General features: G+C 43.6%; 50 protein-coding genes, 1 CRISPR repeat array and 1 riboswitch (2 of these 52 cut by a window edge). Of the genes, 7 read left to right on the forward strand and 43 right to left on the reverse strand.

All coding sequences use genetic code 11. The features are described 5' to 3' along the window. From H509_RS0119220 to H509_RS0119265, 10 genes are all read right to left on the reverse strand, one after another. Positions 1–147 carry the 5' end (the start) of a 3D domain-containing protein gene (locus H509_RS0119220; protein WP_028546513.1) on the reverse strand. 615 nt of this gene lie to the left of the window's left edge, so only the first 147 of its 762 coding nucleotides appear in the window; its start codon is at positions 145–147; its stop codon lies off the left edge, out of view. Between the two features lie 7 nt (positions 148–154). Next, positions 155–335: riboswitch (cyclic di-AMP (ydaO/yuaA leader) on the reverse strand. Between the two features lie 256 nt (positions 336–591). Continuing rightward, entirely contained in the window at positions 592–1,314 is a 723-nt protein-coding gene (locus H509_RS0119225) for an amino acid ABC transporter ATP-binding protein (RefSeq protein ID WP_028546514.1), read from the reverse strand. Further along, positions 1,307–1,960: an amino acid ABC transporter permease gene (locus tag H509_RS0119230; RefSeq protein WP_028546515.1), complete on the reverse strand. Its 654-nt coding sequence runs from the start codon at positions 1,958–1,960 to the stop codon at positions 1,307–1,309. The genes H509_RS0119225 and H509_RS0119230 overlap by 8 nt, the downstream gene beginning before the upstream one ends. A gap of 96 nt (positions 1,961–2,056) precedes the next feature. Then, complete coding sequence (locus H509_RS0119235) at positions 2,057–2,872, reverse strand: transporter substrate-binding domain-containing protein (RefSeq protein WP_245596191.1); 816 nt, start codon at positions 2,870–2,872, stop codon at positions 2,057–2,059. A gap of 567 nt (positions 2,873–3,439) precedes the next feature. Then, entirely contained in the window at positions 3,440–5,284 is a 1,845-nt protein-coding gene (locus H509_RS0119240; protein WP_028546517.1) for a sensor histidine kinase, read from the reverse strand. Between the two features lie 31 nt (positions 5,285–5,315). Beyond that, the gene (locus tag H509_RS27335) at positions 5,316–5,855 is read right to left on the reverse strand and encodes a response regulator (RefSeq protein WP_169450965.1); all 540 of its coding nucleotides are present in this window, start codon (positions 5,853–5,855) and stop codon (positions 5,316–5,318) included. A gap of 331 nt (positions 5,856–6,186) precedes the next feature. Beyond that, a complete protein-coding gene (locus H509_RS0119250; protein ID WP_028546519.1) occupies positions 6,187–8,571 on the reverse strand; it encodes a polyprenyl synthetase family protein in 2,385 nt (794 codons plus the stop codon). A 319-nt stretch (positions 8,572–8,890) separates the two neighbouring features. After that, positions 8,891–9,373 (reverse strand): GNAT family N-acetyltransferase, encoded by a 483-nt coding sequence (locus tag H509_RS0119255; RefSeq protein ID WP_028546520.1) that lies wholly within the window; start codon positions 9,371–9,373, stop codon positions 8,891–8,893. Positions 9,374–9,464: 91 nt separating this feature from the next. Then, the gene (locus H509_RS0119260) at positions 9,465–9,953 is read right to left on the reverse strand and encodes a DinB family protein (RefSeq protein ID WP_028546521.1); all 489 of its coding nucleotides are present in this window, start codon (positions 9,951–9,953) and stop codon (positions 9,465–9,467) included. A 74-nt stretch (positions 9,954–10,027) separates the two neighbouring features. Further along, the gene (locus H509_RS0119265; protein ID WP_028546522.1) at positions 10,028–10,984 is read right to left on the reverse strand and encodes a helix-turn-helix transcriptional regulator; all 957 of its coding nucleotides are present in this window, start codon (positions 10,982–10,984) and stop codon (positions 10,028–10,030) included. 326 nt (positions 10,985–11,310) lie between these two features. Between H509_RS0119265 and H509_RS25990 the strand changes: the two genes are divergently transcribed. Beyond that, entirely contained in the window at positions 11,311–12,675 is a 1,365-nt protein-coding gene (locus tag H509_RS25990; protein WP_051287414.1) for an Ig-like domain-containing protein, read from the forward strand. 135 nt (positions 12,676–12,810) lie between these two features. Continuing rightward, positions 12,811–13,644, forward strand: coding sequence for a hypothetical protein (locus tag H509_RS0119275; protein ID WP_028546523.1), 834 nt, complete (start codon positions 12,811–12,813; stop codon positions 13,642–13,644). 336 nt (positions 13,645–13,980) lie between these two features. Continuing rightward, positions 13,981–14,559: direct repeats of the CRISPR family, unit length 32 nt; unit sequence GTTTCTATCCACGCACTCGTATAGAGTGCGAC. A gap of 408 nt (positions 14,560–14,967) precedes the next feature. Here the strand turns inward: H509_RS0119275 and ahpF are convergent. The 6 genes from ahpF to H509_RS0119310 form a co-directional block, all read right to left on the reverse strand. Next, positions 14,968–16,497, reverse strand: coding sequence for an alkyl hydroperoxide reductase subunit F (gene ahpF, locus H509_RS0119280; protein WP_028546524.1), 1,530 nt, complete (start codon positions 16,495–16,497; stop codon positions 14,968–14,970). An 11-nt stretch (positions 16,498–16,508) separates the two neighbouring features. Then, entirely contained in the window at positions 16,509–17,072 is a 564-nt protein-coding gene (gene ahpC / locus H509_RS0119285; RefSeq protein WP_028546525.1) for an alkyl hydroperoxide reductase subunit C, read from the reverse strand. 657 nt (positions 17,073–17,729) lie between these two features. Then, positions 17,730–19,205 (reverse strand): protein adenylyltransferase SelO, encoded by a 1,476-nt coding sequence (locus H509_RS0119295; RefSeq protein ID WP_028546527.1) that lies wholly within the window; start codon positions 19,203–19,205, stop codon positions 17,730–17,732. A 297-nt stretch (positions 19,206–19,502) separates the two neighbouring features. Next, positions 19,503–20,525, reverse strand: a complete 1,023-nt coding sequence (locus tag H509_RS0119300; RefSeq protein ID WP_028546528.1) for a FecCD family ABC transporter permease — start codon at positions 20,523–20,525, stop codon at positions 19,503–19,505. Next, the gene (locus H509_RS0119305; protein ID WP_028546529.1) at positions 20,522–21,547 is read right to left on the reverse strand and encodes a FecCD family ABC transporter permease; all 1,026 of its coding nucleotides are present in this window, start codon (positions 21,545–21,547) and stop codon (positions 20,522–20,524) included. Before H509_RS0119305 ends, H509_RS0119300 begins: the two co-directional genes overlap by 4 nt. A gap of 34 nt (positions 21,548–21,581) precedes the next feature. Then, positions 21,582–22,592: an ABC transporter substrate-binding protein gene (locus H509_RS0119310; RefSeq protein ID WP_028546530.1), complete on the reverse strand. Its 1,011-nt coding sequence runs from the start codon at positions 22,590–22,592 to the stop codon at positions 21,582–21,584. Between the two features lie 456 nt (positions 22,593–23,048). On the opposite strand from H509_RS0119310, the gene H509_RS0119315 reads away from it, so the two are divergent. From H509_RS0119315 to H509_RS0119325, 3 genes are all read left to right on the forward strand, one after another. Next, positions 23,049–23,792, forward strand: coding sequence for a YheC/YheD family protein (locus tag H509_RS0119315; RefSeq protein ID WP_028546531.1), 744 nt, complete (start codon positions 23,049–23,051; stop codon positions 23,790–23,792). A gap of 469 nt (positions 23,793–24,261) precedes the next feature. Continuing rightward, entirely contained in the window at positions 24,262–25,470 is a 1,209-nt protein-coding gene (locus tag H509_RS0119320; protein WP_028546532.1) for a multidrug effflux MFS transporter, read from the forward strand. Positions 25,471–25,773: 303 nt separating this feature from the next. Further along, positions 25,774–26,778 carry a cation diffusion facilitator family transporter gene (locus H509_RS0119325; RefSeq protein WP_028546533.1) on the forward strand — a complete coding sequence of 335 codons (1,005 nt, stop codon included), beginning with the start codon at positions 25,774–25,776 and terminating at the stop codon, positions 26,776–26,778. A 144-nt stretch (positions 26,779–26,922) separates the two neighbouring features. Here the strand turns inward: H509_RS0119325 and H509_RS0119330 are convergent, their stop codons facing one another. Beyond that, positions 26,923–28,329 carry an aminotransferase-like domain-containing protein gene (locus tag H509_RS0119330; RefSeq protein WP_084159295.1) on the reverse strand — a complete coding sequence of 469 codons (1,407 nt, stop codon included), beginning with the start codon at positions 28,327–28,329 and terminating at the stop codon, positions 26,923–26,925. A gap of 114 nt (positions 28,330–28,443) precedes the next feature. Here H509_RS0119330 and H509_RS0119335 point away from each other — a divergent pair, with 114 nt between their 5' ends. Further along, on the forward strand, positions 28,444–29,376 hold the full coding sequence (locus H509_RS0119335) for a DMT family transporter (protein WP_028546535.1): 933 nt from the start codon (positions 28,444–28,446) through the stop codon (positions 29,374–29,376). A 143-nt stretch (positions 29,377–29,519) separates the two neighbouring features. Here the strand turns inward: H509_RS0119335 and H509_RS0119340 are convergent, their stop codons facing one another. The 5 genes from H509_RS0119340 to H509_RS0119360 form a co-directional block, all read right to left on the reverse strand. Beyond that, entirely contained in the window at positions 29,520–30,449 is a 930-nt protein-coding gene (locus H509_RS0119340) for a Gfo/Idh/MocA family protein (protein WP_028546536.1), read from the reverse strand. 321 nt (positions 30,450–30,770) lie between these two features. Further along, the gene (locus tag H509_RS25995; protein WP_051287418.1) at positions 30,771–31,976 is read right to left on the reverse strand and encodes an MFS transporter; all 1,206 of its coding nucleotides are present in this window, start codon (positions 31,974–31,976) and stop codon (positions 30,771–30,773) included. Between the two features lie 840 nt (positions 31,977–32,816). Then, positions 32,817–33,521, reverse strand: a complete 705-nt coding sequence (locus H509_RS0119350; protein WP_028546537.1) for a hypothetical protein — start codon at positions 33,519–33,521, stop codon at positions 32,817–32,819. A gap of 403 nt (positions 33,522–33,924) precedes the next feature. Further along, positions 33,925–34,506 (reverse strand): TetR/AcrR family transcriptional regulator, encoded by a 582-nt coding sequence (locus H509_RS0119355; RefSeq protein ID WP_028546538.1) that lies wholly within the window; start codon positions 34,504–34,506, stop codon positions 33,925–33,927. A gap of 91 nt (positions 34,507–34,597) precedes the next feature. Next, the gene (locus tag H509_RS0119360; RefSeq protein WP_028546539.1) at positions 34,598–35,608 is read right to left on the reverse strand and encodes a fumarylacetoacetate hydrolase family protein; all 1,011 of its coding nucleotides are present in this window, start codon (positions 35,606–35,608) and stop codon (positions 34,598–34,600) included. Between the two features lie 166 nt (positions 35,609–35,774). Here H509_RS0119360 and H509_RS0119365 point away from each other — a divergent pair, with 166 nt between their 5' ends. After that, on the forward strand, positions 35,775–36,794 hold the full coding sequence (locus H509_RS0119365; protein WP_028546540.1) for an MBL fold metallo-hydrolase: 1,020 nt from the start codon (positions 35,775–35,777) through the stop codon (positions 36,792–36,794). 292 nt (positions 36,795–37,086) lie between these two features. On the opposite strand, the gene H509_RS26000 is transcribed toward H509_RS0119365, so the two are convergent. The 21 genes from H509_RS26000 to H509_RS0119470 form a co-directional block, all read right to left on the reverse strand. After that, positions 37,087–38,109 carry a helix-turn-helix transcriptional regulator gene (locus tag H509_RS26000; protein WP_051287496.1) on the reverse strand — a complete coding sequence of 341 codons (1,023 nt, stop codon included), beginning with the start codon at positions 38,107–38,109 and terminating at the stop codon, positions 37,087–37,089. 369 nt (positions 38,110–38,478) lie between these two features. After that, positions 38,479–39,675 carry an MFS transporter gene (locus tag H509_RS0119375; protein ID WP_028546541.1) on the reverse strand — a complete coding sequence of 399 codons (1,197 nt, stop codon included), beginning with the start codon at positions 39,673–39,675 and terminating at the stop codon, positions 38,479–38,481. A gap of 132 nt (positions 39,676–39,807) precedes the next feature. Next, positions 39,808–40,344, reverse strand: coding sequence for a flavodoxin family protein (locus H509_RS0119380; protein WP_028546542.1), 537 nt, complete (start codon positions 40,342–40,344; stop codon positions 39,808–39,810). Between the two features lie 37 nt (positions 40,345–40,381). Next, positions 40,382–41,638 (reverse strand): ATP-grasp domain-containing protein, encoded by a 1,257-nt coding sequence (locus tag H509_RS0119385; protein WP_028546543.1) that lies wholly within the window; start codon positions 41,636–41,638, stop codon positions 40,382–40,384. Next, complete coding sequence (locus H509_RS0119390; protein ID WP_245596192.1) at positions 41,635–42,855, reverse strand: MFS transporter; 1,221 nt, start codon at positions 42,853–42,855, stop codon at positions 41,635–41,637. Before H509_RS0119390 ends, H509_RS0119385 begins: the two co-directional genes overlap by 4 nt. A 1-nt stretch (position 42,856) precedes the next feature. Beyond that, complete coding sequence (locus H509_RS0119395) at positions 42,857–43,792, reverse strand: transketolase family protein (protein WP_028546545.1); 936 nt, start codon at positions 43,790–43,792, stop codon at positions 42,857–42,859. Continuing rightward, the gene (locus H509_RS0119400; protein WP_084159296.1) at positions 43,789–44,613 is read right to left on the reverse strand and encodes a 1-deoxy-D-xylulose-5-phosphate synthase N-terminal domain-containing protein; all 825 of its coding nucleotides are present in this window, start codon (positions 44,611–44,613) and stop codon (positions 43,789–43,791) included. Before H509_RS0119400 ends, H509_RS0119395 begins: the two co-directional genes overlap by 4 nt. After that, complete coding sequence (locus H509_RS0119405; protein WP_028546547.1) at positions 44,614–46,458, reverse strand: M20/M25/M40 family metallo-hydrolase; 1,845 nt, start codon at positions 46,456–46,458, stop codon at positions 44,614–44,616. Continuing rightward, the gene (gene argC, locus H509_RS0119410; RefSeq protein WP_028546548.1) at positions 46,458–47,510 is read right to left on the reverse strand and encodes an N-acetyl-gamma-glutamyl-phosphate reductase; all 1,053 of its coding nucleotides are present in this window, start codon (positions 47,508–47,510) and stop codon (positions 46,458–46,460) included. Before argC ends, H509_RS0119405 begins: the two co-directional genes overlap by 1 nt. Further along, the gene (locus H509_RS0119415; RefSeq protein ID WP_028546549.1) at positions 47,507–48,829 is read right to left on the reverse strand and encodes a DegT/DnrJ/EryC1/StrS aminotransferase family protein; all 1,323 of its coding nucleotides are present in this window, start codon (positions 48,827–48,829) and stop codon (positions 47,507–47,509) included. Before H509_RS0119415 ends, argC begins: the two co-directional genes overlap by 4 nt. Then, a complete protein-coding gene (locus H509_RS0119420) occupies positions 48,829–49,488 on the reverse strand; it encodes a hypothetical protein (protein WP_051287420.1) in 660 nt (219 codons plus the stop codon). The genes H509_RS0119415 and H509_RS0119420 overlap by 1 nt, the downstream gene beginning before the upstream one ends. 23 nt (positions 49,489–49,511) lie before the next feature. Then, on the reverse strand, positions 49,512–50,375 hold the full coding sequence (locus H509_RS0119425) for an ATP-grasp domain-containing protein (protein ID WP_245596193.1): 864 nt from the start codon (positions 50,373–50,375) through the stop codon (positions 49,512–49,514). 39 nt (positions 50,376–50,414) lie between these two features. Beyond that, positions 50,415–50,588, reverse strand: a complete 174-nt coding sequence (locus tag H509_RS0119430; protein WP_028546552.1) for a lysine biosynthesis protein LysW — start codon at positions 50,586–50,588, stop codon at positions 50,415–50,417. A 61-nt stretch (positions 50,589–50,649) separates the two neighbouring features. Continuing rightward, the gene (locus H509_RS0119435) at positions 50,650–52,296 is read right to left on the reverse strand and encodes an ABC transporter substrate-binding protein (protein ID WP_028546553.1); all 1,647 of its coding nucleotides are present in this window, start codon (positions 52,294–52,296) and stop codon (positions 50,650–50,652) included. A gap of 83 nt (positions 52,297–52,379) precedes the next feature. Further along, complete coding sequence (locus H509_RS26005; protein WP_036698186.1) at positions 52,380–53,309, reverse strand: ABC transporter permease; 930 nt, start codon at positions 53,307–53,309, stop codon at positions 52,380–52,382. Between the two features lie 14 nt (positions 53,310–53,323). Continuing rightward, positions 53,324–54,274 (reverse strand): ABC transporter permease, encoded by a 951-nt coding sequence (locus H509_RS0119445; RefSeq protein WP_028546554.1) that lies wholly within the window; start codon positions 54,272–54,274, stop codon positions 53,324–53,326. A gap of 26 nt (positions 54,275–54,300) precedes the next feature. Continuing rightward, a complete protein-coding gene (locus H509_RS0119450) occupies positions 54,301–55,302 on the reverse strand; it encodes an ABC transporter ATP-binding protein (RefSeq protein ID WP_028546555.1) in 1,002 nt (333 codons plus the stop codon). Then, the gene (locus H509_RS0119455) at positions 55,299–56,324 is read right to left on the reverse strand and encodes an ABC transporter ATP-binding protein (RefSeq protein WP_028546556.1); all 1,026 of its coding nucleotides are present in this window, start codon (positions 56,322–56,324) and stop codon (positions 55,299–55,301) included. Before H509_RS0119455 ends, H509_RS0119450 begins: the two co-directional genes overlap by 4 nt. Before the next feature lie 136 nt (positions 56,325–56,460). Beyond that, positions 56,461–57,030, reverse strand: a complete 570-nt coding sequence (locus H509_RS26010; protein WP_051287422.1) for a GNAT family N-acetyltransferase — start codon at positions 57,028–57,030, stop codon at positions 56,461–56,463. 33 nt (positions 57,031–57,063) lie between these two features. Then, positions 57,064–57,564 carry a DinB family protein gene (locus H509_RS0119465; protein ID WP_028546557.1) on the reverse strand — a complete coding sequence of 167 codons (501 nt, stop codon included), beginning with the start codon at positions 57,562–57,564 and terminating at the stop codon, positions 57,064–57,066. A 24-nt stretch (positions 57,565–57,588) separates the two neighbouring features. Then, positions 57,589–57,671, reverse strand: partial view of an LLM class flavin-dependent oxidoreductase gene (locus H509_RS0119470; RefSeq protein WP_028546558.1) — the 3' portion only. The gene runs 925 nt beyond the window's last position; the window shows 83 of its 1,008 coding nt (coding positions 926–1,008); its start codon lies beyond the right edge, outside the window; the stop codon is at positions 57,589–57,591.

Below are 57,671 nucleotides of genomic sequence, written 5' to 3' on the forward strand. Positions count from 1 at the left end.
CAATCCAACTTTGTACTTCTTTGATATAGAATAGAAAGTATCGCCTTCTACTGCTATATAAGGTGTAGCATACGCAGGGATAATATGGAACATAGTAACAAGTCCAAGCATAACTCCTGCAATTTTCAGGGTCATTCGTTTCTTCATTATGTGTACCTCCTTAGTATAAAGCCTGCGGGGTTAGTTGTCGGATTCGGGTTAAGGAGTACCCTACTCATCATGGGTTGTTGCCAACCATTAATGTGATTCACCCCGAGATAGTTAAACTGGTGTATGCCAGTTCAACGACCGGTAAATCATCCCCCGTACATTACTTGTCTCGGCTCGGAAAGAATCATATCACAATTTTGTAACCTGTGCGCAGGTAGATTATGACATGAACGGCAAACCGTTGGCCCCCAAAGGGTTCAGCATATCATTTTTTTATTGAAGGATGACAAAAACGTCATTATTTAAAATATTGAGCCACAAAAACACCATACTTATATCAAAAAAAGTACCCGCCATCGCGAGTACTTTTAGGTTCATATTTGGTTTACATAATACATTATATGTTACACAATGACACCAGCTCACTAACCTTTACTTTAATTACAATACACGACTTAAAAAGTCTCGTGTCCGTGCATGCTGTGGATTTGCAAAAAACGTATCAGGAGTTCCTTGCTCCACAATATTCCCGCCGTCCATAAATATGATACGGTCCCCTACCTCGCGTGCAAATCCCATTTCATGTGTCACAATGACCATCGTCATCCCGTCAGCGGCAAGCGACTTCATAACCTCTAACACTTCACCTACCATCTCAGGATCTAAAGCAGAGGTAGGTTCATCAAACAGCATAACGTGCGGCTGCATCGCTAACGCACGTGCAATGGCAATCCGCTGCTTCTGACCTCCAGATAACTGTGCTGGGAAAGCACTCGCTTTATCTTTTAGGCCAACTTTATCAAGCAATTCGTATGCTATCGTTTCGGCCGCTTTCTTGTCCATCTTTTTTACTTTAATTGGTGAAATGGTAATGTTGTTAAGAATCGACATGTGTGGGAATAAATTAAAGGATTGAAAAACCATCCCCATTTTTTCGCGTGTCGTATTAATATCATGTTTTTTGTCGTTAATGATTTCACCCTCAAAGCGTATTTCACCCTTCGTTGGTGTCTCCAGCAAATTCAGACAGCGCAGCAGTGTACTTTTACCCGAACCACTCGGCCCGATGACCACAACAACTTCGCCCGCGTTAATTTCTAGGTCTATACCTTTCAAAATGTTTAACTGGCCGTACGACTTGTGTAAGTTTGTTATGTTAATCATTGTACTTAAACTTCCTTTCCATCAATCCGACCATTTTGGATAGTGTAAACGTCATAATAAAATAACACAGTGCACAGCCTAACAGCGGCCCCATAGATGCGTATGTTGTGTTACGAATAACTTCGGTTTGGAACATCAGATCTGCAATACCGATAAAAGTAACAATGGAAGATTCTTTTATGATCGTAATAAATTCGTTACCAATCGCAGGCATTACATTCCGTAATGCTTGCGGTAACACGATATATCGCATCGTCATCGACTTGGTCATTCCTAAAGAACGGGCAGCCTCCACTTGTCCTTGATTCACACCTTGAATACCTGCACGGAAAATTTCGGCCAAATAAGCTGCACTGTTCAAGGCAACGGCAATGGCTCCGGAAGTAAACTTGGGTAAGTCAACTCCATACTCCGAAAGTCCAAAATAAATAATAAATAATTGCACAAGTAGTGGCGTTCCCCGAAATACTTCAACATAAGTGGCTGAGAACCATCTTAATGGGGCAATTGCTGAGCGCCGCATCAGGACGAGAAGTAATCCCAGTATAAATCCAATTAGAATTGCGGATATAGATAACAGGATCGTCATGCCCATTCCTGATAAATAAGTCGTTTTAAAATCCCATAGTGCTTGAAACATGTTCATGCTAAACCGTGCCCCTTCCTACATCTTCCTATAGGTGTTCTAACGAAAAAGCGCGGCTTTACGCCGCACCTGTCGCTTGCTTATTTACGCCATCGCTTACTTGGCCTCATCTGCGGCAGCATCTGCCAATGCATTAGCTTCTGTAATAAACTTATCAAGTGAACCGTCTGCTTGCAGACGTGCAATTGTTTTGTCGATAGCTTCTTTCAGCTTTACACTTTCTTTGCCCATACCTGCAACATAACCTTCACTTGCGGGCTTGAGCACTACAGGTGAAAGTGCTACCTTTGTATTGTTAGTTGCATAAGCTTGTGCAACTGGTTTCTCTACTAATATTGCATCTACACGCTTGGTTTCTAGTGATAGAACAAGATCGTTTACCTTCACCAGCATATCCTGCTTAGCGTCTGGAATTTGTGTGGCTACATCCTCAAATGTGGAGCCTTTTTGCACACCAATTTTCAGACCCTTCAGATCTTCAGGTGAGTTAAACTTGTCCTTGTCTTCTGCACGGACTAGAACACCCGCTTCAGCCTTATACACGGTACTTGAGAATAACATGACTTCTGCACGCTTTGGCGTAGCATCCATGCCAGCCATCCCGAAATCGACTTTGCTAGAAGAAACGGCTTGCAGAACAGAATCAAACTTCATATCTTCAATTACTAATTCTGCGCCGAGATCTTTAGCGATCTCCTTAGCGATCATAATATCGTATCCAACAATCTCGTCCTTGCCGTCTGCATTCTTCTTGTGAAATTCAAACGGTGGATAGTCTGCGCTCGTCCCAAGCACTATCTTCTTTTCTTTTATAACTTTATCATACGCATCTTCTTTTGCACCGCAGCCTACAACAAGAGCCATAAGCAACATACATGCTGTTACTAATTGAAATGTCTTCATCTTATTCATCTTAAATTCCCCACTTTATCTGAATGTAAGTACAATTGCTTGTCTCGTGGACTGACACAAGTATACACAAAGTTGCATACTTATACAATAGTTTTTTTGTTTTCATCCGCTATTGCTCATGCTTAGGATGCCGATAATCCGGTAATTATATAACATCGGTCAAAGAAGCTTGATACGGATGTATATGTTCATCCACAGACGATATATGCCCGATTACCAAGAGATAGGTCATATAAACAGAAGCTATCATAGTTTTAATTTTGACTCATTTACCATTATAAGGTATTAATTAGATCTCTAATTTAGGGCCGCAGCAACGAGTAGATATATAACATCAACGGCAGGCACGAACATAACTGCATGTTTATGTGTAGTTACACAAACGAAGCATCTGCAATACATTTTTCCATTGGAGAGAATACGTGTCGGAATCATAATAGTGGCGCAATCAGCGTAAGGTTTCGAATGAAAGGCAGAAGGAGTGGTCATGGGTCAACTGGAAGACAAGCAATAGAGCACAGCCATCAGATATCGACGTCGCTACTGTGCTCTACTGTTATCTGTCCATTAACTATTCGTGTCAGGAGCGGGATAAATAAGAGGAAGCGATATAGAGATTACAGTTTTCCCTGGTTGGGAGCTTATATGTAAGCTGCCATGATGACGCTGCACAATGCTGTAACAGATGGCCAAGCCTAGTCCGGTCCCGTTCACCTTCGTTGTCATAAATGGTGTGCCAGCAATAGATAAGATAGAGGGATCAAATCCTGGGCCTTCATCTTCAATTTCCAACACTACTGCGTCATCTTCAGTACGTGTTCTAATTTGCAGCACTTTATTTGCTTCCATCGCCTCCAGTCCATTGCGGATCACATTGTGCAGGAGCTGTCTAATTTCTTTTTCATCCAGCATAACGGATGGCAACGGTTGCAATTCCATCACAATATGCTGACAATTGGCCGTTGCGGACGCCTGAACGAGCGGGTAAATTTGTTCAATAATATGATTTAAGGATTGCGGGGTAAAATGAGCTAATTTGTTCTGTGCCAGCGTTAAATATTCCGTAATAATCGTATTAGCTCTAATAATTTCATCCATCATCGTGTCAAAATAAACATGCTCTGCTGCATGCTCTGGCTTATTACGAAGCAGTTGCAAAAAGCCGCGTACAGTAGTTAGTGGATTGCGGATTTCATGACTGATCGCCGCCGCCATCTCCCCTACAACTTTCAAAGCGCTCATTCGTTTCATTTCCTGTTCTAACTTCACATGATGTCGCAGTGTTTCCAGCATTTGATTCATATGCTTTTCTAATTGCATCCACTCATTTTTCGTTTGAATATGGACAGTGCCACTAAAATCTCCGATTGCAATTCGCTGCGACGCCTGCACCAGTTCTTTTAAGGGTTTTGTAATAAGTCTTTTTACCCACAAATGAACTAATACGTAGACTGTAATGACCAATATCGCAAAGGTTGCTAATGATATAAGCAATACACGCGCCAGCACTTGGTCAATGACGGATGTAGGCAGCATAATTAACGCTGTCCAGTTAGGTTCCGTAATCGGCATCGCAAAAATAATAACATTCTTGTCTTTGTAGCTAGCATTTACCATCTGCGCCTTATTCAGCTTAATTTCTTGGACAAGATTGCTAACGTCCGTATCAAAAGGATAGTTAAGGTCATGTAATTTAACCTTTCGGTCCGGATTGTACAATACATCGCCCTGCTGAGATATCAATAACGTTTCACTGTTAGGATAAAAACTAAGTCGTGTAGATAGCGTGTGTAGGTCATTAAAACGGATATCGATGCCTGCAACGCCTCTAACCTTATGCTGCTTATCATAAACAGGCGTACTTAGGGATAACATGGGAATTCGTAAATGAGGATCCAGATATGGAGACGTGATATAGGTTGCGCCTGTCTTCACTGCACCGTGATAGTAGTCAAACATTGGATTATCTCTAAAAATGGGGAGCGAATCGTCAGTATGTGACGGACTGTAATAGCTGCGAAGTTGGTGATTCTCATTATATCCATATCGTGAAGTGAACTTACCTTGTTGTTTGTAGTCAGATTGAGCGGTGAACCAATAACCAAATACTAGTGAATTGGGCTGCTCTGCAAACATTCGGGTAGCGTGGTTAATATTGCCCAGAGGATCGTCCGAATTGTAAATGCCATTAATAACACGTGCAAACGTCTCGACCATCGTTTTTTGCTGTCGAATCGCAGCATCTACTTCATGCGCAGCCATCTGAGCTTGACTGAGTAAACTTTGATTAATTTGGTCCTGAATGATTGAACGAATCGCATCATAGGATAACGCAAATATAAAGGACAATGCGATCGTTACCGTTATGACGATTCGAACAACCATCTGCGTATGAATAGTTCGTCGTCTCATAACATCCTCCGACTACGTAATAAAGGTACAATTAAAGTCTTGATGCAACAAAGGAACTTAATTCATCAATATCAAATGGCTTAGAGAAATAACCGATTGCTCCTGCAGATTTAGCAGATTCGATCCGATTAACATCACTGAAGGCAGACATCATAATAATCTGAAGCTCAGGACGCATAGCCCTAAACTTATGGAGTAAGTCCATCCCGTTCATATCTGGCAGCTTAACATCCATCAATACGACCGCAAAGGATTGTTCCCGAATGAATTCAACCGCTTCCTGACCTGAATAAGCACTTACAATATGTGCTTTCATGGAACCAAAGGCTTCGCAGAGCAGCGTCTGAATAGACGACTGATCATCTACGATAAGCACAGCGGGCAGCCCAGCAGTCCCGTGCACCTTCTCGCTGCCTTGTTCTGAGGCAGTGATTAAGTGGTTAATGTTCCTTAATTGCAGTTGTTCCATGTCACCAAGACGACTTTGCTCCCTTTTACGATATACTCTAAAGATGATATACACAAGAAATGGAGTCGCAGCCATGCATACTGAAAAAATGAGTGCTTTCATCGATCTGCCCCTCTTCTGACTGACACCGGTGATCATAAATCGCCACTAATCGACCAGTATATTATTAATCGACAACAGATTCCGACACATTCTTTATTATATTATGAATTTTTAATAGATGATACCGAATCTTAACATATTTTTAAATTTAACAGTGAAAAAGTAATAAAGAAGGACGTGATTGGTGCCCGCTTAAAGTAACCACGGCTTCCAACACACGTCCGACGTATCGTAACAGATGAATAGATTAAAATGGGTTACGTTACCGTTCCCTCCACTGTGAGCATTACTACTAAAGTTCACTAAATATACTGCTCTAACATACAGTCTGCTAACGGTCTCTGTTCACAAAATAATGCAATAAGTGCTTCAAAAACGGAATACGGCGTGGAATTTCTTCTAACGCTTCTATTGCTAGGCAGTAATGTTCCCACATCGCTTTGCGGGCACCATCTGGACCAAGTATAGTTACAAAGGTTGAATTGTTATTAGCAACATCTATCCCCACAGGCTTGCCAAGTAATTGCAAATCACCTTCTAAATCAAGCAAATCATCTCGAATTTGAAAGGCAATACCTGCATGATAGGCATATTGTTTTAGGGCTGCAATTTCCGGCTCCTTTACTTGGGCAAGTATGGCCGGCATCACTAGTGAAGCCTCGAAAGCAATTCCGGTTTTGTAAAAACATAATTGGTTTAACTGCTCCAACGTTAACTTTCTTCCTTTGGAATCAAGATCCATCGCCTGTCCGACACACATATCACTTGCCTTTTGAGACGAATATTGCATTAAAGCTAGCACCGTCCTAGCATCAAATCCAGCCAGTGATGATTGTTCCTCAATAGCTTTCTGGATCAAAAACAAGCCAGTTAATTCCGCTGTGGAACTATTATGCACCTGATGTAATGTAGGGCGCCCCCTTCGGATCGACGAATTATCCTGTGATGGCAAATCATCAAAAATCAAGGAGGCCGTATGCATATACTCCAATGCCCTTAGAAGTGGTGCAATCGTCGCTGCATGCAATCCATACTCGTTTACTCCCATGACCCAAGTCAAGATAGGCCGCAAACGTTTGCTATCCCCTTCAAGGCTGTAATTTGCAGCATCAATGAGTGATTCCTTCATAGGGGGAATTCCGCTTTGCTTAGCAATATGCAACCATTGGTTAATCTGTTGACGAACAGTCGTAATTGTTTCTTGAAAAAACTCCTTTTCCTTCCGGTCGTTTCTAAGTGTGGTCACCATCTGATCTCGCAGCAGTTTGTCAAAGAAATCTACGTCATCCGCTTGACGAACCATTTGCTGGATCAGTTGATTAAACGTTGGAATAGATGAGGTGAATATCGCCATCATTTCATTATACTTCTCACTACCGATACGGGCTTTGAAACGTTTTAGGCCATTAATTGCTCGATTTAGTATGACCTCCCGAGTGTTCACATCTGACTGATGTACATGATGGATCAAATGTGAAATGACCGCCCAGTATAACTCAAAAGGATTGATTAAATCTGAACGTTGATCCCGATATTTTAAATAATACGTGTAGGGTGTGACGGCGCCATTTTGCATGTCATCAAACATATCCGCGAAATCGTCAGCGAGCTGATTGTAAATGCCATAAAAAAATGTACGCTGATCAAACCCTTCATCCGAGGATGCCCCAAGAACAGCTCGCACAATTAAACGCGAGGAAGAAGATTTTAAAATGATGGGTATATAAAGTTCCTCATTCGTGTAATTTGCATGAGATAAATCTTTTACACGATCCATTTCCTGCGAATGAAAAAATACGTAGGACTGCTCAAAAAAGGTTTGCTGTGTTTGTTCGCTTTGCTGCTGTGTAATGTATTCAAACGCATCCCGCAGTTCTGCATGTACATATTCAATAAACTCCAAATTATTACCCGTCCACTCGCCTAATTCTGGCACGGAGCCAGTAAGCAAAGTAGTTCTAATCATCTCGGCATATTGTTCTTTCTCTTGTGAGGTTAGCAATTGGGAATCTAGCAGATCATCGATAAACGGATAAGTCAGGCCATAGGAATAACCAATACGAATAGCTTGACCTAATCGTTTCGTTCGTTCCGCTGGCGAAATTGTATCATCCATCTCTTCCATCACATGGAGCATTACGCCGATAATAATTTTGATCAGTTTACGCAGCGCATGCTCGGCATTCATTTCCTTCGGAAGATGTGTTGATACAGCCTTGAGCTTATCAATAACCCAAATTATATCTGTTTCGATGCCTTTTGTTTGGGCCCATCGATATAACGATTTCAGGCTCATTACATCGAATTGTTTCCCCCTCTGTGCAGGGTTGTCGTGTAACAAATACTGTTTGACATCGGCGACTACACGCTGAATTCGGGCCTGTGTATCAGTAGAGTCCAGTGCCTTGCCTAGATCCCGCATGAAAATGTAAGACACGCTGCGATTCAAATATTCATCCAATTTCCCCGTATAATTTAGCCACTGGATATAACTATAGTCATCTTGCGTATTAGGTCTTCTCTTTTTTCCTGAAAAAAAGGACAACAAGGGTAAACGAGTAATGTGGTTCTTTTTCCACGTTTGGATGTCTTTAGTCAAGACAGGAACATAAGCCTCTTCCATAACTTGCAATCGAAGTGATACAAAATACTGGGCTGCCTTCTGTTCAGCTGACCGATACCATGTAGCGGCCTGATCGGTTAATACCACACTCATAAGATGAATGACCTCAACTTTAATGTAGGTTAAATGTGTACCAATAAATGGATGCGTGCCTCAGGCAAGTTCGTCATTACATTCTAATCGCACGCATGTAAACTTAATACGAGTAATAACTTGTTGGGTTACAAAATTGATCATAAATCGATGATCATAGCTGCTATAAAAGGGTAAAAATATATAATATGTATGTTTAGGGGGGGGACAACTTGCAAACATTATGTCAGCTTATTCATAAGCAGATCCACGAAGTCAAATAGCCCTCACCTTGTCTTTAACGGTGAGGGCTACTATTATAGCTGTTTAATGCGATGCTCTATCCAATGTCAGTTAACGTTTTGAGGTACCAGACATCACAAGAGAAATGCCCTGTATTGCCTAACGGTTTATCCAGTGCAACAAAACCGTATTTCTTATAGAACTGATTAGCTGCTTCCATATTACTTAAAGTTTCAATGTAACATTTAGAGTAATGCTTACTAGCAAAGTCAAGAGCTGTTACCATCAGTTCATGGGCAATACCCGTCCCACGCGCTTCTGGCAAGCAGTACATTTTTTGCAGTTCACCGACGTCATCCATCTCGGCAACGGGTCCAATGCCACAGCCACCCACGATTTTCCCATCATGCTCTATAACCCAATATTTGGAGTTCTCCATTTGATAAACCTCGGATAAACGACCAAGCTGTGGATCAGCCCAAGCCAAACCCTCTCGATCTCCTCCAAATTCCTTCAAACAAGTCCTAATGATGGTCTCAATATGTGGGTTGTCTCTCTCTTCTAACACTCTTAGATGCATAAATAAGGCTCCTTTGCTCCACTCTTGTTGATAAATATATTGCAGCAGCTAGTACATAAACGCTAAGCTCTCACTAAAGCTTTAACAACTTTTAGCTATAGAGCATATAAAATTGTAGTTCATGTCCAGACTGCTTCAAATAGTTATAAAGCTGCGACCTGTGATGAAATGAATGGGTAACGATTTCAATAAGCCATTTTATTTGAACGATACTATGATCCAAATAGAACGCTTTTGTAGACTTGTTTAATAACTCGTCCTCCGTTAATGATACCATGTATGTTTGCAATAATTCATAATTTGTACGAAACTTTGCGGCTAATGCCAGCGGGTCCCGAATCTCACTAACTTGAGCTTCCACCTGCTCTACTTCAGTTTGAGTTTTTTCTTGTAAAATAGCCAAATCAGAGGCTGGTATGGATACAAGATGATGCGCCAGCTCTAATAATGTACGCATATTGTCCGCTGGGCGATACGACCACTCATGTGGTTGTATTTTGGCTAGCAGCGATTCAACAGTACGAACTACTAAATTTAATTCCTCTAATAAATGATCTCGAACCTGGATAACACCGCTCATTATGTAATCCCCTTTATTATTTATTATATTAACTAATATACACGTGAATTTCTTACACCTCAAAGCGGATCGCTTCAATCCGCTTGCTCATTTGCTTCTGCTCGGTAACGACAGCATAGTTCCTTTGCTCTTTCGTAAATAGCAGCTCGCAGTGTAACCGGTTCTAGCACATGGGCGTCAGATCCAAGTGTGAAAAAGAACTTCTTTGCCCACTCCCATTCGGAAGAAGGACACCTAAAATCAACCTCCCACAGCTCATCGTGTATGGCTTGCACGTGTTCACCGATGTGCGGGTCTTGCTCAACTTGCAACATCCCGCGATAGGTTAATTCAGCTCGAATTCGTATGTGTGGAGCTGCGGTTTCTTTTTGGGGTTTATTTAGGAGCCGTATTTGCTCCTGAACCGCTGTTGGGTCAGCGTCTTGCAACTCATCGAACCGATCCGCTCGAAATGTTCTGTCCTCCCCATGCAAAGGCGAATATGCGGCACAATACCAGAAACCATGCTCCGCATATACTCTCTTTGGATGGAGCAGCAGCCATCGTTGATGCCGCTCCGAGCGATAGTAAGCTTTCATCCAAGCCCCTTGCGAACAGTAAGAAAGCAGTTCGTTTAACAACGGCGCCTTAAATGAACGTGTAGGTACTTCTACCCTCATCAATTCAAGCAGCGGCTCAACCTGATTAAGAGTTGCCGCCGGAAGCACATGGCGTATTTTATCAATAACGGTCCATCGTTCCCTATTGAATGGTGTATCCGCATAGGCTGTTAATGCGCGCAGCGCAACAAGCACCGTTAATGTCTCCTGCACATCTAGTTGCAAGGGCGGCAACGTATAGCTTTCCGCCAACCGATACCCTCCTGCCGATCCTAACTCCGCGTACAAGGGTATGCCCATTTCAGAGAGTGCTTGTATGTCACGCATAATAGTACGCTTAGACACTTCTAGTTTGTCGGCAAGCATTTGAGCAGATTCCTGCCGCTGTTGCAGCGCAATTACGATTGCGATTAAGCGATCCATTCGCCTCATCGTAGCTTCCTCCTTTCTTTTATATTCAGCGGAGCAAGTTAGGATTATCATAACATACTCGCAGTGACAGCTTGTATGTCATCATTAGCAGAACATTCTGCATGAAAAGATGAAATTGTTTCAACTCTTTGCCCGTATGTAATGAATCGTAGTATACAAATAGATTTATCCTATCAAGTTAACAGTTTATTGCCTGCGTAGCGGTAGCTTTTGTGTTCACATAGTTCACTACTACTTTATTAAATTTGCCTAAAGCTATTGATTATGGATTCAAAAAGGAGCACAATAAAATTGTCAACTACATATTTCTAGGAGAGGGTGTTCGAATGAAAAATCGGTCATTCTTAAGTTCATTGATGCTATCCTTTGCCTTATTGGGAGTGACGCTATGGCCCCTAAGCCACACTGCCGCTGCTCTTCCCAGCATCCCTCAAACCACGCTGACTCACGATCAATTACAACCATTCAGCGTGCCAGATCATCTACAGCGAGACAAGCTTCAGCACTCGACAGTTGCATCGATACTTCCCACGTCTTTACCACAGTCTATCTCTTCTGAACTAGCTCCAACTACTCCTGCTGCGCTTAACGACAATCCTAACACGGCTATTCCCGTTGTAACTGCAGCTGTATATTCAGACCTTATTTCTGAAGCAAACGGTCAGCGTTGGTACACCTTTCAAACCACAACACCAGGTAAAGTTACTGTCTATCTCCAGACAGTGCAGAACGCCGCAGTTGATTATAATCTTCATTTATTCCGCTTAGACACGACTACTTACAGTCTAGTCGAACAAGAAACTTCCTCTTATGGCCCTCAAACAAATGAACAGATAAGCCGTATCGCTCCAGCAGGCATCTATTATGTAGCCGTTAATGCACAAACAGGATTTGATGCAACGAATCCTTATTTATTTACGATACAAGAGTCGCCTGTGTATGATAGTGCCGAGCCTGACGACAATGTTTGGCGAGCCAAGCCGCTAACCGATTCCTTTAATTTGCAACAGCAAACGATTGACAACGTGTTTGATGAAGACTGGGTAAAGCTCACAGTCACCGCCGCCAAGTCGTTCCGTATTAACTTTACCAATAGCGCACCAAATACGAATTATCAGGTTCAATTGTTTAATCAGAATTTACAATCACTAGGCACTATTAATCAAAATAGTGATGTTTTAGGCTCATTCGCACAAGGAACCTATTATGTACGTGTCCTGTCTCTATCCTCCTATAACGCTGCTATACCGTATAAGCTTACCTTCACGGAGTTCAAGGCTCCTACACAGGTTGAAATCACGTATGTCAGCACGATCTCTGATATTAATGCGGGGCAACGAATTAACTACGGTGAAGGATATAAATGGCGGTTTAAAGATTCCATTACAATAACAGGTATAGCGAAGGATGCTTCAGGTGCTCCTGCCTTCAACGCTCCGATTACAGTAGCCTTCCTAACGAAGCTAAACAACAAAGTGTATCAGGCACAGACTACGACCAGTGCGAATGGCATATTTTCGGTCACCATAAGTGGTGTTCAGCCCGCTATAGGACAGTATAGCTCTCATGTAACGGTTTCCAGACACTACTATGACATTGTTCCACTGCAAGTGTATTATAACGGTGCTGCTTTAAGCGCAAATGATACTTCATTGTACCACTTTGCCTACTCCATTTGGACTGGAAGCTAATCGGCTTTACATGTACAAAGAAGAAGGTCTTGACTGTTATTGGACACAACAACCTGTCAGGGCCTTCTGACTATATAACTAATAGAACAGTAAACGAGCATTTGTCCGACTAAGTCATCAAACAGGAGGTATTGTATGAAAAAATGGATTAGCACCGTATTAGTAGTCCTATTACTCCTCTCATCAGCATCAATCGTATGGGCAGCGGAAGAAAGCGGTGATGGATTTAGATCTCAAATTAAGCAATTCAATTTCGCTGAGACCGTTGTAGGTGGACAGACAACTTTAAAAATACCAAGCAGCGCTTATATAAATGCCATCGCGGGTAAAATCTATCCTGAATTTTTTATTTCGATCAATTCAAAGCAAGGGGCAACTTTTGACGGTGGTGTTATTTTAGATGGTAACCAGTGGAAAGCTGTTATATTCGGTGGAGCAAGCAGCAGTGCGTGGCAAGAAACAAACATTAGCAACATTACAGGACAAACCGTCCATCTGAAGTTTGCCGGGGAAAAAGATTCACGGGGTGAGTTTATTGTAAAGCTGACAGTTTCAAATGCATCTGGCAGCGTCATCGGTTCTATCTCGGTTGATAAATATACACCTAAATACTATAAAGGCAATCGGGACGGCGAGCTTGGCTGGTTGGCTGAAAACCCGTATTATTCGGGTCTAAATAGCGTGAGCTACGAATTAAACATGGTGCCGACTTCATCGATTTCAGCTGGATATTATCACAAGACAACAGGTAGTAATGGGAAGAGAGCTTTCTTTGACGGTGCTGAGATGTCAATTGCAGTGCCAGTCAAAAAAGCGGGTGGAACATTGGCGTTAAACAGCTTCTCATGGAGCCATACGAAAAACTGTGATGATTCCCAGTATTCACAAGCAGATGTAGACAAAATCGTTTACGATGTGTCCAACCAAACGTATTTATATACAACGATGAACTTTAATAATCTCCCTTAAACACCACACTCCAACAACGTCATCCAAGCTACACGCATAATGTAATGGAACTTTCATGACCCTTTATGGAAAATACGCTTAGACAACAGTCAGCCGGTGGGTGATGTCACCTCCCCAGATGTACAAGTTGGCAACCACTCACCGGCAGGCTGACTTGCTTGTAACATGTTAACCTGATTAAATATGGCTGTTAAAGCTGCTAACAGCCTCCCCCTCCGTGTTACATATCTCCTATAGTTTGTTCCGAACCACAAAACGATAAGCCACACTGTGATCCTTTTAAGAACCGTCTAGGGTATAACTTGGTCAACAGAACACGGGTTAAATTACTTTTATATTTCTGACCACGCACTCGAATAGAGTGCGACCATAAAGTCCGATCTCATCTGTTCTAAGTGACATCGTAGTTTCTATCCACGCACTCGTATAGAGTGCGACATGACACCCAATTTCGGTTAGACCAAATTCCTTAGCTGCCGTTTCTATCCACGCACTCGTATAGAGTGCGACTAAAACTCGAAAATCAGGATTGGGAAGACGAATACATGTTTCTATCCACGCACTCGTATAGAGTGCGACGTATCACATTGCTGAGCGCGAGGATGTGGCAAAGTTTCTATCCACGCACTCGTATAGAGTGCGACTGCCACACAGGCGGCAATCAGGGCAGGATACAGCGAGTTTCTATCCACGCACTCGTATAGAGTGCGACGTGATCCTTCTTCGAAAAGGTATGAGGATATGCCAGTTTCTATCCACGCACTCGTATAGAGTGCGACTTAAGGAGACGAGTAATAAACGAGACGCAGCTGCAAATGTTTCTATCCACGCACTCGTATAGAGTGCGACTAATAAGGTGTACGATCTCGACAATGAATTTGATGTTTCTATCCACGCACTCGTATAGAGTGCGACTGCGGGTACAAAGAGCCCTTGTCCCACTAAGGCTCCCAGCCCCAAAAGTGCGGGTCTCCAAAACATAAGGCAAACTTCACTGACAATCAACTGACAAAAAGCCGAAATCCCTTATGCAGCAAGAGGTGCGGATCTCCTAGGGATTTCATGTGCACCTGAGGTCCGCACCAGAGAATCTTTTAACCTAAACGAGTCTATACCGTTATGTTTAGTATCGCTTATAGATTACCAAGTGGCAAGTGGAGCGCTTATATTTATTTAAGAACCAATAACATATCCATAGCGGATACGTTAATAAGGTATGTACAGACTAGAGATCACTTCAAAATAGCCCTATTCTGAGGCTGCACACAAAAGCCCTCACTTGTTAAAGTGAGGGCTTTTGTACAATTGATATAGATAACGTTATTAATTGCGGATTAGATAGTCAAACGCACCCAAAGCTGCTGTAGCACCAGATCCCATAGAGATGATGATTTGCTTATAAGGACTATTCGTACAGTCACCTGCTGCAAATACACCTGGTACATTTGTAGCACCGTGACTGTTTACCACAATCTCGCCCATACGCGAACGCTCAACCGTGTCGGCTAACCAATCTGTATTTGGCACGAGACCAATTTGAACAAATACACCTTGCAACTCAACATGATGCTCTTCGCCTGTCGCACGATCAACATAAGAAATGCCGTTAACCTTATCCGTTCCCGTAATTTCTTTAGTTTGCACGTTTTTGTGAACCGTAACGTTAGGTAAGCTGTAAAGTCGGTCTTGCAGCACGGCATCTGCTTTGAGCTCTGGCGCAAACTCTAATACCGTTACATGTCTTACAATTCCTGCAAGATCAATCGCCGCCTCAATGCCTGAATTACCGCCCCCAACTACCGCAACATCTTTACCTGTGAATAATGGGCCGTCACAATGCGGGCAGTAAGCCACCCCTTTGTTCTTAAACTCCACTTCACCAGGAACACCAATGTTCCGCCAACGCGCACCTGTTGATACAATTACCGTTTTACTTTTAAGGACAGCACCGTTTTCGAGTTCAATCTCGATAAAGTCTTTCTTCTCCAGACGCTTGGCACGCTGCAATTTCATGACATCGATATTGTACTCTTTCACCTGCTCCTCAATACTTGCAACGAGCTTAGGACCTTCCGTATATTTGACACTGATAAAGTTCTCAATCCCCATCGTGTCATTCACCTGACCGCCAAAGCGTTCAGCAACTATACCAGTCCGAATCCCTTTACGCGCTGCATAGATGGCTGCACTTGCACCAGCAGGGCCACTACCAACAACAAGTACATCATATGGAGCCTTGTTGTCAAATTCCGATGCATCCGGAGCCGTTCCTAACTTGGCAAGAATTTCTTCAACAGTCATCCGACCGCTGTCAAAAAATTCACCGTTCAGGTAAACGCTCGGCACAGCCATAACATCCTTACTCTCTACCTCTTCTTTGAAGACAGCACCATCAATCATTGTATGTGTAATACCAGGATTAAAGATACTCATCAAGTTGAGAGCCTGCACAACGTCAGGACAATTATGACAGCTCAAGCTAATATAACTCTCAAATTTATATTCGCCTTGAATACTTTTAATTTGATCGATTACACTTTGCTCTACCTTGGGTGGTCTGCCGCTAACCTGCAACAATGCCAATACCAAGGAAGTAAATTCATGCCCTAACGGACTTCCGGCAAAAGTGACCCCAGTATCTTCGCCTACACGATTTACGCTAAAGCTAGGTGTTCTGGATAGCTGCACCTTTTCCACCGTTATCTTTGCAGACATGCTGGCAATTTCATCAACCAATGCGGACATCTCTTGAGATGCCTCATCCGTGCCAGCACTAACTTTCAGTACAATATCTCCCTCTAGTAATTGAAGATATTGTTCCAGTTGCGCTTTTAATTCCTGATCTAGTGTCATATGATCACACCTTAAATTTTGCCTACGAGATCAAGGCTTGGTTTAAGCGTTTTTCCGCCTTCTTGCCATTTTGCCGGGCACACTTCACCTGGATTGTTACGCACATACTGTGCTGCTTTAATTTTGTTTACAAGTGCACTTGCATCACGACCGATGCCACCTGCTGTAATTTCTACTGTTTGAATTACACCATCAGGATCGATGATAAACGTACCGCGATCTGCTAGACCTTCAGATTCGATCAATACATCGAAGTTGCGGGAAATCGTATGGGAAGGATCACCAATCATAATGTAAGTAACTTTGCCAATAGCTTCAGAGCTAGCATGCCATGCTTTATGTGTGAAATGTGTATCAGTTGAAACGGAATATACTTCTACGCCCAACTTTTGTAATGTTTCGTATTGATTTTGCAAATCTTCAAGCTCTGTAGGACATACAAATGTGAAATCTGCTGGGTAGAAGCAAACTACGCTCCATTTGCCTTTGAAATTCTCTTCCGTAACATCGATGAATTTCCCGTTGTGAAATGCAGATGCTTTAAATGGTAATACTTCTGTTCCGATAAGTGACATATTTATAATCTCCTTTTAAATGTAGTGTAATGATTAAAGTCCATTCAGAAACTGTAAGCTACATTTCCTGAAGACACTTTATAATCATTATTATTTACGAAATGATGCAATCTGTCAAGCTATTTTATAATCATTACAAATTGAGAACTTTTTTCAGTGAGCCTCATCATTTATTATTACTTATTGGAAAGGTAACTATTCCTACTGCTGCAACAAATCTCTGATCATCATTACTGAAATATAGAGCTGTAACACTTATCAGTGTTTCCGCAACATTTCTGTTGTTACAATGCTAGACTGATTCTACTATATCGTAACCACGGAAGCCATGACGAGAAACTAAAGTCCTAGATTGAACCGCACCTCTAAACTATTATTTATTCGTAATTTGCAACAAATGATCTCATCTATTCCTTTATAGAAGGAATTACAACGTTTTAATTAGCTCTATATTTGCGAAGGTGTTCTCCGAATGAATCCTATCCCCAAATATACCACTTATCTCGTTAAACCCTGCCTTAGTCCAAAATCGAATGGCGGGCCAATTTTTAACTGCAATATTTACTCTCGTATGCGTATACCCTAGATTAGTCGACTCCCAACGATCCGGAACAGTTAAGCAGGACAAGAGCACCACCCCACACCCCCATTTATTTTTTAGGTGCCACAAAAAGTTCGGTAAGGCGTCTCCGTTGACTCAGGCAATGTCGCGTATTCATTCTGTTCAGGAGTGTAAGCGTAAGGGTTAGAGAGAGCATCCATCAGCTTGCGCATCAGTGTAAAGTCCCCGTCTTGCACCGCTGCTTCCAGCGCCGCCTCTACCTGATGGTTACGGGCAATAATTGCAGGATTGCTGTTTTGCATTAATTGCTGTGAGGCGGCTGTTGATTGCTGCTGTCTGGCCAGTCTAGCCTGCCATTGCTCGTGCCATTGCTTAAATTCCGCCGTTTCAAACCAGATTAAATCCTCATATTTCCCCAAAGTAAGGGCACGGAACGTGTTCGTGTAGTCCGCTCCATACTTTCGCATCCCACTAAGCAAATTGTCGATTAAAGATTCATCTTGCTGCTCTTCGTTAAATATGCCCAGCTTAGCTCTCATTCCTTTAAGCCAGTTGTGAACATACATCTCAGCAAAATCCGATATAGCCTCTTCTGCCATTTCAATTGCCTGTGACTCATTCGTATGAAGAAGAGGCAATAAGGTTTCAGCAAATCTGGCAAGATTCCATGCCGCTATTTGTGGCTGATTACCATAAGCATAACGACCCCGTGTGTCAATGGAACTAAAAACGGTTGCCGGATCATAAGCATCCATAAACGCGCACGGCCCATAATCGATCGTTTCTCCACTTATCGTCATATTGTCAGTATTCATGACACCATGCACAAAACCCACTAGCTGCCACTGTGCAATAAGCGCAGCCTGACGCTTTATCACTTCACGGAGCAAGGATAAATAGCGGTTCTCATGTGACTCCGCCTCTGCAAAATGTCTATGCCATGCATAATGAGCAAGTGTCTCAAGCTCTTCAACAGTTCCCCATTGTGAAACATATTGAAAAGTGCCTACACGAAGATGACTGGCTGCTACGCGGCTCAAAATTGCACCTGGCAGTTCTGTTTCTCGGATTATGGATTCACCGGTCGTTACAACTGCCAAGCTGCGGGTAGTTGCAATGCCGAGCGCATGCATCGCTTCGCTGATCACATATTCGCGCAGCATCGGCCCTAATGCAGCTCTTCCGTCTCCACTGCGAGAATAGGGTGTTGGTCCTGAACCTTTCAGTTGAATGTCAAATCGCTTTCCAGATGGTGAAATGTGTTCACCTAGCAAAAGTGCCCGTCCATCCCCTAACAGGTTAAAATGTCCGAATTGATGACCTGCATAGGCTTGAGCGAGCGGGGAAGCACCTTCTGGCAGTTTGTTTCCTGCCAGTATAGCTATTCCTGCAGCACTTTCCAGCGCCTTCGTATTCAGCCCCAGTGTGTCTGCCAACGGCTGATTAATGACAACCAACTGCGGAAATGGTACAGGCGTTGGGTTAAGTCTTGTATATAGGGAGTCAGGAAGACGTACATAGCTGTTATCAAAATTCCATCCCGCATTAAGGGGTGTTTCATTTATTGGCATCCTGTCACCTTATTTCTTCAATTGTTTTCAGTCCATGCTTATCACTTTAGGCTTGACTGCTGCACATTTATTATACCCTTTCCATACATCATTGTGCCTTTTTTAATGAAGATAGTGGTAAGAATTTAAATTATTCCGTCTGTACAATTGTGTTCGCTTTGGTAACGATGAAATTTTACAATTGCTCAGACTTCATTTCCAAAATGAACATTGTCCCAGTAGCAAGTAAAAATACAGCACACGTCAAATCATAGTTGTCCCTTGTTGTGGCGTGTGCTTATGTATCATGACTAAACATTAATTTGATTTTGACAAAAGATAGAGGAAATAAGGAGTGACAAAAATCGTAATGATGACACCAGTTGGAACGTCCGCTCCCATACTGACCGTACGTGTAAAAGTATCTGCCACCAAAATAATTAAAGCACCAACCAATGCGGCAGTAGGCGTCATAAACTTGTGGTTAGGGCCTACGATTTTACGGGCCAAATGAGGCGCGATCAAACCTACGAAGAAAAAGTTGCCTCCAAGCGCGACACTGCCCGATGATAACGCGACGGCAGCAAGCGTCAAACCAATAAACTCCCGTTTGATGGCGACGCCGAGACCCGTAGCGGTTTGATTTCCTAGATTTAACGTATTAAGCGTATTCGATTTATAGCATACATAAAAGCCAATAATGATTACCCAGGGCAGCAGCACCATAATATACTTCCAGTCAGCCCCCCACAAATTTCCGATCTGCCAACGCAGCGCAAAATCATACTGTTTCTGTTCTAAGCCAAGTGTAATCATGAGTGTTAACGCCCCATATCCACTGCCTAAGGCCACACCCGTCAAAATCAGACCAGTGGGCGACAGCTCTTTGCCTTTACGATAGGCGAGCACAAATATAAGCATAGCTGCCGTGATGCCGCCTACAAAGGCCAGCACTGGCAACAACATAGGTGACCAAAATCCATTCGCCGCAAACACAGTAATATAAAGCATGACAAACAAGCCAGAACCTGAGCTGATGCCGAGCGTGCCTGGACTGGCCAGATCGTTTCGGAGCAGGCTTTGCATGACACAGCCCGAGATGGCCATCCCCATGCCGACTAACACTGCCAAAACAATTCGAGGCAGACGAAGCTCAAACACGATTAAATTTTGCTTCTCCGTCCCCTTACCGATGATCACTTGCAGTACCTCAAGCGGAGATAGATTTAAGCGCCCCACATTCATACTAAGCACCGCAACGAGCAGCACCAATATAGAGAGCAACAAAATTATACCAACTGGTTTTGAAAATGTTAATTTCTTCTTTACAAGTTGAGTCAACCAAACTCCCTCCTTTGTTTACGAACAAGATAAAGGAAGTATGGTACACCAATTAGAGCAAATATAATGCCTAGTGGAATTTCATGCGGACGACCAATCAATCTACCTACTAAATCTGCACCAACCATAAACACTGCGCCATACAATGCACAAGCAGGTATGATATAACGGTAGTCCACACCAATGATGTAACGAACAATGTGCGGAACAATGAGTCCGACAAAGCCAATAGGACCAACAACAATAACAGAAAGCCCTGTAAGCAATAGAACAATGATGGTGGCAGCACCTTTAATCCGATTCACACGGAGTCCAAGTCCAGCGGCAAGCTCTTCCCCGAAATTCAGTACCGTAATTGACGGAGAAAGCGTGATGGCCCAGATCAAACCAGCTACGAACACAGGTGTCACGTAAACAAGCTGGGTCCATTCCACATTAGCAGTTCCTCCCGCGGTCCAATAAGCCAGACTTTGTCCAATGTCATATTTAAGCGCAATATACGTGCTAAAAGAACCAAACAGCATGGAGATCGACATTCCCGCCAGCACCAGGCGTTGTGGAGTCATGCCGTGCTTGCCTACTGATGCCATATAATATGTAATAGCTGTAGCTACAGCTGCCCCCATACAGGAATATATCATCGTCTCTACGTACGATCGTCCTGGCAAAAAAGCCATACAAAGCGCAATCGCAAATGTCGATCCCGAACTAATGCCAAGAAGTCCTGAATCAGCCAGCGGATTGCGGGTAGTCCCTTGCATAACCGCTCCACATACGGCCAGACTGCATCCGACTACAATATCCGCTACTGTTCGAGGCAGTCGAAAAATTCGAATAATATGATGTTCTGGAATTCCAGAATCAAAATGAAAAAGTGCTCCCCAAGCTACGTCAAGGCTCATGTCGGCGGCCCCGAATGAGATCGATGCTGCTGTTGCTACAAGCAGCAAACTGGCGCCTATAAGCATGAACAAGCTAAACTTCAATCTTCCCTTGCTGCTGTTATCTGCTTCCATTAACATATTGACACCTTTTATTTGTAAGATGTATTCACCATTATTGCTTATCTAATGCGAGCAACCGATCCAAGATATAATCCAACTGTGCTGTCATGCTCGCAACATCGGAATAATAGAACAAACCACCCACCTCAGCTGGAATTTGTATGACATTTCCTTGTTTAACGGCAGGAATGCTATTCCAAATGACTGATTTTGCATACTCAGACTCGTATCCTTCTTTCAAAAACCAAAGTACGTAATCTCCAAAATATTGTGATGCCACTTCATAAGACAAAGAATCGCGCCCCTTACCCGATGTCTTGACCAATTGTTCAAGTTTCTCTGGCTTTTTCAGTCCAATATATTCATAGAGCAGTGTGCCGCCCCGTGAACCCGTCTCGTACATAACACCGTAAGATTCTCGGCCCCAATCCTGCAGAATACTAAAGTTTTTGTTTTTAAAAATACCGCTGCTTAGCTTTCCTTTTGCATTGTTGAGCTTCTCTTCGAACACAGCAATTGCTTTTTTAGCCTCTGCCTCATGTCCTGTTGCTGCGCCAAGAAAAGATAATCGCTCGCTTGAGCTTACGTCTCCCTCGGGAACGACTATAACCGGAGCAAGCTTAGAGAAATCCTCATAATCTTTAGGATCATAAGTAATGATAAGATCAGGGTCGTATTTTAAAATCTCCTCGGACTCCCATTTCTCGGTGATCGGGATTCCCTCAAACTGCCCATAGAAGGGCATCGCTTTATCCGCATGCGCGTTTATCGCTACAGGCTTAATGCCAAGCGTAAATACCTCTCCGACATACCAGTTGACGATAACTCGCTGTGGATGAGCGGGCACCTCAACTTCCCCCATCACAGTCGTTACTTTTCGTGTCTCGGTGTTCTTCCCCTCGCTCGTATTGGATGGAGTAGAATCAGCGGACGATGCAGCTTTATTATTGTCTGCACTGGTAGAATTCGAACTGCTTGAGCTGCCGCAACCCGACAACGCCGTCATCACCAATGCTAGAACGAACACAAAAATACTCATTTGTTTATTCCATTTTTTAAACATGTTCTCTCTCCCTTTTGCTGAAATAATGTAAGATGCAAGTATTCTATGAAAACCAAGCAACTAAAAACGTAGAACAAAATAATAAGAAACAGCTTTTATTGATAATGATAATTATTATCACTAATGTGAGCTTATCAACATAACTATATTTTGTCAATCCACTGTTTACGCTTTAATATTCATTACCGTTATGCGGTTTACTTCCACTTTCACTTTAGATATCCGGCCTGCGGCACACAATATGACATGACACGTTGACTTACCTCAAATGAAGTCCATTTTTTGTGTTTAGCATAAAGCGGGTGCACTTTAAGGACATTAGCAAATGGTAAATAGGTTTTTGTCCATTCCTAATCCTGCCCCCTCACATACATTGATATTGTTAATCAGCAATTTCCAACTCTCTTTTGCAAGTGCAGTCAAATACAAAACATTTTCAGAAAAGGTGATGCGCTTTTGTCTGCTCGACATGTATTTAGTAAATGGAAAAAGAGTCAAGCTTTACAAAATTGTTCATTAAAGCGTTATATCCCAGAGACCGCCCGCTACAATTACAGCCGCTTAGAAGAAATGTTGGGCAGGCACAAAATGGTGTACGTCAAACCAGACACTGGTACTCACGGTAAAGGGGTCATGCGTGCTAAAAAACGCGCCGATACCTCGTTTCAGTTGAGTGAAGGGGTATCGAGCTATTCCTTTCATTCCTTGGACCTGCTTCACAATAAGATCAGGTTACGCATCGGGAAGCGAAAATACTTGGTGCAACAGGGTATTCACATGCTCAGTCATAAAGGACGCAAGTTCGATCTCCGAGTACTCGTCCAAAAAAATCTAAACAATCAGTGGGAAGCCATGTCCATTTTCGGAAGAAAAGCCGCCGCTCATAAAATTGTGACGAATGTTAGTAATGGCGGGAAGATGGAGACTTTATCTACATTAATGAGTCCACATATGAGCAAGTCCTCTATTCGTCAACTCCGCACTGAATTGAACCAAATGGGATTAGCTGTAGGCAGACAGCTAAGTAAAAATTACAAAGGGCTGAAGGAGTTGGGGCTTGATATCGCTATCGATAAAAGTATGCGGCCCTGGATATTAGAGGTAAACACCAGACCTGCTATTTATGTCTACCGTACATTTAACCCCGCTGCCTACCGTCGCATTCTGCGCTATGCCAAAGCTTATGGACGAACGAAGTAAATTAGGGTCACTTGAATGGCTAATACCCGTCCATGATGTGGACGGGTTAGAACTTTTCTAAACTTGTTTGTGCCTTGAATTTGTTAGTGTGAACTCGAATAGTTTTCAGGAAGCTGTAATTAGCACTGCGAAAGCTGAGAACAACGCTATAATCATACTGGAATTCCAAGCCTATTCCTTACCGCCTAGTTCAAACGTAAACATCAAGCTAATGATCGAACCTACAAATAATCTAATCTTGTTGAGTCTCACTTGACTTAGATGAAGGAATATGTAAAGATTAATATATTTTCATTTGGTATAATTGGTTATTATATAGCAATATTGGTTTAGCCCTCCTACACTTAATGATTAAGGTGAATTTTAAAAATGGATATGTACAATCGAATTAAAATAATGAAGCCCCCGTTTCCCTAGCTAAGCTTATCCTTTTCGAGGTTATATAAGCTTGTAGGAGGGCGAATATAAAGTGAAAACGAAAACAAATACCGTACCATCTTTGTTATTAATGATCGTTCTTGTAGCTTTTCCACAGATCAGTGAAACCATATATACCCCATCTCTACCGGATATATCTCGCGTACTTGGCAGCTCGAATAGCGCAGTTCAGCTTACACTAAGCATTTACTTTATCGGATTTGCGTTAGGTGTATTCTGTTGGGGATGGTTGTCGGATTTTATAGGACGAAGACCAGCGATGCTCGGTGGTCTTGCTATATATGGAATTGGAAGTGTGTTGTGCTATTTATCAGAATCTATTGAAATTCTTTTAATAAGTCGCTTTATTCAAGCCTTTGGCGCCGCTACGGGATCGATTATTACGCAGACGATTCTTCGTGAAAGTTTATCCGGGACCGAACGGCATACGATGTTTGCGCAGATATCTGCTGTAATCGCATTTACACCAGCTGTCGGGCCACTCATTGGTGGCTGGCTAGATCAAACTCTTGGTTTTAGATCGGTATTTTTTACACTTGTGATGTTAAGTGTAGTCCTGTTTGTTTATGCCCTATTGAGGTTGCCGGAAACAACAGATGTGTCTAAACGAAAAAAGGTTGCTATCATAGCAACCGCTAAAAAGATGCTGTTGTCACGACGTATTTTAGTTTTTGGCACGTTGATTGGCGGCATAAATGGTATTATTTTCAGCTATTATGCGGAGGCCCCTTTTTTATTTATTGAGCACTTCCATCTATCGCCTAGTGTTTATGGCTTCTTCGGGATTGTAGTTGCACTGGCTTCGATTTTAGGTTCAATGATATCTAAACAACGATTAACGAGGCAATCTCCAGAGAAAATTATATGCTCTGGTCTACTTGTTATGGGCGTTGGAGCACTTGTGCTGACTGTTACAAGTACGATGGACATGCTTCCTAGGGGCATCGCTATATCGTGTCTATTAGTATCGATGTTTATCCTATTGTTAGGAGCAGGAATTGCACTGCCTAACTGTCTAAGTCTCGCGCTTGTTGGCTTTCATGATGTGGTTGGAACGGCTGGCGCTATTTTCAGTTTAGGGTACTACTTGCTCGTTAGCTTAATTACTTGGGGAATGAGTGCTCTTCATAACGGCGCCCTGTTCACGATGCCATTATATTTCTTAGGGATAAGCTGGGGGATGTGGCTGCTAAGCAAATATGCTATGACTGCTGACCACGTATCAGAAGTAATGAACTAGAGTGAACAAATGCAGATGGACTTATAACGCTTCAAAAGGAGAATAAACGGGGCAAAATTAGTTCTTCCTTCTTGAAAAAAAGCAGCACTTGTAATAGTGCTGCTTTTTTGTATCCATAATAAGCAATAGTAACAAAAAATGCGAAATGCCTCTCCCCTATTTAGATTATGTTGAATGCCAGCAATAGCAGCAATAATGATAACGTGCTATGTATTTATTCCTATTATTTGTTGATGAACAACACGTTGTATTATAAAATAATAAGATTGTGAATTTATTTTTTTGTGAAATTAGGAGGAAGTAATGGAGCTCGAGCCGGAACGTGAAAATTTAGTACAATTACTTAAGAAAGGAAACAAATCTTCAGCGCTTGCCATGATAGGTAATGCTTTTATTGCGATTGCAAAAGGTGTGGGAGCAGCGATGAGCGGCAGCGGAGCCATGTTTGCCTCTGCAATGCATTCACTAGCGGACAGCGTGAATCAAGGATTTGTGTTTGCAGGGAGCATCCTTGCAGAAAAGAAACCAACCCGCCAATTTCCGACTGGCTTTGGCCGTGTGATCAATATCTTTTGTATGATTGCAGTTATCGTGGTCACGATCATGGCTTATGAAACGGTTCGTGAAGGATGGCATTTGCTTCAACATCCTGTTCAAGCTAGCGCTGGCGGAGCATTTTGGATAAATATTGCCGCCTTATTGTTAAACCTGGCTGTTGACGGTGCCATCTTGTTAAAAGCGATGAAAGAAATTAATAAAGAAGCAAGAGTTCACACAGAAGGATTTGCATTTATTCCAGCCGCGTTTAAACATGTGGGTCGTTCTGCACCTCCTACTCGATTAGTATTTTATGAAGATCTAGTTGCCGTGACGGGTGCACTTCTCGCCATGATTGCCGTTATTGTTACTTCTCTAACCTCGTTTGAAGCACTTGATGGTGTTGTCACGATGCTGATTGGACTGCTTATGGTTGGTGTTGCTTTCCGTGTTGGCTATGATAATATGGTAGGCTTAATTGGCGTATCAGCACCCCGTGATGTTGCCGAGAGAGTGGCTTCAATTATACTTGCAGATCTCGATGTGACAGACATCAACGATTTGCGGATTACACAAGAAGGACGCTATTATCACGTGGATGCTATGATTGAATTGCGTAAAGGTTTGTCATTGGCGGATGCTGATGATATCAAGTTCCGAGTTCAAGATCAGTTGATGGCAGATCCAGACATTACTGACGTAGTGTTAGGTATTATAGAAGACAACGGTGTAAAAGACTGGACGCCGAACGTACTGAATGAATTTTCATAAATAAAAATATAGCGGTACTTACAAACACGGGACGATTCCCTGCATGTATGTGCCGCTTTTATTATACCAATAGCAAGAAAGATATCTTATTTACAGACTTATTTAAGTTGTGCAGCTGAAAAGTTAGCTCAGGAACTGTCTATTTCATTGTTCCTGTATTTGTTGTGCGATCTCAGCAAATTGTCGAATCCCAGCACGTATTTGCTCCTCATTTACAAATGAATAACTCAGTCTGATCCAAGTCTGCATCTCATCCAACGGATCACAAATCTGACCCGGTACGAAGGAAATCGATTGGTGGACGCTCTTATCTAACAACGTTTTCACTGGAATTGTATCCGGCAGCTGGAGCCATAGATTGAGACCTCCTTTTGGAGTGATCCATCTCCAATTGATCGGCGCCTCTGCTAATTCCTCTTCCATAATATCTCTTCTGATTTGTAGAGCTATACGCAGCTTTTCCAGATGCTGCTGCATTCGCTCGGACTGAAAGTAATGGACAAATATTTTCTGGGTCACTAACGGTGTTCCGTTATCAGCCAATGACTTGACCTTTATAAGCGGCTCTATTACGGATTTTCGGGCAAATACGGCGCAAATCCGTAAACCTGGTGCTACATACTTACTGAAACTCCGGAGATATACGACCCATCCTTCTGTATCGTATGTGAACAAGGGCGGGGGTGGCTGTTCATCAAAATACATCTCGTGAAACGCATCGTCCTCAATGATCAAACAACGATATCTTTCAGCCAACTCTACAAGCTGCTTCCGTTGCGAGACCGGCACAGTATACCCAGTTGGATTGTGAAAAGTGGGATTCATATAAAAGAAGCGCGGTTTGTGCTTTTTCATCAACATCTCTACTCTATCCAAATCATAGCCATCCGGTGATATATCTACAGAAATCAATCTAGCACCTTGCCCTTGGAATACATCAATCGCAGCGCTGTAAGTCGGTCGTTCCACCAAAATCGCATCCAACGGTTTTATAAATAGCCTCGACAGCAAATCAATAGCCTGCTGTGCACCTGTCGTGATAAGCACTTCATTAGTACGCAAATGAACCCGATATTGTCGTATAACATATTGGCAAAGGACATCTCGCAGTTCCTCATCCCCTTGCGCAGTCGAATAAGTCCCCATCAGCTTAGGATATATATCAAATACCTTCTTGACGTACTCGGACAAAAATAAGTTGGGCAGCAAATTAGGATCTATCAACGCTTGTGAGAATTGGTATGCAGCAGTTATTCTATGAATGTCCGATAATTTGCTGTTTAACTGTACATTAGAACATGCGATAGGCAAGTACGCGTCATGCTCATACGAAAATTGATCCAACCGATCAGGACTAACGTAATAGCCCGACTTTTCCTTGACATAGGCTACGCCATTCTGTTTTAACAATTGATACGCTTTGAATACAGTCAGTCTATTTATACCCAATTCGAGGGCTAGCAGTCGAATCGAAGGCAGCTTATCATGTACTTTCCATTCGCCTCTGTTAATCCTCGCGATAATGTGATCGTATACTTGTTTAAACAGCATGCAAGTCGCCCCCTTTATTTCAATATTGTACACGAATCACGGTTCATCTGTTCTGTTTGTATTTATCTGTTCTATAGCCAAAGGTGTATGATCATTCACAGAGGGGGAGAAATTATGGTTATCTTAAATTATTTGCTCGTATGTCTCATATTTGGTACAACATTTCTAGCGATCAAGATCGGTGTTGATGCCTCTGCACCACCATTTTTATCTTCGGGTATTCGATTTTTTGTAGCAGGACTACTTTTATTCGTCTGGATGATGTGGAGGAAAAAAGCAAGCTTCTCACTCCTTCTCCGCAAGGAAATGCTGCTTACAGGAATTGGTTTAACATTTGGTACTTTTGCAGCCTTGTATTGGGGAGAACAATACGTCTCCTCAGGAATTGCGGCAGTATTTTCAGCTACTGCTCCGATTTTGATTCTATTGCTGCAAACCATCATCATGCGTCAGTCGCCTAGCCGTCGTTCTTTAATTGGCTGCATTATTGGTCTTATAGGCGTGACGCTAATTATTCTACCTACGATTACGTTATCAGCAAGTATATGGCTGCTTATTGGCAGTCTTATCATCTTGATTGGTCAACTGTTCTATTCATGTGGAGCCATTTATTCAAAAAGCGTCACGAAACGTTTCCCGGAGACATCACCCATTGCGCTAAACGCAGCTCAAATGATGTATGGTGGAGCACTGCTGCTCTTACTGTCTGCATGCACGGAAAAATGGTACTTTCACAGTTTACTATCGGCAGAAGCAATTGGCTCTATGCTCTATCTCATTGTCATCGGTTCGATGATTGGTCATAGTCTGTTTTATTGGTTAGTCGTCAAGACGAGTCCGATTTTTGCCTCAACCTGGCTTTACATCTCACCATTAATTGCACTTACGATTGGAGTGATCTTCTATGGTGAAGCCATTACATGGTTAACCATTATCGGTGCTATTACGATTATTGTGGGAACTGTACTTGTTAACTTTGACAACTTAAAGCAGTTGTTTAAGAAGCCACAGCGAGAAATAGGTAAGCTTCAGAATGTGACATCCTGATACAGTTAGTAGTTTAACTCTTCGATTTTTTATAACTATAACAAGCGCCATTCGAATTATTCTGCGAATGGCGCCATTATTTCTATCACTGATTCAGATGTAATATACCGTATTTCCTTGAGAAATTCACCAGTTTGAGTGGCTTATGCTTCAGATAGAAGCAGCTTTTCAATTAGCATATGGGAATCCATCACTTGATCAGCCCGTATACTGCATTGCTCCGGTACGTCCAGTGACTCCAAAAAGTGTTGGATAACTCCAGCAAATCCACGTCGATCACCGATCGTATCCCAGCTTCCAAACTTTTTCACTTGTTGACCACTTTTGCGATCATTCCATACAGCAGCCTCCAGATTCACAATTTCAACCGATCTGCCGCCTCCGTGAAGTTCTACCTTTTCCATATCAGCACCTGCTTGACGGTTCATACTAAATAACGCAGGCGAGTGGCCAAATACTAGTTGGCCTGTCGCATGCAGCAACCGATTTTGGTCATCCTTTTCCTGATAATAGGAAGCAATCTCATATGGCTTGGCTCCCATCCACAGAAGCAAATCGATCATATGAATCAAATCGTCATATAACGTTTCCTTAGCACTCAACGCCTGCTGCTTCGTCCGATGCTTTTGCGCGATACACAAGTCGAATCCGCCTACTTCGTCCAGCCAAGCCTTTGCCTGCTGATACATAGGTGCGAAGCGGCGGTTAAAGCCGACAGCAAGCAATCGATCATACTTCGCCGCAGCCTCGATCATTCGCATTGAAGCGTCAATATGATAGGAGAGCGGTTTATCTATGTACACATGAATGCCGCGTGACAAACATTGGATGGCCATTTGTTCATGTATCTCGGTAGGCGTATGAATAAATACTGCGTCCAGTTCCTGCTCAAGCAGCGAATCCAAGTCAGTAAATCGACCAGCTATTCGATAACGATTACCTATCGTTTCAACGGTTTCAGGAGTGCGGGCCATAATTCCCGCAATTTCCACGTTGTCAAATTGAGTCAGTACAGGCAGATACGCTTTCTGTGCAATATCTCCTAGACCGATGATTCCAATCTTTTTATTCATAGTATTGAGCCTCCTGCTGATTCATGTATTTTACTGGTACACCCAAAGAACCAGCATGTAGTGTGCTTAAATATGAGCTATAAGGGTGTTATTATCCGTTCGTTTAAAGTAATTATAACACGATAATTGTTTCCCCCTAATATACGTTATCATCCTACCTCTAAATGAGAGAAAGAGTGACCCATGACCATTATGGTAATGAGTCACCCTTCTCTTGCTTCGATTAGAAGTCTCCCGTAAAGCACTAAAATTGTATCCGTATTTTCATCAAAGAAGTTATTGATTTATCGCAAGTTGTTAGGCTGATGTTATTCCTGCAAATCAATTCATACGCAGCCGAGAGTGTCTATAAGCAAGTATGGCACATAGCATAACCAGGCACCCACAACCGATGAGTATGTCTTCTATATGAATCACATCCCCTAGTGGACCAAACAGCATTATACCAAGTGGCAAGGCGCATGAATTGGACATATGCATTAGACTAAACACGCGTCCATGCATATGTGGCTCGACTCGTTCTTGTAGCAGCACCGTTATCGGCGAATTGAAACACGGCATTGTGATGCCAATGAGGAAGTTTGCTGCCAAATACATAATAAAAACCGGAGCAATCCCAAGCCCGATCATGAGCAGTCCGTAAAGTGTACATGCCAGAAGGATAGTATGCATACGATTACGAAAGCCTCCCCAGGATGCAATCAGCACACCACCAAGAAGTGCGCCAGCGCTAAACGTCATTTCACTAATCGTTAATCGCCACACTTCTGCACCAAAGGAGCGACTCACCATTAATGGTGTTAAAAAAGCAGATGGACTAATTAGTATAAGAACAAGAAATAAGAACATAAGCAATCGTTTGATGAAGGTGTGCTCTTTCATATACATGAATCCCTGCTTCATCTCATACCAGTTGGACCTGAGCTCACTACCTGGTCTTGTTATTGTTGGTACTTTGATTGTAAGCATAATAATAATTCCTACGATTGCCGTGATGACATCAATTATAAATACAGTCTCTAATGGAGCAATTGACAACATCACGCCACCTGCTGCCGGCGAAAGAAACATCATCAGAGATGAGATGCTGCCATTTATTCCATTTACCTTCATCAGCTTGTCCTGCGGGACGATTTGAGGAATAAGTGCATTTACGGCAGGCGTTTGTATGCCGGTGCCTGCCGCACGAATAAGTAGCAATGGATAAAGCAGCACTATGTCTTTGAAGCCTGCACAAAATAATACCGTAAGCATAAGGGTTGACCCCGCGATCACACCATCTGCCAACATTATCAATTTTTTTCGATTATAGCGGTCAATCCAAACTCCGGCAAACAAAGAGATCACTATTTGTGGTAGAAAACCACAGACGGTAGATACCATCAACATCATACCTGAGGAAGTTTGTAAAGTGATATACCAAATAATCGCATACTGGACTAAAGAAGAACCAAATAAGGATATGGTTTGGGCGGTCAAAAATAAAGTAATTTGGGATTTCCATCTGGAATTTATGTTTGTTGTCATGGTGGATTATTCTCCTCTATCTATTATTCCTCTTTTCTCGGATATCAAATAAAAGAAGCAGAAAGCATCACACCCTGGTAGGTGCAAGCCCCCTGCTTCATGTACACGTCAAAACGGTACAGCTATACCTAATTCAATAACATACTGAATCGGTTATATCACAAAAGGCTGTAGACAAAACTTTGTCTACAGCCTCTTAATCTGTAACACCGACAGAAAGCACAACTAAATAAGCGTGAGGATTCACACCAAATTTAACCTGCTATCGGTCGATGAATAAAAGCAATTACGCTTTTGATTAAGCTCCGGACAACGTTTCATCGTGTTTATCCATTTGTACGGAGCAGCGTTTTGGATATCGTTTAACTGTGTTTAAGCGATCCATACGACAATAACACCCTTTCATTTGAAAATATTGTAGTATGCATTTGGTTACTCGTCAAGACTGTCATCATACGATGATCAATACGTCATTAGTCAAATTAGAATGTAGTGTAACTCCATAATAATGCAGCATTAATACTTAAAGCATCCGTTCAAGTACTTCCTTCCGTTACAGGAACCGAATGATCCGCTCCCACTGGTGCCCTTTTTTCATATTTACTATAGTTTCCAGTACCCATCGTATGTTTAAAACGTTATCAGCCCCCTTTTTGAACACAAGCTGTAGACTATTTGGCACTCCATTAAAAAAGCACTCGCGTGGAGTGCTTGGAATTAAATTGAGCTCTAATTTTCAATCTTTTAAGAAGCACTTTTGAATGGGATTAAATATTATTTTAACTATAAGTTAGGTATCCCCCTTCCAAATCCACATACATAAATGTCTAAACACCCCATCTACTGCACTCTCATAATAATAGTCGTGCTTTCAGTCATTCTAATGACTTTCCACCCTGATGGGACTGTAGAAAAATGGTCAGAATTGTCTAGGCGGACTTGAACTTGGAAATTTGCACCTATAGGTAAAGAGTTTATGTAAACAATGTGTGGGTTATAAATGAGGTAATTTGAAGACATGCGAGGATCAATTTTTTCAAAAAGTACTGCACCTGGTGCTACAACGCTAATATAGTAGCTTCCTACATAACTTTGCAATCCATCAATCGGGGTCAGGATGAGCTCCTTTTTAATATCTCTATAAAATTGATGTGAGCTTGTATATCCCCTTCCAATTTCTACCCATCCTGGCGGGAGGTTTGAAACACCGATTTCACGTTCAACAGTATCTGGATCTGCTGTCAAAATATATTTGTATATATTATAGCCTGGCTCAAAACCAGATGGACCAAAACTGTCTGGTACACTTTCAACAACGATCCAGCCAGGTGTAGTAGGAGTTGTGTATGATCCTTGAGCTAGTGTTCCATAACTCGCAATTCTTCCCTCCCAAAACTCTCGAATATGTGGGATCCCCCAGTTGAATGTAGCTGTGTTACTCACTGTCTGACTAAATGAAGTCGGCTCCGCTGCATGTACAGGGAGAACTAGGGCGGATGATAAGAGCAGTACGCTTAAGCCGCCTAGTAATTTACTCTTTGACATTTTTCATCCCTCGCTTCTTGTTATTCATATTTTTAGAAGTCAGCACGCATTTTGACTGTGATCGAATGTAATTAGATTTTAAATTAATTTATAGTTTTTGAAATAGATCTAAGGTAATGAATTGTAGCGCGTGTATGTATTTTTTTGTATGATCGTGTCGTAAACTACGAATCAATTAGATTTATTTTTAAATATTCAAAACGGACCGACCGCATCCCCTGTATGCTGTTCACATTTATCGCGTTCACTAGTTTGATCAGTAATATCCATCTATATTTGTATAAATAAAAATTCAAGCTCCTCAGCTAAAAAATAGCCTAAACTCTTACATCCGTAAGGTGTTTAGGCTATTTGCTTTTATCTGATTTTCGTTCTCTACATATTTTGAAGAAATGAGCTAGCCTTAAGATTGAGCCAATATTCCTTTAACAAATAACGAGACACTGTGCTTATAGAACTCTTCCTCGGTGACGAGTTGGGACTGATATTGTCGGTGAATCAGCTCGCTCATCTGAAATCCGTAACACATCGAAAGAAAAGACATGGCGACAAGACGTTCATCCTGTATGGCTATTACTTTTTTCTTCTGTAAGCGCTCAAAATATGCAACTAGCAAGGCGTGCAGCTTCACCGGCGGATCGGCCAACACTCTGTCCAATTCAGGAAGCATTCCTTTATCGCGAATACCAATCAAAATGACGTCTTCATTGTTATGGAAAAATAAACGGTACTGCTGGCTTACATTCAGCAGATCGACTTCCGGATTATCGGTCGCTTCCTCTTTTAACAGCTTTTCAAATTGCGGGATATCCGAATGTCTTTCAATGATGGCTTCCAATATGCCTTGCTTGCTTCCAAATTGGCGGAAAATAGTAGATTCATTAACCTTAGCTTCCGTTGCAATAGCTTTGGTGCTTACTCCCCGATAGCCCTTCTTTTTGATGAGCCTTGTCGCGGCTTCAATGATTCTGTCTGAAGTTTGCATTTTAGTTCTCCTTTTGTACATGTTAAACCTATTCTACTACAAGTTTTGCATATGCAGCAGGGTCGGGGCTTATCATTTTCATAACCATTTATTAAGGTAAATCACTTCTTTTTTCCCAGCGGCTTGGTTCCGTAATCTTAACATGATCAGGCACCAATTGCGTCATCGTTCCTAATTTATCGAATGTGATCTGGATTCGATCAGAGGGCAACAGCCACTGGTCAGTCTCGATTGCGCAGCAATCCGGTATCGTCCCCATTCCTATAATGGTGCCCGGTAGCGGTGTGAAAACTTTGAGAACCTCCTCCATCACTTTTGCAGGGTGTGCAGAATACTCGGATGTGCTTCCCTTCCAGTGCAGTCTCCCCCCGATGCGTACATCCACATCCAGTGCTAACGGGTTGTCAATTTCATCCGGCGTAACCAGAAATGGTCCTATGCCTTTGCTGCGATCAAAATCTTTGCAGCGCGTAGGGCCAGTCAACGCCTGGAAATCTGGCCACTGCACATCGCGGACAGTACTATCGTTAAAAATAACATAACCTGCAATGCAGTTCCCCTTCCCTGTAACAAAAGCCAGTTCTGGCTCGATATCCAGGTAAGAAGAATACGAAGGCCAATGAATCGTATCTCCATCACCAATTAATGCATTATGGTTACATTTGTAATAACTGAAGCTAACTTTATTCGGATCTTGCTGGAATTTTTCAGCAATTTTTCGTTTAAGCTCTTCTCTTTCCGGCCCTGTATATTCTCTTTGCAGCAAATTTACGCCAGCATTTCTCAAATGCCTTGGCGTCAACCCGAAATCGATAAGCGCAGCCGGATTCGGAACCGGTGGCAACAGCTTTACCACTGCTATCGGGGAGATTTCATTTTCATTAAATTGATGCCACTGTTCGACAGCATATTGCATCAATTCCTTAGCGGCATCATAACTTGCCGGCAAACAATGAAGATAGCTGTCCATACTTTCAAGACTGTCAACAAATGTTCCTTGCTTGCTCATAATTGCGGCAAAAGACACGACAAATTTCTCATTAATTACAAGCCCAAACAAAGGCTCCTGAGATGTTCTGGTTTGAAAGGTTACTAGCTTCATGTTGCAGCGCCTCCATCCACAATGTTTGATGTTGTTCTGTTACTATCATATCGCTTAAAACGCATGCATGCAAGTACTTGCTTGCTTTTTGATTTTCCATTCTCTATAATAAAAACATAAGTCAGTATGGCTTGCCCCAAAATCATATACGTAAAGGAGAATTTCTATGAAGTATGGACGTATTATCCAAAAACCTCGTGTTAAATTTTTTGAAGTCGCAGATGGCATCTTTGCTGGTATTTCGCCGTATCGCGGCATCAGTTGGGCCAATGCTGGATTCATCAACAAGGGTAATGGACTGGTATATGACACGTTTTTCGATTTGTTCCATGCGCGGGAAATGCGGGAGGCTTTTATGGAAGTAAGCAACGGCGCCTCTCCCGCATATGTGGTGAACTCGCACTATAACAGCGATCATGCCTGGGGAAACAAAGTGTTTGAAGATGCTTGCATTATTATGCACAAGGAAGCGGCAAGGGAGCGGCTCACCGAAAATATCGCCTGGATGGACAGCGTTATCAGAAGAGGAAAGGATAGTCCGGAATCGACTGCGGGCGAACGGTTTTTTGCAGCGGAATTTGAAGGATTCGATCTGGAAGGCGTAGAATGGGTGCAACCGAATATTGAAATAAAGGACGATATTAACATTCGTCTTGGTGATACGGAAGTTAATATTTACAACGTAGCTCCGGCCCACTCTGACAGTGACTTGCTGCTGTGGATGCCTAAAGAAAAAGTGTTGTTCGCCGGCGATGTTGTGTTTAACGGTTGTACGGCATACAGCGAAGAGGGAACCCTCAATTGGATTAAAGTGCTTGATCGCATTATTGATGAAATGAAACCTGAAATCGTTGTTCCAGGACATGGCGCCATCTGTGGTCTGGACTTCGTGAAGGAGCAGAGAGACTACCTTCTGAACCTGATCAGCGAGTTTAATAAGCATTACAATGACGAAATTGATTCCTTGTCCCTGACCAAGCAAATTGATATTTCTCGCTTCCTTCATTGGATTCAGCCTGAACGTTTGTATGTTACTGTGGACATCCTACTCAAAAGCAAACGAGGGTTACCCCCCCTTCCAATTTGGAACGAGGTGCCTGCTAAACTAGAAGACATGAAAGCTTTTTTGGCCGGAAAATATGGTAATCAAATCAAGCCATGGGACCCTATGAGCGTTTGGCAATAATAGCTATTTAAAACTAACGTACGAACAACAAAAAAACGGCCTTGTCGCACAAGATGCGAACAATGGCCGTTTTTTAATTGCTCCACGGAATTTATAAGCTGCACATAGAAGTGATTATGGAGAACATTGGAGTTGGATTTATGACTTACTGGAAATGTTTTGGTATGACATGCCGGTATAAATTGGACTGTGAGGGCTCCGGTCTAGGTATAACAAACAGCATCTCTCGCTGCAAATAGAGGCTGTGCTTTAGATTCATTAAACGATGCGACTACTGTCACATGAGTACATATCAGTACGGGTCAAAGTGAATTAAGTCCTGACGCTTTGTGTCGGTTCCTGTAGTGGCTGAACCAAGCTTGACAGTGTCACTTGGATTGTAACCAAAAGTTTTTCGAAAGAGCGCAGCAAAGTGGCTCATATTGTTATAGCCGACCATCATCGCCGTTTCACTTACATTTGCATGTCCTTGTTCCAATATAGAACGTGCTTCATGCATACGTAAGCCACGTACATAACCAAATACAGTAGTGCCGAACAGTTCTTTAAAGCCTAATTTCAGCTTGTAATCGTTCAGTCCGGCCAATCTGGCAAGCCCGAGCAAGCTCGGCGGCTGTCTCCAGGATCGGGAAAGGATGTCTCTCGCTTGATACAAACATTGAATATCATCAGCCGTTAGTTTGGACTTGACTTGTTGTTCCTTCGCTTCATGATCTATACCATCTAAGTGGAACGCCAGCAGCTCCAGTGCCTTCCCTTCTAAGTAAAGCCTTTGCAGCGCTCCCTTGTATGGACATTGCTTCATTTGTTCGACGATAAAAGGAATTTGCGGTGATGCTACCGTTTGCTTGCAATAAAATGTACGAGTAGACAAGCGATCCATTTCAGGAATAACGGCTTGTAAATGCCGCAAATCTATCCGTAACTCCATATGTAACAGAGGCTCACTTTGGGAAAATTCCGCGTGCATCTTCGTCTCGTTCATGTAGACAAGTGTGGATACACCTGAACATATTTCGAAATCCTGTGCCTGCGCGGACGTTTGCCAGCAGCCTTTGCCTGACATCGTATAGGCGATTTCTAAATGCGGATAATGTATGCCAACATCCATCGTCACGGGGTCATCTAATATTGCATCAAACCAATTAATTTCTAGTCCGTCGCGCAAACGAATACGATGCAAGTTGCCTGTTCCACTATGCGAAGGAAAGTTGTAAAGATAATGGTGCTGTTCCTGTAGTGGGGAAGATGGCGTAACATTATGAAACTCCCCGAACATGCCGTCCAAATCCCAAGAGTCTAATTGTAAGTTCAAGGCCATTCTCCTCCAATCCATAAAAATCTACCAATCAGCTGGAGACCATCTGTTGTTCATACTGGTTTCCAATCATTAAATATGTAAAACTAAGAAGAACCTTTTTCCCTTTCTAAATTGAGTTAATTTTAACCTAACCCAAAAGTATTGTAAATACGAAAAACTTTTTCCTCAAGGAAAAACCCTGAAGAAAAAGTTTAACGGTAAGACTGTTTGCGAGTACGTATATCGCTGAATACCCACAATTCATCCAGTATACAACTAACCTTCATTATCACTATAACGATAAAGATAATCATTATCAATAAATATTAAAAAAAGAAGTGGCGCTGCAATCTGTCTGTTCTGTAACGAAAGAACATCCTCCCTTTATTGACCCGTCAACGACCTGCTTTCAACATGTTTGTTGTTCACTGCAAACATCGTAAATACTAGCACCAACACACATCCCGCGATAAACGCAAACGGAAGATGCCGATCAACTTGGTAAAGACTTGTGCTCAGAATCGGAGCAATAACGGCCGAGATCCCTTGCACCGATGCTACAAGGCCTGCAATTCCCCCCTGCTGCTCACGGGAGACAGCTAGTGATGATCCTGTCATAAAGCCCGGCATCATAAGGCCTGATCCTACCCCAAACAAAAAAAATGCAACGTAATAGCTAACCAAGTGAATGACAAATAAGAATAGCGCCAAACTGACAATAAATAGCATTGCACCAACTAGAATAAGTTGCTTTGGCTGCAATGTCTGCTTTTTCATCTGCAAGCCTTGAGTCAGGATCATCGCTACCCCAGTAAACATCAATCCCAAGGAGAGCATACGGGCAGTCTCCTGCGTAGTTAACGACAATTGATCTTGAAAATAAAATCCCCCCACCACTTGTAAAGTAACAATACTAAGCATCGTGATCAACCCTGCAAATAAATAAAGACGAACTCCTTTTTGAAATGGATTTACCTTTGGAACCTTCTCGTGAATTACAGGTTTATGGGCGGGTATTAGCACAAGTACGACAACTATTGCAATTACTGGAAGAACAGCGCCGATATACAAAGGCCAAATCAGTCCAATCAAGGCAAATACACCGGCAATGGCTGGCCCTAGCACAAGTCCTAAGCCGTTGGCCGCTCCAATCAAGGCCATACCTGCGGAACGCTCATGCTCTTCAGTAACATCAGCCATGTAAGCCTGCGCGGATGAAGGGACCGCTGGAATAAAGAAGCCGACCATAGCGCGTGCAACAATAAGTAAGACGACTAATAGTCCACCCTTTAACCATCCAGACAGTCCGGCATACATCGTTGCAGTAAACAATATATAACTTACAAACATCCCGATAAAGCCAATCAGTATAACGGGCTTTCTGCCTTTTACATCACTTAGTCGCCCCCATACCGGCGCCATTAAGGCCATTGCAACAGAACCCAAAGAAATAATTAAGCCGGAGTGTGTCTCACTTAACCCCAATTCACGAATAAGTGGAGGCATGACCGGCGCGATAATCATCAAACCCACCATAGCAACAAATACACTAAAAAATATACTAAATCGAGTTCTTGCCATCTTTCACTATCCCCTTTCGCAGCATCCGCTATTAACGCTTTACTCCCTACAATGTTAGGAGAAAAACGTATCGACGGCTACCTGAAAACGGATTGTTCATACGGATAAACGGATTTAGCGTATTTAACATCATTAAAAATGCCAAGTTTTTCGAATTTGCGCTACCGTTGCAACCGCAATTGTATCCTGATGTATATCACCTGGCTTGTTTCCCTTGCCTAAAACATAACCGGCAAAATGGGTTCCTGTATATTCAAACACATATTGGAACTGCTGGACTAACGGAATGCCTTTAAGATGGGGCTGGTCATCACCAATGCCTATTACCCATGCTGTCTTGTTGGATAGTGTGGTTAAAAATTCTGATTTGTTTTCTCTCAAGGATTGCGACCAACGATCAATAAATGTTTTCGTTAATCCCGAAGCTCCATACCAATAGATGGGGGTAGTAAATACAAGCACATCCTGAGCCAGAACACGTTTAATTACGTGATGATAATCATCATCTGGATAGGTTCCCTTATCAGAATGACGGTAGTCAACAATCGGATGAATCGTATAGTCAGACAAATAAATCCGATCTGCTTCAAATCCATCAACTAACAGATTGGCTAACTGCTCCGAGTTGCCATTTCGACGTGAACTACCATAGATTACAGCGATTCCCATAGGGCTTTCTCATCCCCTTTTAATAAATAATGATGTTTTACCTCGTGCCCGCTTCTTGCCATTGATAAACGATTTGCAAACCGTTTACTAGCGACAGCGCCAGTTCTTTAGCTTCTTGCGGCGTATCCCCGACCGTAATAACGTAGCCTAAGCGATCATCTGAGCTTTTAGCTGGTGATACGCGGTCACCTGCGGATACATTAATTTGATACCGAACAACAGCAGGGTGCTCACGCCAACGTTCAAGTCCCTTTAAATCGGCGAAAATCCCCTCATGCTCAGCGGTTACATACGCAATTGCTGCCGCCCGCTTATGCTTTCTCTGAAGCGTAATCGGGTTATCCAAATAAAAGTTGACTGTGGCTTCAAAAATATCTACTCCTAATGCCTGCACTAATAAGTCTGAAGAAATGTTATCGCCTCCTGGCCGCCCATTGACTTCAATGATTCGTGGCCCGTCACTCGTAAGCTTTACTTCGACATGACTGGGACCATCTGTAATCCCAATCGCCCTTAACGCTTCAACGGCCGTGAGGACGATGTCGTCGGCATGATCGGTATGCACCGAAGTAGGAAGCGTATGAACAATTTCTACAAAATACGGTAAAGGTGATGTTATTTTCTCTGTAACTACAGAAAACAATGGAATACCGTCCCGCACAAACAACTCAACGCTGAATTCGGGGCCTTCGAGATATTGCTCAATTAAATACTCCTCACGAACTTTAAAATCCATATAGGATACTTTAAATTCCACAATCGCTTCCATAGCTGCTTGCAGCTCATTAACACTGCTAATAAAATACACATGTTGACTGCTCGCGCAATTGGTCGGCTTTAATACGATGGGGTACCCGATATCAGCCGCTGCGGCAGCTGCCTCCTCGAAGGTTCTCACCTTCCGAAAAGCCGCGCTCGGAACCCGATGCTTCGCGTATGCTTCCCGTGCCAAATCTTTATTTCTCGATGTTAATGCCGCTTCATAGGGAACTCCCTTGAGCCCGAGTCGTTCCGCCACTTTAGCTGTCAAATGAGACGCGTAATCCGTAGCTGGAATCAGTGCAGCTAGTTGATCGGCATATGGAGATTGGATTATCGCTTGATAGAGCGATTCCTCATCCCTGATGTCCGCTACAATAAGATCGTGAAAAATGCCTTCATATCCATACTTCTTCGGATTGTCAGGCGAAGATACAATTGAAATCACTTTATGTCCCTGCTCAAAAGCTGCTTTCGCAAAACTAACACCATAAAAACTCGGTTCAACAAAAGCTACCGTTTTGCTCGTTGTCATAAGTGCTCTCCTTCCTTTATTGTAACTGACTGCTTATGTCCTGCTTTGCTGCTCAGCACATAATATACGAGAAGTCCGATCAACATTAGCCCACTCATACATATAAAGCCTACTCCTGGCGAATAGCGGTCGATCACTGTTCCAAGACCTGTCGCGGAGACGGTTTGCAAGAGCAAGGATATGGCCATCCAAACCGAAGTCGCCCGCCCCATGTAGGCCTTTGAGACAGACTCCATCAATGACGTTGTAATCAGGATACGTAAGGAAGAGTTCGTTAACCCAACTAGCACACTGCCTAAATATAAGATCAAAATGGTGGAGTTCACCGCAATGGCGAGCAGGTTGAGTACAGATACAAGGAAAAACAGTAAAATGGTGCCGTGACGAGATATTTTTTGGGCTAATGGAGCCGCTATTAACCCCGACAACAGCCCACCAATTCCGTAGCTCATATCCGCCAGTCCAAATACAACCGAATCTCCTTGTACAGCAGTGCTTACATAACCAGGCAGGACGACATTGTATACCATAGTGGATACAAGTGGGACAATCGATACTACGCCTAGTAAAAAAATGTAAGGACGCTCTGTCAAGTAACGAATGCCGTCCTTAAACGTTTGATAAAAGGAGTCCGTCTCCTGTTCGTGTACGAGCGGCACATATTGAATCCTCCTCAGAAACAGGCTGCTTACGATAAAAGCAAGTGCATTTAGCAGCAGGATGACTTCGAAGCCCACATATTTGTACAATACGCCTGACAGGGCACCCGCCATAAACATGCCTACTTGCAGGCTGATTTCAATTAAGGAGTTGCCATGAATGAGATCCTTCTCAGGGACAATCTCTTGGACTAGACTTCGCGAAGCTGACATGTATAACGCCCAGCCCATCCCATTTACAATGGCAAAGGCATATAGATACTCAATGCGGAACCCCGTCCATACAAAAGCAGCAGTGATAAGCAGCAATGCGGCGGCACGTAAGACGTTTGCCCATAAAATAATCGACTTACGATTCCATTTATCAATGAAGGAACCTGCAAATGCCGAAACCAGAAATCCTGCAATCACGTTAAGAGACAGCATAAAGCCGATAGAACCAATAGACCCCGTCTTATCCATTAGATACCAGTTCGCACCAATCGTACTCATCCCTACACCGAACCCGGATACAATGTCTGCGATAAAATAATGACGAAAGTTTTTTGGTTTTAGCACACTAAAGACCACCAGCACCACCTACGATATCCCAAATTTGTTGTTGCAGCGGTTCCAGTCCAAATCCTAAATAGTTCAACACCTCCGTATGCGAACCTCCGTAAATTGGCCAATGTTCGCCACAGTGATGTGAATAAATTTCATGCCCAGGCAACAACAAGGCAAGGTATGATGCCGTACTTCCGGTTGCACGATGCTCTTCTACGACAAGCAAACGATTAGACAAAGCACTTAATTCCTTCATGTAAGATTGAATACTTTGAATATCGATATAACATAAATGAGCATGGACAATAGCAGCGTTCTGTTGAACGATCTGCTTGCATAATTCCGTTGCTTGCTCCCCCACCGAAACGATACATATGGGGGCGCGAACACCAACCTCACCACCTTCGACAATGATTTCTTTACAGGATGTGTCCAATTGACGCTCCATACTAACAAAAGGATCATTTCTGGAAAGTCGGATGTAATACGGCTCCGCTGAAGCTGCCGCCTCCTGAATCACTGCTCTTGTCTCCTGTTCTCCGTGAGGACAAGCAATCCGCACCTGCTGCAACGATTGGACAATGGCAATGTCCTCCAGCGCATGATGCGTCGTGCCGAACCATCCCCCGGATACCCCCCCGTATGCCGCGACTACTTTCACATTTTTACCCATGTAACCCAGGGCAAGTTTCATACTTTCAGCGGCACGGAGGGCGGCAAAAGAGGCAAATGTGGAGAAAAACGGGACATAGCCTGCTTCTGCAAGTCCAGCGGCCATATCAATGCCTGCCATTTCCGCAATCCCGAAATTAAAGAAGCGCTCGGGATGCTGTTGTTGAAAGGGATGGTTTTTGCCACCTAAATCCGCCTCTATACACACTATTCGGTCGTTATGAACAGCAAGCTGAGCTAGCTCAGACTTATATGAATCCCTTGCCGACATCGTCATGTAAGACTCACCTTCCATCTATATGCCAACTTTTCCGATAACTTTACATAATGGGCTTCGGGATTCCCTTCGATTGCTGCTACCCCCTTGCCTTTAATTGTGGTCGCGAGAACAGCAGTCGGCTTTTCAGGGTCAGGTTCAATTGCGGCAAGAATATGCTCTACATGGTGGCCATCTATTTCTGTTGTCACAAAACCAAACGCTTCAAAACGCTGCCGCAAATTGCGGATCGGGGAGATGTCATGAACATATCCGTCATTTTGTCCCCCGTTACAATCGACAATATAAATAAAATTGCGCAGTGCTTGTGCTTGCACGATCTGAGCCGTTTCCCAGCAGAGCCCTTCTTGCAGTTCTCCATCCCCGCCGATTACTATGCCTAATCCGTTCGTTTGTCTCAGCTTCTGCGCTAATGCCCAGCCTGCCGCATAAGCAATCCCGTGACCGAGGCTTCCCGTGGCAAATGGAATGCCTGGCAATTTGTGATTCGGATGACCCGTAAATAGAGACCCTGCTTGTCCGTAACTTTCAGCTGGATTTTGTTTCACAATCCCATTTACATACAAAGCGGCATATAAGGCCGCAGCCGCATGTCCTTTGCTTAAAATAATAGCCGTATTCGGATCTTGCCCATACTTCGCATACGCGCCAATTAAAAGATCAATCGCAGACAGACTTCCTCCGATATGGCAGCCTGTAGCAGAAGCGGCCATATCAATAATTAAGTTTCTTGCTTCCTTGGCTCTTGCTTGAAGCAAGGAAATCTCCTCTGTCTGCTCACGCCAGTCAAACTGTTGGGTAGCTATCGTCGTATCCCTCATCTACGCCTCCAATTGCAACCGAAACCATTCGGTTACCGCGTCTTTTAGAATCGATCGAGTTGCTGCTGCTTCTTCGTAATGGAGGTATTCATCATTCGTATGATCCAGACTGGAATCACCAGGACCATACGCTACCATTGGAACTGTACTCCATGTTGTTGCTAATGTGTTCATATCACTCGTTCCACGCTTCTTCAAATAATGTATCGATTTTCCACGTTTGGCAAAGCTGCGTACAAAAGCTTTTACTAGTGAACCCGAGCGGGCATTAGCATAGCCAGGTGTCGCACGCAGCACCTCAATTGTCACTTCTTTCTTAAATGTCAAGTCGAGCTGGTCCGCATACCCATTCCCCGCCGCTGGCGACACTCTGAAATTCAAAATGGCTGTTACCGTAAGAAATCCTTTTACTTGTTCAAAGTTGATGTCAATGAGCGATGACAGGGATTGGGCATCGATATCACGAACACGCTGCCGTATTTCCGCTGCAACCTGATACAATTCGTCGATAACACTTATGGTATCTTTGGCTGCGGTGTGCTCCTGCGCCCGCTGAATGGTGATCCGCAGCTTAAACAAACCATAGTAACCAAGTGTCAAGTTGTCCTCTCCACTAGGTTCCCCAATAATAACTGCATCTGCGGAATACTGATCACGAATGAAGAAGGCCCCCTTGGATGACGATATCTCTTCCTCCACAGCTCCGATGACAAGTAATGAGCCATGCTCAGGGACATCAACGTCTTGCAGCATATGAACAAAATTAACGAAGCAGCCTTTCGCGTCCACGACACCTCTACCTGTAATTCCGTTTGTGTCCGAGCGAACAGGCCATACATGCGGCACTGTATCGATGTGTCCTAGCAAAAGCAGTGTGTGTGGACCGCTCCCTTTTCTGAATACGATGTTGCCAGCTTCATCTATCGTGCCTGACACGGAGGGTAGCTGGATCGCATCCAATAAATATTGGGCCAGCTCGTGCTCATCTTGTGAAACAGAAGGAATGCGTGCAACTTTGTTCAGCAGATCAACGGAAGCCAACTCTCGGCTTACGTTCCAGAACCACGTCTTGCTGCCCTCTAACGTATGTGGGCCTGAGATGAAGACATCACAAGCGCCCTCCAAAATAGCGAGCTGCGCTGCACGCACCTTCTGTTTCATTCGTCCTTGAACAAAACTTAATTCATCATCGGTATACAGATCTGAAATCGTGGACGTCTGATCATGAACATCCAGAAGTAAACCAGGAGTACCTGTTACAAAGCGCAAATGATGGGCGTCCAGTTCAACCGCTAAATGAGCAGCGAGTACATCCGCATCGATATTTATGTACGAATCTAACACAGGATCAAAAATTGGCGGTGTCAGGCACACCACATCAAACGCGTCTAAAGCTGCCCGTAAAAAGGACGAGTGACTGCTTGTGAAATGACCAAATAAAGAATCACGGATAATTACCGTTCGTTCATCCTTAATGGCCTTAATTCGTTTGGCCTTCTGCCCTAAGACTACACCGTGATCGCCGCCAAGCTGGGCATAAACGGACAAACCGTAACTTTTTAACTGCTTGTTAAGGGGTGACACAATATGCTCCTCATAAGCTTCACGGATAATGGGCATTTCTTCAGGCGCACAGTACCTCACCTCATCTCCCGATGGCAATGTCAGAAAAGGCATCGGACGCGAGATCGATTCATATTTAAGCCGGATAGCTTCTGCGCCGCCTGCCACAAGCAGTACCTGATGCCCGCGCTTTACGATGCGACTAATTTCCTCAAAAATAGCAGGGTGATGCACAATCGTACTGCTGCCTAGCTTGATTACATATAGACTTCGGCTGCTCATTAAGGCCACACTCCTTCACCTTCAAATTGCAGACCTGTCTCCTCGTCAAAGCCAAAGTAAAGATTTGCTGCCTGAACCGCCTGACCCGCAGCACCTTTAATCAAATTATCAATTGTCGCAATGGATACACAGCTTTGCCCTTCTACATACGCACCAATTTCAGCGTAATTTGTACCGATTACCGTTTTTATCATCGGTGAACCACCGCCCGATTTGAAATAATGAAGAAAGGGCTTAGATGCATACGTGCTATAGAAGGCTTTCTTCACATCGACGGCGCTTACCCCCTCCTTTAGCAAAGAATAAGAAGTGGCCATAATACCACGAGGCAAATCGAGACTATACACTGAAAATTGCAACGTCACCGTGTGTTGAAGATGGCTGCTGAGCGCATGTTCAACCTCTGGTTTATGACGGTGACCATGAACCTTATAGGCCCTAAAGTTATGGGCGCGCTCGGCATGGTGCTCGGTTGTTGCTTTGCCGCCACCGCTTGAACCTGTCTTCGCATCCGTTATGACACGTGGCTCTATAAGATCGTGCGCAACGAGTGGATAGAGCGTGTACAACGTTGCCACCGCCATACAGCCTGGCAAATTCACGATCTTCTTTGTGAGATCAATTGGACTAAACTCGGGAATGAAGTAATGCCAGCCGCCCTCAAAAGGGTGCTTTAGCGTTTCTGGATAATGTTGCTGTAATTGATCAGAATCCGCTAAGCGATAATCCCCGCTAACATTAAAAATGTAATCCGTATGCTCCGCTACATGTTCGACCACTTTAGGCAAAGCGCCTGTGGGCAAACATGAGAAGATGGCATCGTAATGGCCGCTCAATTCGGCTAGTTTACTGAATTTAAGAGGGCTCGGCTTTTTTTTATGAATCGAGCTTATAAAATACTTATCGACCGGCTGACCGGCTTTCGACTCTGATGATACAAAATCAATGTCAAACTGCGGATGCTTGCCTAGCAACCGATACAGTTCAGCGCCAGTGAACCCGCTACCGCCTAAAATAGCTACTCGTTTTTTTCGGTTATCGGTTATGTTCATCCTAATCTGGCGTCCCTTTCATACAACACTTTAAGGTTATCGCCCCGCTCCACCAGCTTGCGAATGATATGCGGGTTCGCATCAATCTTCTTAAATGCCAACGCGTAAGCGACTATCCGTTCATATTCGATAGGTGTCCTTAATTCCCGGCAGATCGTCAAGCTGTTGCGCAGCATGTTGAGTGTGACGGGAAATCGATCAAGCTCATACCCAAAGTCTTTACGATCGGATAAGGTGAAGGGATATCCCTTGCCAAAGCCTTTACGATTTTTAAAGGGAAGATGGCCCGGGATCGGTACGTTTTGCCACTCTCTGGCATAAACGCCTTCTGCATTTATGAGCTGTTGAACAGCATCTTTTACGCGATAATCTTCAAGATCATCTAGTCCAAGACGTTCCGGTGATAATTTAACACGGTACATGTTATAACTGTGCTTGTACCCATCAGGCACGAACGGTCCACTGAACAGCTTTGTCTCTGCTAACGCATTCGTCAAATATGCCGCATTCCGTGCACGAATAGCATCATAATACGGCAGGCGCTCCAATTGACTCAAACCAAAGGCGGCAGCGATCCAGGACATGCGGTAGTCGATGCCCGATGCATCAAGAAAATGAAGCGCACGTTCATAATCTTCCTTCTCTTTAAAAAAGGCAATGCCGCCTTCCCCGCCTACGGGGAAGTTTTTGTCCGCCATTAAGCTTTGACCTGCACTATCGCCTATCGAGCCTGCCACTTGTCCGTGGATAGAGGCCGAATGGGCATGGGAGGCGTCTTCGACAAGACGCAGCGAGTATTTGTCTGTCAGCCGTCTCAAGGCGGATAGATCGGCTGGCAGTCCATGCACATGCACAGGCATAATCGCTTTCGTCTTTTTCGTAATGGCCTTTTCTGCTTGTACAGGATCTAAGCCATATGTGATCGGGTCAATATCAACGAATATCGGAATCGCTTTGGCAGCTACAACCGCCTGCGCCGTAGCAATAAAGGTGAACGCAGGCACAATTACCTCATCCCCAGGCTGAACACCAACACCAACAAGTGCGAGATGCAGACTTGATGTGCCGCTTGCTGTGGCAATTGCGTAATTAGCGCCGACGTAGCGGCGATAAGCTTCCTTAAATTCATCTACGACCTGATCACCATCTTGTTGGATCGAGACAAACATTTGAATGACGTCTTCCTTCGTAATAATCGGAAAATTCGTCCGACGCACGTCTTCAGGAATAACCGCTGGCCCACCCTCAAAAGCCAATAGTTCTTCAATCAAATCATCTGTTGGCAAATTAAGCGGCTTGTGAATAAAATCAGTCTTCATTAGGCTGAATTCCTCCTTAATAGTGCTATTTTCACACATGCTGCTACGAGCGGGCTTAGCCTGTAGTTGAATTGTGCTGCTGGTTGCAGCTCAGGTTCACTTTCTTCCTGCGTCCACATCGTTTGCAGATCAAAGGCGCCGAATATTTTTAATCGCTCTGCCTTTTTCCATATGTTCTCGTCATGAACTGCAATTGCGGCAGCAGGTCCGAAACCTAATGGTGTAAAATCAAGTACAAGCACAGGAGCACGTTTGCTCTTTGCCGCAAGCAGCAGATTCAATTCATGCAGATTGTCCCACGTCACAGCCAATGATGTATAAGCCAGCTCTGTTTGTAGATCTGATACGTGCGTAATGCCTAGCCACCGTAAAAACTTTTGTTCCTGTTCACTTGCAAGCTCCAGTCTTACTGTCGATTGATATACGATATCCTGACCCCACAAGGCACCGTGAAGCGCCCCTGTGTAACTGTTAAACAACGAAACATAGGTCGCACCTGTCAGCTTGGCAATACTTTTCTCCAATCCTTTTAATTCATGATCATTTTTTTCGATGCTCATAATGACACCGGAATTCAGCACTCGCGACAGGACAAAGGATAAAGGGAAATACTGTTCTTTTTGAATGACGCTCTTGGCTTTCGTTAACGTCTCAACCATTCTTTAATATACCTCCCTGAATACTAGGATTTAGTAGTGCAGTTCACCCTGTTTTCTCGCCCTAATACATCCCTTACATAATGTGCAATATGGGATGCCACATCCACTCCATGTATTTTCCACGATTTAGCGAACTCAGGATTTTGATTCACTTCACAGACGACGTATCGCAAATGTTTATAATCAAAAAACAAATCTGCGCCATATATGCCTTCGCCTAACACATCAACTAATCGTTCACAAATGGCAAGGATCTCGTCGTTCATCGTAAGCAGCTCAATATCTGCGCCGAGATGCGTATTAGTTTTCCAGTTTTCAGTGGAGACACGACGAAATGCGACAATTGGTGTCCGGCCGACAATGACGACACGGATATCATAATCGCCCTTCTCCACATATTCCTGTACGAGCACAGGAAAGGATTGATGACCTGGATCTACAGACTCACGTGCGGCTATCCATCCCTCTAGGCAATCTTTTCCTGTTATTCTTGCAATCCCTCTTCCCCATGAAGAGGTGGCTGGTTTAATAACACATAAGTCGCCGTACGCCTGCAAAGCAGCAAACAACTTTGCAGGCGTAAACGCTATTTTAAAATGGGGCTGGGGAACCCCGAATTTCTCAAACACGATCGCTTGATGGATCTTATTGGTGCAAATGGTGATTGCGCGGGTTGAATTAACCGTATCCAGTCCAGCTAACTCCAGCAGGCGGGAGCGATTCATCGCGCTTTTCTGAGAAAGACAACGAATAAGTGCAAGTCCAAATGATTGTGCATCAGAGCCCGCTAAAGGCAACTCCATCGAATCCAGATTCACTTGTACATGAATGCCTAGATCGCCAAGATGATCCATAATACGCTGTTCTTCCTCTCTCAGCTTTGTCACACATAATAAAACTGCACGGCTTTGATCCATGTTAGTTTCCTACTCTCCCCAAGTTTCTTCAATCTCTGGAGCAAGAGCAATCGTGACAAGATTGGCTTCGACTTGAACCTCGTGCTCTTGACCGCATGCAACACATTCCACAATCTCACCTGTCGTTGCGCGTTCCTCTACTTCAATTTCCGACTTGCATACGAGACAACTTAAATCTGCCATTTTCCTACACCTCCATTGATTTGTAAAACGGTTTATTATAACGGAATTAATCCCTTATAACCTATTTGGTTACGATATCCCACTGATTTACCTGATTAAATGTTCCTATGTTTAAAGGTTTACCTGTAAGCACCTGTTTGGAAACGACCTGCAAGCGCTTCTCGGAATAGACAGCTAACGTTGGGACTTCATCATGCAGCACTTCTTGTAATTGATCGTAAATGACATGACGCTTCTGTTCGTCAATTTCTTGCTCTCCTTTTAGAATCAGCTCATCGACGAGTGGATGATGATAACGAATCACACTGTCGGGATCATTACTTCTGTAAGTTGTAAAATACAGACTCGGTTCAATATAATAATCTCGTGTGAAAATCGTAACGTCATGTTCGCCCTTCTCCACCTTATCGATTAGCGTTGGAAAATCAAACTTTTGTACGTCGATGTTCAGCCCTATTTGCTCCAAATTTTGCACTACAATGTCTGCTGCCTGTTCACGAACCTTATTCCCTACAGGAATGAGGAACGTCAGAGTGCGCTTGTAATCCCATCCCGCCTCCTGCAACAATTGCTTCGCCTTTTCAGGATTGTAATCATAGGGCTTAATCTTCTTGTTAAAATAAGGGTGGGAGCTCGGAATACCACCGTCAATAATTTCAGCCTGACCTTTTAGGAGCTGATTTACGATAAGCGGTCGATTTAATGCGTATGCGATGGCTTGACGCACCCGTTTATCGGGCAGCTTTTCTGTATTAAAAAACAGTTCAGCAGGTTCAGAAGCCGGCGCTGAAGTGACATGCACGTTGTCAAAACTTTTTACCTTGTCATATTCTGTTATTGGTACCAAACCGACAGGCAAAGAATTCATCTGAATTTCTCCGGTTTGCAGCTGCGCTACAAGATTTGCTGCCGGAAGCACTTTAATAAAGATACGGTCAATCTTAGGGACGTCTAGGTAGTAATTTTCATTTTTAGCAAGCTCCACATATTGCCCCTTCTGATAACTGGTGAATCGATAAGGGCCAATTGTGACCGTCGGTTTCTGGAAATATTCATGTGTGGACAGTTTCTCTGGATTTACATTTTTTAAAATATGAGCTGGCAAATAGTTGACCTTTACCCCAAAACGTTCGTTAAAGACAAGTGGGTCGATCGGGGTTTTGGCTCTAATTTCGAAGGTTGAGGCATCAATGATGTGAAGTCCGGTAATGTCAGTTGTCTTTTCATCCAATTTACCAATCTCATTTAGTCCTTCTATAAATGCAAGCTTAAATGAGGTATCCACTTTCGGGTTAAGCGCAAGCTTGAGGGTAAATGCAACGTCAGCAGTCGTAAATGGAGTGCCGTCATTCCATTTCGCATTAGGTTTGAGCTTAATTTTGTAGGTTTGTTTATCCTTTGTCTCTATCGATTCTGCCAGCTTCGGTATAAATTGTGCGGTATCGGTGACGTCTAGCAGTGAATCGTTTAATAAGCTGATCGGAGTAAGTGAGGCCGAATTGTCTTGTGTATTAATCTGATTTAACGTAACTGGAGCATTGACAATGCCGATCGTTATTGTTTTTTTGGCGCTAGTATTACTCGTAATATCATTTGATGTTGGATTTACAGCCGCAACATTTGTTGGCTCTGTTTTACTGCATGCAGATAAGACTAGTAGTAGAATTATGAATAAAATAATTTGCTGTAGCCTAACAAGTTTTCTCATCGTTTCGCCCCCAGTTCGATATTACGTTATGTTTCAACAGGTTCACTTTGGATTGTGTTAAACAATTGTCTTAAGCATTTGAGTCAAGCATTTGCGTCGAGCGCATCACGAAGGCCATCGCCTACAAAATTAAAAGAAAGCACGATCAACAAAATAACGAAGCCAGCGGGCACCCACAACCAAGGTTGTTCCGTCAATACGGTCAAAGATTGTGCATCATGCAGCATGTTTCCCAAACTTGCCTGTGGCGACTTGATCCCCATACCAAGAAAGCTAAGACCGGCCTCGCTAAGAATGGTACCAGCAATTCCAAAAGTTGCATTTACGATAATAGGCGCTGCTGCATTCGGCAAAATATGTATGCATAAGATACGCGACGTGCTGTAACCTAGCGTAATACTAGCTCGGACATAATCCGTCTGTTTGATGGACATCACACTGCTGCGGACGAGCAGAGCGATAGTTGGCCACTTGAAAAGAGCAAGTACGAACATAATCGTAAATATATCAGCCCCTAGTACACTCACAATAACCAAGACGACCAGCATATAGGGAAAGCTTAAAAAAATATCCGTCATTCGCATAAGCAGCATATCAAGCCAGCCGCCAAAGTATCCAGCAAGCATGCCGATAAAGGAACCAAATAGGACATACATCACTACCGTTAAAATGCCAATGAGCAGTGATATCCTCATGCCGTAAAGGAGTCGACTTAACACGTCGCGCCCCACTTGATCGGTACCGAGCCAGTTCGTGAGTGATGGGGGTGCAGAGAAGGCTGCCGTAACTTCATTCGGCTGATAGGGGGCGAGCCAAGGTGCAAGCAGCCCGACGATGAGTAGCAGCAAAGTCGTGGTGCAGCCCCATACAGCCATTTTGTGCTTGAAAAATTTACGTTTCAGTTGTCCCGCATATGTCTCAATCATATAGTCGGCTTGTTCACTTGACTCCTTCTTTTCCGAGGCAGGTGCCTCTTTGCGCCATGATAGCTCCGACAACTTGGTTACGGACATGCTCACTCCCCCTCTCAACTGTACTTCATACGCGGATCAACTATTGCATACAGAATATCCATAACTAAATTGGTGGAAAGCACGATACAGGCTGCGACAATATTTAACCCCATTAATGTTGGATAATCCCGCGATAATAGAGCTTCCATCGTCAACTGTCCAATACCTGGCCATTGAAAAATTTGTTCAATGATAATACTTCCACCAAGCAGGAGGGGGATTTCAGTGCCTACTATTGTAATAATCGGAATTAGCGCATTACGAAGCGCATGCTTATGCAGAACGACCAGCTCGCTTATTCCCTTTGCACGAGCAGTACGTAAATAGTCTTGTTGCAGTACCTCCAGCATGCTCGCGCGAACGTAACGTACCTTTTTCCCTGCGATGGCAATCCCCAATACGAGAGCAGGAAGGATCAAATGGACGAGGATGTCACCGATACCTCCTGTTCCTCCAAGCGTTGTCATCCCTCCGGTTGGCAGCCATCCTAATTGAATGCCTACAATATAAATGAAGCCTAGTCCTAGAAAAAAGGGCGGAATTGACGTGCCAAGAAAGGCTAAACCGGTCAATACATAATCAAGTGTTGCATTTTGTTTAATGGCACTAATTACACCGATAGGGATAGCCAAGAGCACACCTAGCACTAAGGAGGTCGAAGCAAGCAGCAAGGTAGGCCCGATTCGTTCACCGATCATTTGCGAGACCGAGGCAAAGCTGCTATAGGAATAACCAAGCTCTCCCTTTAACAACCCACTTAGCCATTTGACATATTGCACATATAAGGGATCATTTAATCCAAGCATTTCCTTTCTGATTTCCAGCATTTCTTTAGGAATATTAGGATTAATTAACATGTCAACAGGGTTTCCAGGCGCCATGTTCATAATTAAGAAACTGAAGATAGTTATTCCGAAAAAGACAGGTATCGAAATTAACAGTCTGCGGAATATGTATCGCCGCATCATCACTTCTCCCTCCAAGCTTCACCTTATGCCAATGGATAGTGGCAGGAAACAGCATGCTCCCCCTCAGTAAGCGCAGGTTCGACAACTCCACAATTTGCTTGTGCATATGGACAGCGTGTATGAAAACGGCAGCCTTGGGGCGGCTCACCTGAACTGGGCATATCACCGGCATGAATGTATTCGTTAGCGCTCCTAAGCGTCGGATCTGGGGATGGAACGGCACGCAGGAGCAGTTGTGTGTAAGGATGCTTCGGCTGACGAAACAACTGCTGTGTGGGAGCCAACTCTACAATTTTGCCTAGGTACATCACAGCAATTCTCGTACTCATCTGCTTTACAGCACCCATACCATGCGTAATAAATAAGTACGTGAACTGTAGTTCCTCCTGCAAATCCTGCAACAAGTTCATCATTTGCGCCTGGATAGAAACGTCAAGCGCCGACAGCGGCTCATCGCAAATAATTAGCTTCGGTCGCAGCGCAATTGCCCGTGCAATTCCGATACGCTGACGTTGCCCGCCCGACAACTCATGCGGATAGCGCTCACCAGTTGAACGTGGCAAGCCAACCATCTGCAAAAGGGCTTCTACCTCACGTGCTGCTTCGCTTCGTCTGACCCGCTTATGTACTACTAATGGCTCCGCAAGCGCATCACAAATCCGAATGCGTGGATTGAGCGAGGCAAAAGGATCTTGAAAGATCATTTGGAGCTGCGTGCGCACAACGTTCAGCTTTTTCACAGTCATGTGCGTAATGTCTTCGCCCTCAAACAAAATCCTACCCGAATTTGGCTGCTCCAAGCGTATGATGGATCGTCCCATCGTTGATTTTCCACAACCCGATTCCCCAACTAATCCAAGGGTCTCGCCTTTGTATAGCGTCAGGCTAACATCATCTACAGCTTTGATGTGACCAGTGGGACGTGAAAATAGTCCCTTTTGTAATGGATAGTATGTTTTTAAATGCTCCACACGCAGCAGTTCGTTTTTGGTTTGTCGGCTAATTATTTCCGCTTGCAACGTCATACGGCTCCCCCGCTTATGTGGCCCGCCAATGAATCCTTTACGGTTGGCGGCACACTTTCGCTTGGCAACCAGCATCTCACCAGATGCTCATTGCCGACATTTTGCAAGGCCGGTCGTTGTTCACGACATCGACCAACTGCATGAGGACAGCGAGGATGATAGCGACAACCTGTCGGCATATGCTGTAGCGAAGGGACGGTTCCCGCAATTGCATCCATTCGCTTGCTGCTGTCGCGATTCAGATGTGGGATGGATCGCATCAATCCTTGCGTGTAAGGATGCTGTGGTGCTCGAAACAACGTAAATACATCCGCTGTTTCCACCACTTGCCCTGCATACATGACAACTACTTTGTCAGCCATCTCTGCCACAACACCTAAATCGTGTGTCACTAGCAGGATTGACGTGCCATCACTTGCTTGCAGCTGCTTCATTAGCTGAACAATTTGCGCTTGAATCGTCACATCCAGTGCGGTAGTCGGCTCATCTGCAATAAGCAGCTTCGGCTTGCATACAAGAGCTATCGCAATCATGACTCGCTGCCGCATTCCGCCGGACAACGTTTGGGGGTATTCCTTACTAATTACCTCTGGCCTTGGAATGCCTACCTTTCTTAACATATCTAACGCAACTGCTTTTGCTTGCTGACGTGACAGGTGCAGATGTAAGCGAATGGGCTCTTCCAGTTGCTCCCCAATCGGGATGACTGGATTTAACGAAGTCATCGAGTCTTGAAAAATCATTGAAATTTCATTACCTCGTAGTTTGCGCAATTCCGCGGAGGAGGCTTTCGTAAGCGAGAAACCATTAAATCGTGACTCGCCTTGACGAACGTAACCGCGCTTGCCAAGCAGCCCGATAAGAGATAAAGAAGTTACACTCTTTCCGCAGCCTGACTCGCCTACGATGGCTACAGTTTCCCCTGCTTTAATGTCAAAGCTGACTTCATCAACCGAAATAACATCCCCTTGATCGGTTCGAAAGGCGATCTGTAATCGTTCGACCTCCAATAACTTGCCCATTCGCATCACCTCACTTGTATAGAAACATTTTTGCTATCAGTCCATCCATACCATATATTTCACATGTGAATAGTCGTATTTAATTTAATTTCATTCAGCATAACTGAATATATGAAGCTTGTATAATAGAATAAATCTATTTAGGAATCGAAAAATTCTCGCTATTCACCGCTCCATTCCACAGCCATGTTGCATCTTTCACCTGAAAACGGTAGCTTTTAACTACAGCATCTCCCTTAATGATATCTTTGTCATACGCACGCTCGAAACCCAAGCGCTCATAAAGCAGTGCAGCTGCGCTCATCACTTCGGATGTATGAAGATGCAGCACGTCAGCGCCCCATTGGTGCGTTCGCCTAATCCCTGCCCATACTAATTGTGTTGCGACTCCGTGCCTTCTGACGGTGTTTGCTACTGCCAATAAGCGCATAACTGGCGTCGTAATGTTTAATTGCGGCAACCCATAAGCCGCCTCTGAAGATTCATACAGAAATACACTGCCGACAACTTTGCCGTCCAATTCGGCAATAATACGAGCCTTTACTCGGCTATTGCTCACGGAGTCCATAATTTCCTCTCGGTACTTCTCCCATCTCTCTTTTGGAAGCAGCTTTTCGTATTGCGCGTAGGCATCGAGCAGAACAGCCTTAACAGCTTCCAAATCCGCTACCTTCGCATCACGAATCGTAATGGCTCCATCTGGCATGGTGTGCACCTGCTTTCTTTCTTAGTGAACAAATCAAATCGGGCAGCTTGAATTGCGTACTTCATTATTTTTGAGCTTAATCCGGTCAATTTGAGCGAGATGAGTCTCAACATGTGAAATAAAGGCATGTATGACGGCTGCCAAACTAATCACCTCACCTTTCCAGTTCACACCTGATTTTGACCAGTCATCTGCTGACAATCGTTGAAACAGTGCACTGTGATAATCAAGCAGCGCCTTAAATAGCTGCATCGCGTCTGCCGCTGTACCCTCGTTTGCCTTTTGCCCTGCCACCCAAGCATCCTGACTAAAGATGGGCAATTGAACGTCCGAACCCGATAATATTTCGCGTATCCGAAACGACACGATTACACTATGATCCACTAAGTGAGCAAGCACTTCTGTTATACTCCACTGCTGCGGGGAGGCCTTCCATGTCAAATCTTCATCCGTCAAGCCTGCAATCGCTTCTTTTAGCTTCTCATACGTGTTTAAATACGACTCCGCTTCGGGTTTCACTCGTAATTGACTCATCCTGTTCCTCCTGCTCCTTCTTTGTTATGCCGTTAGTTCCTCAAACACTTCCTTTAACAACGTAAAGGAACGTTCCCGCTTTTCATAATTACTGACTATCGTAGTAA

Origin of the sequence: Paenibacillus taiwanensis DSM 18679 (assembly GCF_000425125.1) — a bacterium.
In the GTDB taxonomy this organism is placed as follows: domain Bacteria; phylum Bacillota; class Bacilli; order Paenibacillales; family Paenibacillaceae; genus Paenibacillus_B; species Paenibacillus_B taiwanensis.

Excerpts from the sequence above, each read along its gene's own strand:
- H509_RS0119225 (WP_028546514.1), bottom strand. The coding sequence starts at position 1,314 with ATGATTAACATAACAAACTTACACAAGTCGTACGGCCAGTTAAACATT.
- H509_RS0119230 (WP_028546515.1), bottom strand. The coding sequence starts at position 1,960 with ATGAACATGTTTCAAGCACTATGGGATTTTAAAACGACTTATTTATCA.
- H509_RS0119235 (WP_245596191.1), bottom strand. The coding sequence starts at position 2,872 with ATGAATAAGATGAAGACATTTCAATTAGTAACAGCATGTATGTTGCTT.
- H509_RS0119240 (WP_028546517.1), bottom strand. The coding sequence starts at position 5,284 with ATGAGACGACGAACTATTCATACGCAGATGGTTGTTCGAATCGTCATA.
- H509_RS27335 (WP_169450965.1), bottom strand. The coding sequence starts at position 5,855 with ATGAAAGCACTCATTTTTTCAGTATGCATGGCTGCGACTCCATTTCTT.
- H509_RS0119250 (WP_028546519.1), bottom strand. The coding sequence starts at position 8,571 with ATGAGTGTGGTATTAACCGATCAGGCCGCTACATGGTATCGGTCAGCT.
- H509_RS0119255 (WP_028546520.1), bottom strand. The coding sequence starts at position 9,373 with ATGCATCTAAGAGTGTTAGAAGAGAGAGACAACCCACATATTGAGACC.
- H509_RS0119260 (WP_028546521.1), bottom strand. The coding sequence starts at position 9,953 with ATGAGCGGTGTTATCCAGGTTCGAGATCATTTATTAGAGGAATTAAAT.
- H509_RS0119265 (WP_028546522.1), bottom strand. The coding sequence starts at position 10,984 with ATGAGGCGAATGGATCGCTTAATCGCAATCGTAATTGCGCTGCAACAG.
- H509_RS25990 (WP_051287414.1), top strand. The coding sequence starts at position 11,311 with ATGAAAAATCGGTCATTCTTAAGTTCATTGATGCTATCCTTTGCCTTA.
- H509_RS0119275 (WP_028546523.1), top strand. The coding sequence starts at position 12,811 with ATGAAAAAATGGATTAGCACCGTATTAGTAGTCCTATTACTCCTCTCA.
- ahpF (WP_028546524.1), bottom strand. The coding sequence starts at position 16,497 with ATGACACTAGATCAGGAATTAAAAGCGCAACTGGAACAATATCTTCAA.
- ahpC (WP_028546525.1), bottom strand. The coding sequence starts at position 17,072 with ATGTCACTTATCGGAACAGAAGTATTACCATTTAAAGCATCTGCATTT.
- H509_RS0119295 (WP_028546527.1), bottom strand. The coding sequence starts at position 19,205 with ATGCCAATAAATGAAACACCCCTTAATGCGGGATGGAATTTTGATAAC.
- H509_RS0119305 (WP_028546529.1), bottom strand. The coding sequence starts at position 21,547 with ATGTTAATGGAAGCAGATAACAGCAGCAAGGGAAGATTGAAGTTTAGC.
- H509_RS0119310 (WP_028546530.1), bottom strand. The coding sequence starts at position 22,592 with ATGTTTAAAAAATGGAATAAACAAATGAGTATTTTTGTGTTCGTTCTA.
- H509_RS0119325 (WP_028546533.1), top strand. The coding sequence starts at position 25,774 with ATGGAGCTCGAGCCGGAACGTGAAAATTTAGTACAATTACTTAAGAAA.
- H509_RS0119330 (WP_084159295.1), bottom strand. The coding sequence starts at position 28,329 with ATGCTGTTTAAACAAGTATACGATCACATTATCGCGAGGATTAACAGA.
- H509_RS0119335 (WP_028546535.1), top strand. The coding sequence starts at position 28,444 with ATGGTTATCTTAAATTATTTGCTCGTATGTCTCATATTTGGTACAACA.
- H509_RS0119340 (WP_028546536.1), bottom strand. The coding sequence starts at position 30,449 with ATGAATAAAAAGATTGGAATCATCGGTCTAGGAGATATTGCACAGAAA.
- H509_RS25995 (WP_051287418.1), bottom strand. The coding sequence starts at position 31,976 with ATGACAACAAACATAAATTCCAGATGGAAATCCCAAATTACTTTATTT.
- H509_RS0119350 (WP_028546537.1), bottom strand. The coding sequence starts at position 33,521 with ATGTCAAAGAGTAAATTACTAGGCGGCTTAAGCGTACTGCTCTTATCA.
- H509_RS0119355 (WP_028546538.1), bottom strand. The coding sequence starts at position 34,506 with ATGCAAACTTCAGACAGAATCATTGAAGCCGCGACAAGGCTCATCAAA.
- H509_RS0119360 (WP_028546539.1), bottom strand. The coding sequence starts at position 35,608 with ATGAAGCTAGTAACCTTTCAAACCAGAACATCTCAGGAGCCTTTGTTT.
- H509_RS0119365 (WP_028546540.1), top strand. The coding sequence starts at position 35,775 with ATGAAGTATGGACGTATTATCCAAAAACCTCGTGTTAAATTTTTTGAA.
- H509_RS0119375 (WP_028546541.1), bottom strand. The coding sequence starts at position 39,675 with ATGGCAAGAACTCGATTTAGTATATTTTTTAGTGTATTTGTTGCTATG.
- H509_RS0119380 (WP_028546542.1), bottom strand. The coding sequence starts at position 40,344 with ATGGGAATCGCTGTAATCTATGGTAGTTCACGTCGAAATGGCAACTCG.
- H509_RS0119385 (WP_028546543.1), bottom strand. The coding sequence starts at position 41,638 with ATGACAACGAGCAAAACGGTAGCTTTTGTTGAACCGAGTTTTTATGGT.
- H509_RS0119395 (WP_028546545.1), bottom strand. The coding sequence starts at position 43,792 with ATGACGATGTCGGCAAGGGATTCATATAAGTCTGAGCTAGCTCAGCTT.
- H509_RS0119400 (WP_084159296.1), bottom strand. The coding sequence starts at position 44,613 with ATGAGGGATACGACGATAGCTACCCAACAGTTTGACTGGCGTGAGCAG.
- H509_RS0119405 (WP_028546547.1), bottom strand. The coding sequence starts at position 46,458 with ATGAGCAGCCGAAGTCTATATGTAATCAAGCTAGGCAGCAGTACGATT.
- argC (WP_028546548.1), bottom strand. The coding sequence starts at position 47,510 with ATGAACATAACCGATAACCGAAAAAAACGAGTAGCTATTTTAGGCGGT.
- H509_RS0119415 (WP_028546549.1), bottom strand. The coding sequence starts at position 48,829 with ATGAAGACTGATTTTATTCACAAGCCGCTTAATTTGCCAACAGATGAT.
- H509_RS0119420 (WP_051287420.1), bottom strand. The coding sequence starts at position 49,488 with ATGGTTGAGACGTTAACGAAAGCCAAGAGCGTCATTCAAAAAGAACAG.
- H509_RS0119430 (WP_028546552.1), bottom strand. The coding sequence starts at position 50,588 with ATGGCAGATTTAAGTTGTCTCGTATGCAAGTCGGAAATTGAAGTAGAG.
- H509_RS0119435 (WP_028546553.1), bottom strand. The coding sequence starts at position 52,296 with ATGAGAAAACTTGTTAGGCTACAGCAAATTATTTTATTCATAATTCTA.
- H509_RS26005 (WP_036698186.1), bottom strand. The coding sequence starts at position 53,309 with ATGTCCGTAACCAAGTTGTCGGAGCTATCATGGCGCAAAGAGGCACCT.
- H509_RS0119445 (WP_028546554.1), bottom strand. The coding sequence starts at position 54,274 with ATGCGGCGATACATATTCCGCAGACTGTTAATTTCGATACCTGTCTTT.
- H509_RS0119450 (WP_028546555.1), bottom strand. The coding sequence starts at position 55,302 with ATGACGTTGCAAGCGGAAATAATTAGCCGACAAACCAAAAACGAACTG.
- H509_RS0119455 (WP_028546556.1), bottom strand. The coding sequence starts at position 56,324 with ATGGGCAAGTTATTGGAGGTCGAACGATTACAGATCGCCTTTCGAACC.
- H509_RS26010 (WP_051287422.1), bottom strand. The coding sequence starts at position 57,030 with ATGCCAGATGGAGCCATTACGATTCGTGATGCGAAGGTAGCGGATTTG.
- H509_RS0119465 (WP_028546557.1), bottom strand. The coding sequence starts at position 57,564 with ATGAGTCAATTACGAGTGAAACCCGAAGCGGAGTCGTATTTAAACACG.